We start from the raw sequence: 55064 nt of genomic DNA, 5'->3' as shown, positions 1-55064 counted from the left end.
CGGCGTCGGTGCGGGTGTCGACCGCGCGGTAGACGCCGCCGCCGTTGGAGAAGTGCAGGGCCTGGGTGATCTTGAAGGGGAACGCGCCGAGGCCGCCGCCCTGGTTGCGCTCGGCCAGCGCCTCCCGGACCACCGGCGGCAGCTCCACCCAGGCCGGCGGCTTGAAGGAGGGGCCGCGGACGTCGGGCACCAGGCGGCCCTCGGGGTCCTCGATGCAGTGCACGGTCTCGCCGTTCGGCTGCCGGGACAGGCGCGCGGCGAAGCCGCCGTAGCGGACGTACAGCGGGCCGGCCTTCCAGCGCAGGTCGCTGAGGATGTACGGGCCGTCGTTGCCCTCCAGCAGGGCGCCGAGCTCCCGCAGGACGGTCTCCAGGTGGGCGTCGTCGCGCGGGTACAGGGTGATGAACTTGCCGCTGCTGCCCCGGTCGCCGTACTTGCTGTTGCGCAGCATCAGCATGGTGGGGCTGGTCAGGAACTTGAACATCATCGGGTTCTCGAAGCAGTAGTCGCGGACGACGTCCAGGACCCCGTCGGCGGACTCCAGCGTGGCCGAGACGTGGACCTTCCAGCCCTGCAGGGGCAGGTCGGCCTCGGGCGGGGCGAGGCAGGTCCACTCGCCGAGCGCGGTACGGGTCCAGCCCGCCGGGAGCTCGGCGCCGGCGAGCGGGTACTCCTCGCCGCCGGCCGGCCCGGCGGTGGGCTTGTCGAAGTAGACGGTTCCGGGCGGGCAGTAGGCGATGTGACGCAGACTCATGGCGGTCTCCAGGCTCCGGTCGGATGGGACGGGTGGGGCGCGCCGCGGCGGCTGGGGAGCCGGCCGGATGACCGGCCGGCAGCCCGGCCGACGCGACGCCGAAGGCGCAGGCCCGGGGCGGACGCCCCTACGGGAGGACCGGCGTCAGGTAGGTGACGGCCAGCCACTTCCACAGCGGGTGGGACCCGGCGTCCACCTCCGCGACCCCCGACCTCTCGGCGGGCACGGCGGCCACGCTCAGCGGGTAGCCGCGCACCGGCAGCAGGTCGGATCCGCCGGACACCGGGACCAGCGCGGACAGCGGGGCCTTCTGCGGGGTGGAGGTCGAGGAGGTCAGGCGGCCGGTGGTCAGCGGCGGCCGGGACAGCAGGCCGTTGCGGCGCAGCTGGACGTGGGCGCCCTCCTTGAGGAGGCGGCCGCCGGCGCCCTCCGGTACGACCAGGCTGACCGAGCCGTCGGCGGCGACGGTGTAGCCGGCCGAGACCGTGGCGGGCACGGTGATGCCGGTGGCGGCGGCCCCCAGGAGGGCGGCGGTGGCCATGCAGACGCCGAGGATCCGGTACGGGTTCGCGCCCGAGAGCTTCGCGGTGACGGCGAGCTTGTACCAGCCCTTGCCGACCCGGAAGAGCAGGTAGCCCAGGCCGAGGGCGAAGCACACGGCACCCGTGACCCCGAGCCGCTGGAGCATGCCGGACCACAGGGTGAGCGCCGTACCGACGAGGTAGAGCGGGAAGAGCATGCAGGCGAAGCCGTAGGCGACCGCCCAGGGCTTGTCGGGCAGTTCGCGGCGGTAGCGGCCGCCGAAGGCGAACTTCGACAGGGCGCACAGCGCGTCGGTCATGGCCTTCTCGCGCAGGTGCGAGATGTCCAGGTGGCTCATCAGGGCGATGTAGCCGTCGAGCTTGACCAGCGGGAGCAGGTTCACCGCGCAGGTGATGTACGTGGTGAGCGCGAAGACCAGCAGGGGCTCGCGCAGTCCGCTCCCGGATCCGGTGAACAGGGCGGCGACGGCGGCGGCGCCGGCCGCGACGGCCTGGACGAACACGCCGGCCAGCGCGATCTGCACGCGGTGCTTGGCCTTGCCCAGCCGCCAGCCGTCCGAGACGTCGCAGAAGAACGCCGGGGACATGTAGAAGAGCATGAAGCCCATGCGGGTGGGGCGCCCGCCGTGGTGGGTGAGGACCGCGCCGTGCGCGAACTCGTGGACCGCGGTGGTGCCGATGACGCCGAACAGCACGGCGAGGTACGCGGACATCTCCATCGGCCGCGAGACCGCGTCGCCCAGCTGCGGGGCGCAGACCGCGAGGGCCAGCAGGCCGCCGAGTGCCACGGCCGTGGCGGCCGCGGAGACCGAGCGGTGGGCCAGCAGCCGGATCAGCGGGAGCATCCGCTGGAGCACCCGGTCGGGGCGCAGCACCGTGAACTGGATGGTGGCCGGCGGCACCAGCTTGATCCGGCGGACCTTGCGGGGCGGGGTGCCGTCGTCGAGCAGGCGGCTGTCGGCGAGCTGCCGGACGGCGGTGTCGATGTCGCCGGAGGTCCAGGGGTCGCCCAGGACGTGGGCGAGCTGCTCGTGGTCGCGGCTGCCGTCGAGGGCGCGGATCAGGCGGCCGAGGTCGGCTCCGACGCGGAAGTGCTGGGCCTCGCCGCGCTGGACGACCCAGGGGGCGTCCGGCTCGGTCGGCTCGTGGACCTCGACGGACCCGGAGGTGCGGGGGAACTCGAGGTCGGGCCCGGTGGCGGTCGGGGGCTTCTTGGGGAGGGTGAGTACGGGCATGGAGTCGGCACCTTCGGGCTTCAGATGATGTCGCGCGTCCGCACCAGGCGGTGCGCGGCGAACCAGGCGGCGGTGAGCCAGCCGGCGATGGCGGCGAAGGCCCAGGGCACGGGGAGCAGGTCGGGCTTGGCGTCGCGGTAGACGGCGCTCATCGCGATGGTGAGCAGGTACTTCGCCACATCGGGGGCGAGGGCCTGGACGCCCGGGTCGACGACGAGGGTGAGGGTGATCAGCAGGGCCACCGCGGCGACCTGGTTGCGCAGCATCCAGCCGACCAGGGCGCCCCAGGGGGCGGCCAGCAGGGAGCAGGCGAACACCCCGGCGAGGATCAGGCCGGTCTCGCCGGTGAAGGCGGGCGAGTCGCCGTACGGCAGTCCGGCGGTGGCGCACGCGAGGGCGCCGAGTCCGGCGGCCAGCAGGCCGAAGACCGCCCCGGCGGCGGTGGCGACCGCGACCTTGGCGGTCAGGAGCCGGGTGCGGGACCCGGCGAGGAGGACGGAGCGGCCGATCGTGCCGTGGCCGTACTCGCGGGAGACGAGGATCGCCCCGGAGAGGGAGGCGAAGAGGAACATCATCATCCAGGAGCGGGCGATGTCGTTCGTGACGTCCTGTGCGGACCCGCCGGCGAGGACGGCCTTGTGGCCCTCGGCCGCGAATCCGAACGTGGACAGCAGGCACAGGAAGGTCCCGGCGAGGGGGAGGATCCACCACTGGCGGCCGGTGACGGCCTTGCGGAGCTCCCCGCGGATGACGTTACGCACGGATCAGGTCCCTCTCGGGTGCGGCGGTCGCGGCCGGGGGGCGCGGGGCGCGGTCGGCGGCGTCGACCAGGTCGAAGAAGCGGTCCTCCAGGCGGTGCGCGCCGCCGTCGGTGAGCTCCGCGAGCGGGCCGGCGTACCGCAGGGAGCGCTGGATGACGACGATGTCGTCGACGGTCTGCTCGACCTCGGCCAGCTGGTGGCTGGAGACGAGCACCGTGCGGCCCTCGGCGGCCAGCGCGCGCAGCGTGTCGCGCAGCCAGCGGATGCCGTCCGGGTCGAGGCCGTTGGCCGGCTCGTCGAGGATCAGGACCTCGGGGTCGGCGAGCAGGGCGGTGGCCAGGGCCAGGCGCTGCTTCATGCCGGTGGAGCAGCCGGAGACCGGTCGGTCCTCCGCACCGGCCAGGCCGGTGAGGCCGATGACCTCGTCGGGGCGGTGCCGGGGCAGGCCCAGGTACGCGGCCCAGGTGAGGAGTTCGCCGCGGACGGTGGCACCGACGACGGGGCCGATGGCGTCCATGGCGACGCCGACGCGGTGGGCGGCCCGGGGCAGGGCGCCGTACGGGCTGCCGAGGACGGTGGCGCTGCCCGAGGTCGGGCGGGCCAGGCCCAGCAGCATGCGGATGGTGGTGGTCTTCCCGGCGCCGTTGCGGCCGAGGAGTCCGGTGACGCGGCCCGCCCGGATGTCGACGGTGACGTCGTCGACGGCGGTGACGTCCTTGAACTTCTTGGTGAGTCCGGTGAGGGAGATCGCCGGGGTGGTGCTCATCACGGCTCCTTGACGGGTGTGGGTGCCGAGGCCGGGCCCCGGCCGGGAGGTCCCGGCCGGGGGCCCCGGCTCACTCGACTGCGGTGGTCTGCACGGACGGGCCGGGCGGACCTGCCGCGGGTGCGGACGCGCCGATCAGGTGATGATCACCGCGGCGGAGACGGCGGCGGAGACGGCTCCGCCCGCGGAGATCCCGCCGATGGTGATCCAGCCCGGCGCCTCGAGGGCCTCGAGCTCCTGGAGGCCCAGCTCCAGGTCCTGCTCGGGGGCGGCGACGGCGGTCTCGGCCCGGTGGCCGACGTTCTTCTCGCTCATGTCGTCCGTCCTTTCTCGTGAGGTGGGTGTCCCGTGGTCGTGCTGCGGGAGGTGCCCCGCGGGTGGATCAGGTGACGATCGTGGCGGAGGCGATGCCGGCGGCGCTGATGGCCGTACCGGCGGAGAAGCCGGTCCAGAAACCGGGGGCCTCGAGGGCCTCCAGCTCCTGCAGACCCAGCTCCAAGCCCTCCTCCGGCTTGGAGGCGGCGGTCTCGGTCTTCTTGTCGAACTGCTCGCTCATGGCGTACTTCCTTCTGTGACGGGTCTTGGGTGAGTGGGGCGGCGCGTCGGGCCGGCCCGGCGGACGGGCGCGGGGCCCGTCGTCCGGACTCAGGTGATGACGGCCGTGGCCGAGACGACGGCCGAGACGCCGGCGGCGGCGGAGAAGCCGGTCCAGAAGCCCGGGGCCTCCATGGCCTCCAGCTCCTGCAGGCCCAGTTCGAGGCCGTCCGCGGGGTCCGAGGCCGTGACGGTCTCGAGCTCCTGCAGGCCCAGCTCCAGGTCCTGCTCGGGGGCGACCGAGGTCTCGGCCTGCTGCGCGACGTTCTGGGTCTCGAGCTCCTGCAGGCCCAGCTCCAGGTCCTGCTCGGGGGCGACCGAGGTCTCGGCCTGCTGCGCGACGTTCTGCTCGCTCATCACGAACTCCTTGGGTGCGGGATGTGGTACGGGATGTGGTGCAGGGGTGGTGCGCCGTGACGGCCCGGGGGCGGCTCAGGTGGCGATCGCGGCGGAGGCGATGGCCGCACCGCTGATGGCCGTGCCGGCGGAGAAGCCGGTCCAGAAACCCGGGGCCTCGAGGGCCTCCAGCTCCTGCAGACCCAGCTCCAGGCCCTCCTCCGGGGCGGATGCGGTGACGGGGGTGTTCTTCTCGAACTGCTCGCTCATCGCGAACTCCTTCTTCTCGGAGGTTGGGGTGGAACGGGGGCCGCGGCGGCTGCCGGAGGCTCCGATCCGCGCCGTCACGCGGCGCGGAAGTCTGTGAGGGGGCGGGCGGTGGCGTACTGCGCCGCCGGCCCGGTGCGCGGTGCGGCGGGGGCGTCGGAAGCCGGGGCCGCGGTGGTGCGGGTGGTGCGGGTGGTGGTGCAGGTCCGGACGAGCAGCGCCTCGACGTCGGCGGTCAGCAGCCCGCCGAGCATCGGCAGGCCGGCTCCCCAGGCCCGGGTGGTCTGCCGGGCGACGGCCGCCAGCCGTGCCGGGTCGGCGGAGACGTGGCGTCCGATCCGCCAGGCGTCGACCAGTGCGGCGATGCCGTCGGCCGGGTCGGCGGGCAGCCCGTACGGCAGGCCCTCGCGGATGCGCTGCCAGATGCGGTGCAGCCGCTCGGCCGAGCCGTAGCGCTCGTCCCCGTCGAGGACGGCCCGCCACAGGTGCGGCAGGAGGGCCGCGACGGCGGTCATCTTGCGGATGCCCAGGGCGGTGGAGAGCTCGTTGGCGATGATCCAGCCCTCGGTGGTGAAGGGGCTGCGGCCCAGGCGCATCCAGGGGGCGTGGGTCAGGCCGCTGAGCCGCGCGACGTCCAGCCGCAGCCCGGCGTCGAGGGGCCGCCCCGCGGCGCGGAGCTCCGCCACCCGGTGGCCGAGGCCGGCCAGTTGGGTCGCGGCCGCCTCGCAGAAGGCGTCCTCGACGGGCAGTTCCTTGTGGTCGCCCGCGTACGGGGTGACCGTCCGGAACAGGGCTTCCAGGACGCCCTCGGCCATCAGCTCCGCCGGCAGGGTCTCGGTCGCCGCCGGGTCCAGCAGGGCGGCGTCCGGGGTCAGCGCCTCGGCGGAGACCAGGCGCTTGCCCTGGCGGTGCGGCATGCAGGCCACCCGGCTGAGCTCGGACCCGGGGCCGACGGTGGTGGGCACGGCCAGCAGGGGCCGTACCCGCCGGACCGCCTGGTCCAGGGCGAGCAGTCCGCACCGGGTGCGGGTGGTCAGGGCCTGCGCGGCCGCCGGGCTGTCCCCGGCGAGCAGGGCCAGCTTGGCGCGGTCGACGCAGGTCCCGCCGCCGATCGCGACGATCAGCTCGGAGCGTGCGGTACGGGCGGCCAGGTCCAGGACCTCGGCGGCGTCGCCGGGGCCCTCGGGGACCAGGCGGCGCACCAGGTGTCCGGCGCGGGCGAGTCCGTCCTCGACGAGCCCGGTGATCCGCGCGCCGGTGAGGGCGGGGTCGACGAGCACCGAGGCCCGCCCCACGGGTGCGTACGAGAGCCAGTCGGCCAGCCCGTCGGGGCCGAGCAGCAGGCGGGTCCGACCGGACCAGGGCAGGTTCATCAGCGGGCTCCGGCCAGCGCGGGTGCGTCGTCCGGGTCCGGAGCGGGGCGGGGCGTGTCGTCCGCGGCCGGGGCCAGGTCGGCGGCGTGCGCCTCGATGCCGGCGACGACGCGCCGCAGCAGCTCGGCGAGGTCCTCGTCGCCGCAGGTCAGCGCGGGCAGCAGCTGGACGCCGTGGACCCCGGGGTGGACGATGGCGCCCGCCTCGCGGATCCGGCCCACCAGGCCCATGACCTCGGTCTGGGGCAGCGGCTCGCCGGTGGCGGTGACCACCCGGATGGAGCGGAACAGCCCGACGCCGGTGGTGGCGCCGATCAGGGCGTGCCCGGAGACCAGCTGGGTGAGCTCGTCCTCGAGGCGTTCGGCCAGCCGGCGGCCGCGGGCCACCGCGTCCAGGCGGCGCATCTCGTCGATGGTGGCGAGGATCGCGGCGCAGGTGGCGGGGGTGCCGGCCTGCGTCTCGCCGTGCGTGAGCATCGCGTCGGCCTCCTCGAAGGCGTCGGCGACCGAGCGGGCGACGATCACGGCGGAGGCCGCGCAGGTGCCGTTGGTCAGGCCCTTGGAGGTGACCAGGAGGTCGGGGCGGCCGCTCCAGCGCTGCGAGGCGAACATGTCGCCGGTGCGGCCGAAGCCGGTGGCGACCTCGTCGGCCACGAGGAGGAAGCCGTACTCGTCGCGCAGCGCCAGGAGCGTGTCGACGTAGGCGTCGTCGAGGGGGACCGCGCCGCTGCCCAGGACCGGCTCGACGACGACCGCGGCGACCAGTTCGCCGTGGCGCCCGAGCAGTGCGCGGAGCTCCGCGGGGTCGTTGGGGTGCACGTGGCGGACCAGGCGGCCGTCGACCCCGTACAGGGTCTGGCCGAGGTTCTCGCCGGTCAGGGAGAAGGAGCCGTACGTCAGGCCGTGGTAGCTGCCGCGCAGTCCGACGACCAGCTTGCGGGCGTGGTCCCCGCGCAGGGCGTGGAAGTGGCGGGCGGTCTTCATGACCAGGTCGTTGGCGGAGCCCCCGGAGGTGGAGAAGAGCACCCGGCCGTAGTGGTCGGCGCCGGCCAGGTCGACGAGGGCCTCGGCGGCCCGGCGGGCGTACGTGTGCTCGTACCGGAAGATGCTGAGGTAGGAGGCCTCGTGGAGGGCCTTGGAGACGGCCTCGGCGATGGCGGTGTTGCCGTGGCCGAGGTTGGCGTTCCACAACCCGCTGTCGCCGTCGAGGAGTTCGCGGCCGTCCTGGAAGCGGATGCGCATGCCGTCGGCGCTGACGGCGCACAGTTCGTCGCGGCCGTGCTGGGAGGGCGGGACCAGGCTGGTCCACAGGGCCTGGTAGCCCGCGTTCTCGGTGCGGTCCATCAGAGGGCCTCGGCTTCCAGCAGGACGTCGTGGTGGCGGCCGCCGCCGCTGTCGACGGGCGTGACGGAGCGGATGGCGAAGCCGGCCGCTTCGAGCTCGGCGGTGATCCGGTCGGCGGGCAGGACGCCGATGGTGGTGGTGCAGACGGTCAGGGGGCCCTCGCCGGAGGTGTCGGCGGGCAGCACGGTGACGGTGCGGGTCTCGGCTCCCGGGGACCACTGCTCGTACATGACGTAGCCGCGGCCGCTCAGCCCGGTCACGGGGATCTCCGACTCGCCGGTGCCGTCGGCGGCGGGGTCGACGTGGACGGTGGTGAGCAGGAACCGGCCGCCGGGCGCGAGGTGTTCGCGGACGCAGCGGTAGAGGCCGGGGCGGTCCTCGTCGCCGAGCAGGGAGATGGTGGTGGTGCCCAGGAGCACGACGGGGTAGCGGCGGCCGAGGTGGAAGTCGCTCATGTCGGCCTCGACGGTGTCGCAGCGCTCGCGCACCGCGGCGGGGGCGAGGGCGATCCGGTCGCGGAGCAGCCCCAGCATGTCGGCGGAGAGCTCGAGCGCGGTGACGGTGCGGCCGGCGGCGAGCAGCGGGAAGGTGAGCCGTCCGGAGCCGGCGGCGAGGTCGAGGACGGGGCCCTCGAAGGGGGCCGCGGCGTCGAGGATCTCGCGCACCTCGTGGCCGGTGGTGCCGCAGATGTCGTGGTAGACGGGGCTGCCGTCGGCGTCGTACAGGTCGCAGATCCGGGCGCGGTCGCCGAGGGCGGCGATGGCCTCGCCGGCCCGGCCGGTGACCGGGGTGCCCGCGCGGGCGGGGCTGAGCAGGGTACTCATCGGGCGGGCTCCTTCTCGGAGGTGGTGCGGTCGGTCGTGGGTTCGGGGTCGAGCGGCAGGCCGGCGGCGGCGAAGTAGTCGGCGACGGCGGCCACGGCTGCCGGGTCGGCGCAGCGGGCGGCGGCGGTCCGGTCGCCCGTGGCCAGCAGGGCCTCGGCCGCCCGGGCGGAACCGGGGGCGAGGGCGACGGCCCGGCCGGTGCGCGGGTCGTGGACCAGGCTCCGGGGGGCGTCGGCCGGGGCGGTCCCGGCGGTCAGCAGGAGGGGCAGGTGCGGGTCGTGGGCATCGGCGGCGGTGCGTACGCCGGGTACCTCGCGCACCTCGGGTACGCCGGGTACCTCGCGCACCTCGGATACGTCGGGCCCTTCGGCGACGCCGGCCGCGTCGCGTCCACCGGGGTCGGCGGCCGGGGCGGTCCCGGCGCCGTCGGTGCCGGCCGCGGGCAGCCGGCCGCCGAACCCGGAGACCCGGATCCCGCCGAAGCCGCGGGCACGGGCCGCCCGGACGGCTTCGAGCGCCGCCAGGTACCGCCCGAGCCAGGGGCGTTCGGTGATGCGGGGGTCGAGGGCGGCGGTCCGCCAGGCACGGTCCAGGTCGGCAGGGGGGGTGCCGAGTCCGCCGAGCGGAGCGCCGCCCGGGTTGAGGTGGACCGTGCCGTCGGAGCCGACGTACAGCCGCAGGGCCGGACCGTCGCCCTCGACGGGGGCGCCGAGCTCGCGGTGGTCCGCGAGTTGCACGGCGGGGTGGGTGATGTGGTCGGGGAAGACGCCCTCCGCGCGGGCCCGGTCGGCGTCGGCGAGGAACGCGTCCAGGTCGTCGGGACCGGTGACGCGGACCAGTACGGGTCCGAGGGGCGCGAGGGCCCGGGCCCGGGCGTAGGGCTGGGTCTGGAGGTAGAAGTCGGGGTGCAGGCCCGCCTCGGCATCGGCCTCGGCGGACAGTTCGCCCTCGTAGGTGACGACGGTGACGCCGCTGCGGTCGGTGGCGGTGCCCGCCTCGGGGCCGGGGACGAGCACGGTGCTGCCCGGTCCGGTCAGGGGCGAGTCGAGGAGTTCGGGCAGGTGGGCGGCGTCAGCGAGGACGACGGTGGCGGTCGCGGGGGTCTCGGGGGTGGTGGCGCGGTGAGGTCCGGGCAGGGGACGCCCGGTCCCCCACTCGATCGCGCGGAGCGCGATTGTTGGCATGGACATGACTACCTCAGGGGTGCGCGGAAGCGTGGGGAGGGAGGAGGACGGGGGAAGGGGGGACCGGGGAGGAGGACGGGGGAGGAGCGGGGCCTACGCGAGGTCGAGCGCGCCGAGCAGCGCCTTCAGCTCCTGGGAGGCGGCCTGCGGTCCGTACAGCGAGGCCACGCCGGTGACGTTGAGGACGATCTCGTCGACCCCGGCGGCGGCGTACCCGGCGAGCCTCTCCGTCAGCTCGTCGGCCGTCCCGTACAGGAACGCGTCGCCCTTCACCAGGGCCAGCGCCTGCGCGGTCTCGTCGCCGTCGGCGAACTCGCCGTCCGGCAGCGGCACTCCGCCCTTGCGCAGCATGTCGCGGTAGTGCGCCAGGCGCAGGTGCGCGCCGTTGGAGGCGAGCGCCAGCCGGGCCGGGTCCCGGTCGTCGGCGGCCAGGGCGAGCGGCACGATCGCGGCCACCCGCGGGGCGGTCCGGCCGGCCTTCTCGGCCCCCGCGGCGAGCGCGGGGACGATCAGCTCGCTCAGGTAGCGGGCCGGGGTCAGCCAGGTGATGGCCACGTCGGCCAGCTCGCCGGCCACCTTCGCCATGCCGGGGCGCAGCACGCCCAGGCCGATCTCGACACGGGGTCCGGGCAGCGGCGCCAGCCGGCCCGCGTGGTGCCAGTAGTCGCCCTCCATGACCTCGGGCGTCCCGGTCAGGGCCGCCCGCACCGCGGTCAGGTACTCGCGGGCGGCGGTCAGCGGGCTCTTGTACGGCTCGCCGCGCATCGCCCACTGCATCTCGCGGGACCCGGGGCCGAAGCCCGCGACCACCGACTCGCCGGTCACCAGCGACAGCGACTTGGCCTGCAGGGCCGCCTCGTACGGGTGGCGCATCGGCATCAGCGTCACGCCCAGTCCCGTCGGGATCCGGAAGCCGGCCCCCGCCGCGTGGGCGAAGCCCTGGTGGGGCTCGGTGAGCATGCCCTGGCCCTGCCAGAGGCGGTGGGCGCCCGTCCACTGCACGAGCCCGGCGTAGGGCAGCAGCTGTTCGGGCCGGCGGGGTACGAACGGGACGAGTACCGAGTAGCGGGTCATGGTGGCTGGTCTCCAGGTGGGCGGGGCGCGCCGTGGTCAGGGGCGCGGCCCGGGGCGGGCCTTGGTCAGGGGCCCGGCCCCTGGGGTGATCGGCGGGGACGGCTCAGCGGCGGACCCTCAGCCCCACTCGTGGGTCTCCTTGACGCGGCGCAGGACGTCGGCGGCGGCGTCCGCGGCGGACTCGATCGCGTGGGTGACGCCGTCCACGGCGCCGGTGCCCGTGGCCACGCTCTGCGTCACCGCGACCGGCTCTCCGGCCGGGCGCCCGTCCGCGGTGGCGGCCTGGGCGGTGCCCGTGCCGCCGATGGCGAGGACGGCGCCGGCGAGCAGGGCGGCGGCGGTCAGGCGCAGGGACGTGCGGTTCATTTCTGTTCTCCCCCGTGGACTCCGGTGGAGCGGTTCCGACCGCTCCTTGCGAGAACAACTCTGCCGTCCGGCAAGGGCCGGATCGAGGCCGATCGCGTGCAGCATGCTGCGTACCGCCGTGCCGGATGTTGCGCGGCTCCGGGTGAACCGCGAGCCGTTCCCGAGGGCCCCCGGCGGACGCCTGAAACAGCTCCCCACCTGGGGCGGAGTCACGGCCGAGAGCGGAACCGGGCGGTCCGGCCTTGTCGTCCCCGAGTGACAAGAGGTAGTTCTTGGGGTCAAGACCGAGTAAAGAAGAGTGGCCCGGCGGGGGAAGCAATGGCGCAACCGAACCTGGAGTTCCTCGGAGTCCCACGGGAGGACGAGGACCTCTACCGACTGCTGCTGCGTACGGGGGAGGCCGGACCGGCCCAACTGGCGCTCCACCAGGCGCGGATGGAGGAGGCGAAGGCACCCGCGGAGGCTGCCGGTACGGACCCGGACGCGTCCGGCCGGCCCGGCCGGCCGGAACCGCGGGCCGCCGAGACGGCCGCGGCCTGCCGCCGGATCGCCGAACTGGGCCTGGCCACCGAGGCGTCGGGCGGGGCACTGCGCCCCGTCCCGCCGGCCAAGGCGGTGGAACGGCTGGTCGAGCGCCGAGTGGTGCGGCTGCGCGACGAGTTGGAAGCGGCGGTGGCCGCGAGCGGCATCGTGGACTCGCTGCTCGCGGACCGGGACGCGGCCTCGGCGGCGGTCCTCGCGGACCGGGGCGGCTCCCCCATCCAGCACCTGGAGGGGATGGACGAGGTACGGGCGGCCATCGACGAGTTGACGTTCTTCACCCGCACCGAGTCGCTGACGACCAACCCGCCCGGGGTCCTGTCCGCCCAGGGCATCGCCAACTCCCGCGCCATGGACCTGCGCGTGCTGCGGCGCGGCATCCGGATGCGGACCCTCATGGGCGCGGGGGCCCTGGACGACCCGCCGACGCTGGCGTACCTGCGGGAACTGGTGGAGAAGGGGGCGGAGATACGCATCTCCCACCAGCCCCTGGAGCGCATGATCATCTGCGACCGGAGCGCGGCCCTCACCCCGATCGACCCGACGCACACCGCGCGCGGCGCGATCCTCACCCGCGAACCGGGCCTGGTGGCCGCACTGGTCTCGCTCTTCGAGCGCATGTGGGACACCGCGCAGGAACTGCCGGCGACCGGCGGCGGCGACAGCGCCTCGGAGGGCTGGCTCCCCAGCGGCATCGAGCGGAAGATCCTGGAGTCGCTGTACGTGGCCGACAAGGACGAGAGCGGCGCCCGCGACCTGGGGATCTCGGTCCGTACGTACCGCAAGCACGTGGCCACGCTCATGCAGCGGCTGGACGCCACGAACCGCTTCCAGGCGGCCCTGCTGGCACGCGAGCGCGGCTGGCTCTGAGCGGGGCCGCGAACGGCCGTGAGGGGGGCGCGGGCCGCTCGGCCCAGGCCGCTCGGCCCGCCCCCCCTCACGACATGCCGCGCGCTACTGGCCGCGGGAGCGGCGCACGGAGGCCCCGACCAGGCCGGCGCTGACGAGGACGGCGAGGCCCAGGCCGACGGCGAGCGCGGTGCGCGCGGCACCGTCGAAGACGGTCATGCCCACGCCGAGGCCGAGGGCCAGCAGGGCGGCGACCAGCGCGGGGCCGTAGCCCTGGGCGCGGTTCTGGGGCTCGGATGCGGACATGAGGATCTCCCGTGGATCGGTCGGTGGAGGTGTGGGGGGTGGCGATCGCCCCTGTTCACCGTCCCACCCCCGCAGGGGCGGGACCGCCCGTTCCACTTGCAGCTTCGTGCAGCCTGGCCTGCAGCATGCTGCAGCACAGGCGGTGCGCAACCGGTCGGAAACCGGCACGAGACCGGCCCGGAGGCCGGTCCGGAGGCCGGTCCGGAATCCGCTCGCACCTGCCTGGACCCGCCCGGATCAGCCCGAACCCGCCCGGACCTGCCCGGACCTGCCCGGATCGTCCCGGACCCGATCCGGTCAGAGCCTGCCGAGGAAGCCCGCGAGGTTGCCCCGGGTCCGCTCGATCTGCTGCTCGACGGTCAGCGACTCCTCGAACCGCCCGCCCGGCTCGGGCAGCTTCTCGCCCCGCACGTACAGCGAGCAGGCCAGGTCGGTGCAGATGTAGAGCCCGACGGAGTTGCCCTCGCGCCCCTCCTTGCCGGACTTGCGCGCGGTCATCAGCGAGACGCCCGAGCCCGGGTGGACCGTCAGGCACACCGAGCACATGCTGCGGTGCAGGAACCCGCGCTTGACGGCGGGGAAGCGCAGGGCGACGCCCACGACCCGGCCGTCGTCGAGCTCCGCGACGAGGTAGCTGCGGTCCGGGGCCGACAGGTCCCGCCAGCCGAGGAAGTCCAGGTGCTCCCAGGGGCGTTCGTCGAGGTCCCGGGGCATCGGAAGGCGCTGGGCCTCCCCCTTGGTGCAGTTGACGAAGGATCCGCGGATGTCGTTCTCGGTCAGGGTGCGCATGCCGACGACGGTACGTATTCCTAGAGATCCTAGGCAACGGATTAAATACCCAAGGCACCAACCGGCCGCACCAAGGAAGATCGACCCGACGGGACCGCCCGGGTCCCCCGACACCCCTCCAGGAGGCGCCGCATGACCAGCGGCACGACCCCACGCACCGCCCCCGGCACGACGGCACGCCCCGCCGCCACGGAAAGGAGCCGCCCATGGCCCGCGCGGGACTGACCGCCGACCGGGTGGTGGCCGCGGCAGCCGAGCTGGCCGACTCCGTGGGCCTCGACGCGGTCACCCTCTCCGCCCTCGCCCGCGGCTTCGGCGTCAAGGACGCCAGCCTCTACTCACACGTCAGCAGCCTCCGGGACCTGCGCAGCCGACTCGCGGTGCGCTCCGCAGCGGAGTTCAGCGACCGGCTCGGCACCGCCCTGGCCGGGCGCTCCGGCAAGGCGGCGCTGGCCGGCTTCGCCGAGGCCTACCGCGCGTACGCCGTCGGGCACCCGGGCCGCTACGCGGCCACCCAGCTCGAGCTGCCGCCGGAGACCCTCGCCGCCTCGCCCGGCCACCTGCGGCTGGTCGAGTACACGTACGCGCTGCTGCGCTCGTACGACCTCGACGAGCCCGACCGCACCGACGCCGTGCGCCTGCTGCGCAGCACCTTCCACGGCTTCGCGGCGCTGGAGGCGGCCGCCGCCTTCCGGGCCGAGCGGGACCTCGACACCTCCTGGAACCGGATGGTCGACGCGCTCGACGCGCTGCTCACCGGCTGGCCGGCGGCCTCCGCATCCCCCAGGGTGGCCCCATGAGCAGCACCGAGGGGATCCGGGTCGCCCGGATCTACGACCCGCCCGGCCCCGACGACGGCACCCGCGTCCTCGTCGACCGGCTCTGGCCGCGCGGCATCGCGAAGGCGGACGCGCAGGTGGACTCCTGGCCCAAGGCGCTCACGCCGTCGAACGAGCTGCGCCGCTGGTTCCACGCCGGCGGGGGCTCGTACGAGGAGTTCGCCGACCGGTACGCGTCCGAGCTGGCCGCCCCCGAGGCCGCCGAGGCCCTCGCGGAACTCCGCGGGCTCGTCGCGGGCGGCCCCGTCACCCTGGTGACCGCCGTCAAGGACCCGGCGCACAGCCACGTTTCGGTGCTGCTGGAGCACCTGTAGCCCGTTCGGCCCAACCGCCGGAAAAGCCGACGGCCCGACCGGAGTGATCCGGTCGGGCCGTCCGAGCACGCGGTTCGGGGCGCCGCCGAGGCGGGCCCGTCCGAGTAGGCCATGTCGGACTCGAACCGACAACCAATGGATTAAAAGTCCACTGCTCTGCCAATTGAGCTAATGGCCCACGGCGTGCTCCCCCCTGAGCATAGCCGGACACCGCCGGAGAGCCGATCGACTATCGACGGTGGCCGGCCGCGGCGTGTGGCCCAGGGCCCTCCGGAGGGCCGTCAGCCGATGCGGAGGTACTGCTTCCACTGGGTGGTGGCCCAGCGCTTCGGGGCGAAGTGGCCCTTCCCGTCGGAGTTGTAGACGTACGCCGCGCCGGCCGGCGTCCGGACGACGAGGTCCTGGCGGCCGTCCGCGTCCATGTCACCGCTGCCGACGATGCTGTTGTACGCGTTCCAGCCGGTGCCGACCTTCACCCGGGCGCGCAGGCCGCCGGCGCCGTTGCCGGCGTGCAGCCACAGCACCCCGTTCCGGTCCCGCGCCACCAGGTCCGAACGGCCGTCGCCGTCGTAGTCGCCCCGCCCGGCGAGGGCGCTGTACTGCTGGTAGCCGGAGCCGACCCGGGTCCGGACCGACAGCTTGCCGTCCGCCGTGCCGTGGTGGAGCCACAGCACGCCCGCGGAGTCGCGGCCGAGCAGGTCGCCGATGCCGTCGCCGGAGAGGTCGCGGACGGCCAGGAGCGTGTTGTAGATGCCGAAGTTCCGGCCCAGCAGGACCTTGGGGTCGGAGTCCAGGTCAGAGATCGTCGGACGGTCGAACCGGTACAGGTCGCCGTTGGTCCGCCGGGCGAGCAGGTCCCCGGTGCCGTCCCCGTCCGCGTCGCCCATGGCCGTGAGCAGCGGGTACGTGAGGCCGAAGTCGGCCGCGTCGGCCGTGTGGTCCCCCGCGGTGCAGCCCCGGGTCAGCTGCGGCGTGGCGGCACAGAAGTCGAGGTACGCCTGGGGTTCGCGCTCACGCGCCACCACGCTGCCGGTCCGGTCGAAGGACGCGTTCGGCTCCATGTCGCGCGACCACTCCACGAGCTGGGGGCGGTAGGCGCGTACGGACGTGTAGAGCCGGACGGTGGACGCGGCGCACCCGGTGGCGCGGGTGGCCGACAGGCCGATCACCTTGCCGGCCGCCACGAGGGCACCGCCCGCGTCACCGACGCAGCGCTCGGTCCCGGGCACCAGCGGCGCGCCGGGCGCGGGGGCGGTGCACAGCGAACCGGCGGGCAGCGGGCGGCCCAGCAGGACGGCGCAGTCGGCCGCCGAGCGCACCACGACCTGCTCGGAGTGCGGCGTGCGGATCTCCGTGGGCGTCGCCGCGGTCCAGGAGAGGAAGGTCGCCCTGGCGCCCGCCGTGTACAGGGCGTTGTCCGAGGCCGAGGCCAGGACGGGCCGTTGGACCTGCTCGCGGCCGGCGTGGGCCACGGCGAAGTCGGCCCGGCCGGTGGCGGCGTCGTACCGGACGGGGAGGCGGTAGCGGGGGCGGTTGGTGCCCCCGCCGCCGCCGTCCGGGTTGTACGTCGTGAGGAAGTCCTGCACGCCGCGGCCGGTGAAGCAGTCGGCGGCGGTGGCCGCCCGCAGCGGGCCCAGCAGGACCGCCGTGCAGCCCTTGACCAGGCCGGTGCCCTCCCTCTCGGCCCGGATCGGGACCAGCCAGGACGGGATCGCCGGGCCGGCGGCGGGCGCCGCGGCGCCCGCCGGGGCGGTGGCTCCCGACAGCAGGCCGGCGACCAGGGCCGCGGTGGCGGAGGTGGCGGCGACCAGGCGCCGCAGCCGCGCGCCGTGGGGTCTCGCGTCGGAGTGCGCGTCGGAATACGTGTGGGTCATCGGTCTGGATCCCCCCGGATCAGGAAAGTGCCTTGTACGCGCCGGACCGGTGGCGGTCCGGGTGGGCGCGGCGAGGTGGGCGGTGCTGGTGCCGGTGGTGGGCAGCAGGTCGCCGGCTGCGTTGCGGGACACCACGTCCGGGCGCCCGTCGCCGCTGATGTCCCCCACGCCGACGCGACCCCGCCCTTGGCGCGGCTCCGCTGGCCGGATCGTAACAGTGGCCCCACCAGCCACAACAACCGATTCCACCTGTGCACACGACCAGGGCCCGCACGCCACCGAAGTGTCGTACGGGCCCTGGCCCTTCAGGCTCTGGTGCGCGTCAGGCGCAGCAGGCGTCAGCCGTTCCGCTTCCAGCGGGGCTTGTCGTCACGGCGACGGTCGTCACGGCGCTCGAAACGGTCGTCACGGCGCTCGAACCCACCGCGCTCGCCACCGCGGTCGTCACGGCGGAAGCCACCGGACGGACGGTCACCCCGGTCGTCACGACGGAAGCCGCCCGACGGACGGTCACCGCGGTCGTCACGGCGGAAGCCGCCACGGTCACCGCGGTCGTCACGGCGCTCGAAGCCACCGCGGTCACCACGGTCGTCACGGCGGAAGCCGCCACGGTCGCCGCCGCGGTCGTCACGACGGTCGCGGCGCTCGAAGTTGCCCCGCTCGTCGCGCTGGGCGCGCTCCGCACGGGCCTCGGCGGCGGCGGCCTCGGCGACCGCCTCGGCCAGCTCGGCCTCGGCCGCCTCGGCGACCTCGGCCACCGCGGCCTCCGGGTCCTCGCCGCGCTCGCGGGCGGCGCGGGCGATCAGGCGCTCGGCCTCCTCGCGCAGCTCGCCGGCGCGCTTGGTGAGCCGCTCCAGCTTGCGGGTCAGCTCGGCGACCTCGCGCTCGGCCTGCTTCGCGGAGTTGTTCGCGGAGTCGGCCTGGACCTCGGTCAGGGAGCGGGCACCGGTGATCTCGGCGACCTCGGGGTCGAAGGCGCCGGCGCCGCCGACGATGTGGCGCGAGGCGTCCACGCCCGCGTCCTCCATCAGACGGAAGATCTGGCGGCGCTGGTGCGGCAGGGCCAGGGAGACCACGACGCCGGAGCGGCCGGCGCGCGCGGTGCGGCCGGAGCGGTGCAGGTAGTCCTTGTGGTCGCCGGCCGGGTCCACGTTCAGGACCAGGTCGATGCCGTCGACGTGGATGCCGCGGGCGGCGACGTCGGTGGCGACGAGGACGTTGACGTAACCGTCCTTGAAGTCGGCCAGGGTCCGGGTACGGGCGCCCTGGGTCATGCCGCCGTGCAGCGCGTCCGCCTTCACGCCGGACTCGCGCAGCTGCTCGGCCACGCGGTCGGCGCCCAGCTGGGTGCGGACGAAGATGATGGTGCGGCCCTTGCGGGCGGCGATGGCGGCGGTGACCGGGGCCTTGTCCTTCGGCTTCACGACGAGGACGTGGTGCGTCATGGTCGTGACGGCGCCGGCGGACGGGTCGACCTCGTGCGTGACCGGGTTCACCAGGTAGCGCTTGACCAGGCTGTCGATCTCGTTCTCCAGCGTGGCGGAGAACAGCAGGCGCTGGCCGCCGGCCGGGACCTGGTCGAGGAGCTCGGTGACCTCGGGCAGGAAGCCCAGGTCGGCCATCTGGTCCGCCTCGTCGAGGACGGCGATCTTCACCTGCTCCAGGGAGCAGGCACCGCGGTTGATGATGTCGCGCAGGCGGCCCGGGGTGGCGACGAGGATGTCGACACCGCGCTCGAGGGCGTAGATCTGGTTGCCCATGGAGGTACCGCCGCAGACGACCTTCATCTTGAGGCCGAGCACGTCGCCGTAGGGCTGGAGCGCGTCCGCGACCTGCATCGCGAGCTCACGCGTCGGGGTCAGGATGACGCCGCGGGGCTTCTTCTTGTCGGTGTGGCCGCCGGCCAGGGTGGCCAGCAGCGGCAGACCGAAGGAGAGGGTCTTGCCGGAGCCGGTGCGGCCGCGGCCGAGGATGTCCTTGCCCGCCAGCGCGTCCGGGATGGTCGCGGCCTGGATCGGGAACGGGGTGGTGACGCCGTTCTGGGCCAGCTTGCGCACGACGCCCTCGGGCAGACCGAGGTCCGCGAAGGTGATGCCGGGCTCGTCGTCCCGGCCGTCCTCGTCCGCGCCGTCGACGTCGGCGTCGTCCAGGGCGTCGGTGAACTCGTCGGCCTCGTAGTCACCGTCGGCCTCGACGTCCTCGATCGCCACATCGGCGACCTGGGCCTCGAGCGCCTCGATGGTCTCGTCGATCACGACGGTCTCGACAGCCTCGACGGTGTCGTTCTCGGGCATGACGGAGCGGTCGGAACTGGAAATGGACATGCGAATGCGAAAACCTTCCGGAGTCTCGGCACGCGCCCAAACTCCGTGAATCGCAAATTCGACCGCCTTCATGCGGTCAGCCACGGCAAGGGAGAGTACGCGCCACACGGCGCTCTTCGGGTTCGGCGCCGGGCAATGGGATCAAACGATCTATAACCATACGCACCTCACCCCTCCCCTGGCAACTCGATCGGCCGAAGAAAGCCCCCGAGAGACCACCGTCACACCGCTACACGGGCCCTGCCTGCGGCGATGCCGAGGGCTCGGCCAGCGGCACCGGGTGCTCCGCGGCCGCCTGCGGCTGCGCCTCGGACGAGGGCGGCGGCGAGCTGGGCTCCGTGGTGGGCGGGTCCACCGGGGTGGGGCTGGGGGGCGTGGTCTCCGCGGGCTGCGTGGGGCCGCCGTCACCGCCGCCCCCGGGATCGCCACCGCCCGGTTCCGGCTCCTGGGGGCCCGTGCCCGGACCGGGGGCGGCCGGGCCGGAAGGGGTGGCACCGGCGGTGGGGCGTGCGCCGGGGGCGCCCGGGGTGGGGGTGGCGCCCGCGCCGGGCTTGCCGGCCGCGCCCGGCCCGGCGTCCTTCGCGGGCTCGGCCGCGTCCGCGCCGCGGCCGCCGGCGTGCCCCCGGCCGGCGTGCCCGCGGCCCGTACCGCCGTCCGGCTCCGCCGCGGCCCCGCGCTGCCCGGCCGACGGCGACGGCGCGGGCCGGCCTGCGTCGTCGCTCACACTCATGCAACCCGCGGACGCGGCCACCGCGAGCGCGGCGACGGCCAGTCGGACGGGAGCGGGCATCTGGCGCACGGCGGCACCTCCGGCAGCGGGGTCAGACGGGTCAATGTGCCCAACTCCCTTCACCCCCCGAGGGACACGCGTCCGGTGACATGCGCTGGTCTCGCATACCCGCCCGAACGAACACGGCCACGGTGGCCGGACCCAGGAACCTAGAGCAGCTGCTGCCCCAGCTCCGACCCCAGGTGCACGGCGCCCAGCCCGACCAGCACCGACCCCGCCACGTTCGCCACCGCCAGGAAGCGCCAGCCCCGTTCGGCCAGGCGCAGGGTCTCGTACGAGAAGGTCGAGTACGTCGTGAGCGCCCCGCACAGCCCGGTCCCCACCAGCGCCTGCGAGGCGCTCCCGGAATCGCCGGCCAGCACGGCGCCGGTCAGCACCCCGAGCACCACGGAGCCCGCGGCGTTGACCGTGAACGTCCCCCACGGGAACACCGAGTCGTGCCGGGACTGCACCGAACGGTCCGTCAGGTACCGCAACGGGGCGCCGACCGCGGCCCCGAGGGCCACCAGCAGCCAGTTCACCGCCCGTCCTCGCCCCGCGGCGCCCCGGCCCGCCGGGCCACCAGCGCCCGCGCGGTCGAGGCGGCCAGCCACACCGCCCCCAGCGCCCCCGCGAGCGTCCCCGCGGCGTACGCCAGCGCCGTGCCGGCCGCACCGCGGTCCAGCAGCCGCGAGACGTCCACCGCGTACGTCGAGAACGTGGTGAACCCGCCCAGCACCCCGACCCCGAGGAACGGGCGCACCAGCGGGTGCGCACTGCGCCCGCCCTCGCTGATCAGCACCATCAGCACCCCGATCAGCCCGCACCCGGCGACATTGACCGCAAAGGTCGCCCACGGGAAGTCCCCGGGCCCCGCCGGGAACGCCAGCACGAGCCCGTACCGCGCCAGCGCCCCGAGCACCCCGCCCGCGGACACCGCCGCCAGCACCGGCCCCTGCCGCTCGACGCGCTGCGCCGGTACGTGCAGGTCGACGTCCGGGTCGATCGCCTCCGCACCCGGGACCGGCCGGGTCACCCGTACCCCAGGGCGTGCAGCCGCTCGTCGTCGATGCCGAAGTGGTGGGCGATCTCGTGCACCACCGTGACCTCGGTCTCCTCGACGACGTCCTCCCGCGTCTCGCAGATCCGCAGCGTCGGGTTGCGGTAGATCGTGATGCGGTCGGGCAGCACCCCCGCGTACCACTCGCCGCGGTCGGTCAGCGGTGTCCCCTCGTACAGCCCGAGCAGCTCCGGGTCCGCCGCCGGCGGCTCGTCCTCGACGAAGACCGCGACGTTGTCCATCAGCCGGGTCAGCTCCGGCGGGATCCGGTCCAGGGCCTCCGCCACGAGCTCCTCGAACTCCTCGCGCGTCATCTCCAGCACCCGGTCATTCTCCCCCGTGCGGGCGCCTCCGGAGTGGCGGGGAGCAAACCGTTTTGGCGATCCCTCCCCCCATCCCATATGCTTCTCACGTCCCCGACGCGCTGAGAAGCGCCCAGGTGGGCCCTTAGCCCTCATCGTCTAGTGGCCCAGGACGCCGCCCTTTCAAGGCGGTAGCACGGGTTCGAATCCCGTTGGGGGCACGCTTTACCCTGTGCGAGAGTAATCTCGTACAAGCATGGTCCTGTGGAGCAGTTGGTTAGCTCGCCACCCTGTCAAGGTGGAGGTCGCGGGTTCAAGTCCCGTCAGGATCGCTGGGACCGGAAACGGTCTCGTGGCTGGGTAGCTCAGTTGGTACGAGCGATCGCCTGAAAAGCGATAGGTCGCCGGTTCGACCCCGGCCCCAGCCACAACCGGAAGGCCCCGTCCATCGGACGGGGCCTTCCTCGTGTCTCACCCCTCCGGGCCGACGGCCGCACGGGTTTCCGAACGCGCCCGGCGCCGGCGGACGGCCCCGAGCGCGGGCGCGGCCACGGCCACCGCGCCCAGCAGCGCCCAGTCGGGCACCGCGTCGGCGATCGTGCGCACCCGCGCCTCCACCGCGTACGAGTCGTCCACGTCCAGCAGGCCCGGCAGGGCGCTCGCCCCGTCGTACGCCAGGAACAGCGTGCCCAGGACGACGAAGAACGCGCCTGACAGCAGCGACGTCGTGTGCAGCCGCACCCGCCCCACGCGCACCTCCCGCCCCCGCAGCCACCGGCGGCGCCCCAGCTCGAAGCGCTCCCACAGCGCCGCGAGCAGGAACAGCGGCACCGCCATCCCCAGCGCGTACACGGCGAGCAGCAGACCGCCGTAGACCGGGCTGCCGCCCACCGCCGCGACGGTCAGGACGCTGCCGAGGATCGGCCCGGCGCAGAAGCCGGCCAGGCCGTAGACCGCGCCGAGGGCGTACACGGACAGCGCGGTGGTCGGCCGGATCCGCCCGGACAGCTCCGCCATCCGCCGGGAGGCGAAGCCGAGCCCGAGGACCTGCGCCAGTCCGAGCGCGACGATCAGCCAGCCGCCGGCCAGCACGAGCTGGTCCCGGTGGCCGTGGAAGAACCGCCCGGCGAACGAGCCCGCCGCGCCGAGCGGCACGAGGGTGGTCGCCAGCCCGGCGTAGAAGATGCCGGTCCGGGCGAGCAGCCGGGAGGCCGAGTCGATCGAGTACGCGAAGAACGCGGGCAGCAGCAGGGCACTGCACGGGGAGAGCAGCGCCAGCAGCCCGCCGAGGAACGCGGCCAGGTAGCCGATGCCCATTACTGCGCCGCCCCGCGCGCGGTGCCGCCCGGCGTCGCTCCGGCCGCGGCCCGCGCCCGGTCCCGGGCGGCCTCGACGGCCCGCCGGAAGGTCTCGGCCGGCTGGGCGCCGGCGATGGGCGTGGCGCCGACGAGGAACGACGGGGTCGAGGACACGCCGATGCCGTAGGCCTCGTCCTGGTCCTTCTGCAGGGCCTCCTGGGCGGCCGGGCTCTTCATGTCGCGCTCGAACCGGGCCTCGTCGGGAACCCCCGCCTGCCGCGCGAGCTCGCGCAGCCGGGCGTCCCCGAAGCCCTTCTCCTTGCTGCCCTCGGCGTACGCGGCGGCGTGGAACTGCCAGAAGCGGCCCTGCCGGCCGGCCGCCCAGGCCGCCTTGGCGGCCGCCTCGGACTCGGCGCCGAAGATGGGGTAGTTGCGCCATTCGATGCGCAGGGTGCCGTCGTCGACGTACTTCTTGACGAGGGCCGGCTCGGTGTCGCGGGCGAACTTGCCGCAGTAGCCGCAGCGGAAGTCGGCGTACTCGACCAGCACGACCGGCGCGTCGGCGCGGCCCTGCGCGAACGGGTCCTGCGGATCGCGCCGGGCGAGCGCGAGCAGGTGGTCGGTACGGCCGTCGCCGCCGCCGCCGGGCGTGGCGGACGCGGAAGCGGCGCCCCGGTCGGGCGCGGCGGCGTCACCGCCGCCGGAGTCGGCCTGCCAGGACGCCACGCCGAGGGCGAGGGCGGCGGCCGCCACGCCGGCGGAGACGAGCAGGGGCTTGAGGGCGGAGTCGGACATGCGGTGCTCCCGGTGGTTCGGTACGGGTGTGGAGGTGCGCGTGCGCGCGGTGCGGCCCCTCCGCGGCGGAGGGGGCGCGGCTCCTACACCCGCAGCACGGAGAGCTCCACCGGGCCGGGTGCGGTGCGTTCCGCGGTCCGTACGGGTGCCACGGCGCGGCCGTCCCGGGCCGGCCACGGTTCCTGGCCGGCGGCCCGTCCGGGGCCGGCGAGCCCGCGCTCGCACGGGGCGGACCGGCCCACGGCCCCGTCGTCCTGCCCGGCCCCGCCCGGCGCGCACCGGCGCCCGCCGTCAGGGACGACGTCGCCCTTCGGGGCGATCCCCCACCCTGCAGGGCGCGACGCGGCTGCGGGCCCGCCCTGCGCGGCCGGAGCGCCGCCCGGCAGGGCGACCCGAAGACCCGCGATCGGGACCACGCCGGCGGCGACCGCCGCGGCGGCCCCCGCCGGGACACCGGCCCCGACCAGGAGGCCCAGGCACGCCAGGACGAGCCCGACCGACACCCCCAGGGGCCGGGGCAGGCGCCGCCCGCGGCACGGCGGTCGCGGCATGCGGGGCCCTTCCGGAAGATCCAATGGGGGAGTCGTCCCGAAATGGTACGTCCCGCCCCGCGAAATGGGTTCGCCACCCGCAGCCCATCGGTGAGATCCTCGAGCAGGTATGTCTACTTCCTTCGCCGCCCTGCAGACCCAGCTCGCAGAGCTCTCGCTCCGCGACGCGCACCGACTCGGCCGCCGCCTCGACGGAGCCCGCCGCATCCGGAAGCCGGAGGCCCGCCAGGCGGTGCTCGACGAGCTCGCCGCCGAGGCCGGGAAGGCCGCCGAGCGGGTGGCCGCCCGGGCCGCGCGCCGGCCGTCGGTGACGTACCCGGAGAACCTGCCGGTCAGCCAGAAGAAGGACGAGATCGCCGAGGCGATACGCGACCACCAGGTCGTGATCGTCGCCGGTGAGACCGGTTCCGGCAAGACCACCCAGATCCCCAAGATCTGCATGGAGCTGGGCCGCGGCGTCCGGGGCATGATCGGCCACACCCAGCCCCGCCGGATCGCCGCCCGCACCGTGGCGGAGCGGATCGCGGAGGAGCTGAAGACCGAGATCGGCGAGACGGTCGGCTGGAAGGTCCGGTTCACCGACCAGGTCGACCCCGAGGCCACCTTCGTCAAGCTGATGACGGACGGCATCCTGCTCGCCGAGATCCAGACGGACCGCGAGCTGCGCGCCTACGACACGATCATCATCGACGAGGCCCACGAGCGCAGCCTCAACATCGACTTCCTGCTCGGCTACCTGGCCCAGCTCCTCCCGAAGCGGCCGGACCTCAAGGTCGTGATCACCTCCGCGACCATCGACCCCGAGCGCTTCTCCCGCCACTTCGGCGACGCCCCGATCGTCGAGGTCAGCGGCCGTACGTACCCGGTCGAGGTGCGCTACCGCCCCCTCCTGGAGGAGGACTCCGAGGACGCCGACCGCGACCAGATCACCGCGATCTGCGACGCCGTCGACGAGCTCCAGAAGGAGGGCCCGGGCGACATCCTGGTCTTCCTCTCCGGCGAGCGGGAGATCCGCGACACCGCGGACGCGCTCAACAAGCTGAAGCTCCGCTTCACGGAGGTGCTCCCCCTCTACGCGCGCCTCTCGCACGCCGAGCAGCACCGGGTCTTCCAGCCGCACACCGGCCGCCGCGTCGTCCTCGCGACGAACGTCGCCGAGACCTCCCTGACGGTCCCGGGCATCAAGTACGTGATCGACCCGGGCACCGCCCGGATCTCCCGCTACAGCCACCGCACCAAGGTGCAGCGGCTGCCGATCGAGCCGGTCAGCCAGGCCAGCGCCAACCAGCGCAAGGGCCGCTGCGGCCGCACCAGCGACGGCATCTGCATCCGGCTGTACTCCGAGGACGACTTCAACGCCCGGCCGGAGTTCACCGACGCCGAGATCCTGCGCACCAACCTGGCCTCCGTCATCCTCCAGATGACCGCGGCCGGGCTCGGCGAGATCGAGAAGTTCCCCTTCATCGACCCGCCGGACCACCGCAACATCCGCGACGGCGTGCAGCTGCTGCAGGAGCTGGGCGCGCTCGACCCCGAGCAGAAGGACGCGAAGAAGCGGCTGACCCCGCTCGGCCGCAAGCTGTCCCAGCTGCCGGTCGACCCGCGGCTGGCCCGCATGGTCATCGAGGCCGACCGGAACGGCTGCGTGCGCGAGGTCATGGTCATCGCGGCCGCGCTGTCGATCCAGGACCCGCGCGAGCGGCCCTCGGACAAGCAGACCCAGGCCGACCAGCAGCACGCCCGCTTCAAGGACGAGACCTCCGACTTCCTGGCGTACCTGAACCTGTGGCGGTACGTGCGCGAGCAGCAGAAGGAGCGCGGCTCGTCCTCGTTCCGCCGCATGTGCAAGCAGGAGTACCTGAACTTCCTGCGGATCCGCGAGTGGCAGGACATCTACTCGCAGCTGCGTACGGTCGCCAGGTCCATGGGCATCCACCTCAACGAGGAGGACGCGCCCGAGCAGAGCGTGCACGTCTCGCTGCTGGCCGGCCTGCTCTCGCACATCGGCCTCAAGGACACGGACAAGAACGAGTACCTGGGCGCCCGCTCCGCCAAGTTCGCGGTGTTCCCGGGATCGGCGCTCTTCAAGAAGCAGCCGAAGCTCCTGATGTCCGCGGAGCTGGTGGAGACCTCCCGGCTGTGGGCCCGGGTCAACGCGCGGATCGAGCCCGAGTGGGTCGAGCCGCTCGCCCAGCACCTGGTCAAGCGCACGTACAGCGAGCCGCACTGGGAGAAGGACCAGGCGGCCGTCATGGCGTACGAGAGGGTCACGCTGTACGGCGTGCCCATCGTGGCGCAGCGCAAAATCAACTACGGACGGATCGACCCGGAGGCCTCGCGGGAGCTGTTCATCCGCAACGCACTGGTCGAGGGCGACTGGCGCACGCACCACAAATTCTTCGCCGACAACCGCAAACTCCTCACCGAGGTCGAGGAGTTGGAGCACCGGGCCCGGCGCCGCGACATTCTCGTGGACGACGAGACGCTCTTCGATTTCTACGACCGGCGCATCCCCGAACACGTCGTCTCCGGCGCCCATTTCGACTCGTGGTGGAAGCACAAGCGGCGCGAGCAGCCCGAACTGCTCGATTTCGAACGCGAGATGCTCATCACCGAGAAGGCCGCCGGGGTCACGAAGGACGACTACCCGGACTCGTGGCGGCAGGGCCGGCTGAAGTTCAAGGTGACCTACCAGTTCGAGCCGGGCGCGGACGCGGACGGCGTGACCGTCCACATCCCGCTCCAGGTGCTGAACCAGGTGACCGAGGAGGGTTTCGACTGGCAGATCCCCGGCCTGCGCGAGGAGGTCGTCACCGAGCTGATCCGGTCGCTGCCCAAGCCGATCCGCCGGCACTACGTCCCGGCGCCGAACTACGCGGCCCGCTTCCTCGACTCCGTCGTCCCGCTGCAGGAGCCGCTGCCGGCCACCCTGGCGCGGGAGCTCCAGCGGATGGTGGGCGTCCCGGTGACGGCCGAGGACTTCGACCTCTCCCGCGTCCCGGAACACCTGAAGATCACCTTCCGGATCATCGACGAGCGGCGCCGGAAGATCGCCGAGGACAAGGACCTGGAGGCGCTCCGGCTCCGGTTGAAGCCGAAGGCCCGGCAGGCCCTGTCCCAGGCCGCCGCGGCCACCGCGGAGCGGGCCGGCGGCCCCTCCGTGGAGCGCACGGGCCTGAAGGACTGGACGATCGGCCGGCTGGAGCGGGTCTTCGAGACCCGGCGGGCCGGCCAGCCGGTCAAGGCGTACCCGGCGCTGGTGGACGCCGGCGACAGCGTCTCCGTACGGCTCTTCGACACCGAGGCCGAGCAGTACGAGGCGATGTGGCGCGGCACGCGCAGGCTGATCCTGCTGAACATCCCCGTCAACCCGGCGAAGTTCGCCTCGGACAAGCTCACCAACCAGCAGAAGCTCGCCCTGTCGGCCAATCCGCACGGCTCGATCCAGGCCCTCTTCGACGACTGCGCGACCGCCGCGGCGGACAAGCTGATCGCCGACCACGGGGGGCCGGCCTGGGACGAGGAGTCGTTCCGGAAGCTCTACGACCGCGTGCGGGCGGACCTGGTGGACGCGACCGTACGCACGGTCGGCCAGGTGCAGCAGGTCCTGGCGGCCTGGCAGGCCTGTGAGCGCCGCCTGAAGACCGCCAGGAGTCCCGCCCTGCTCGCCAACGTCCAGGACGTCAGGACGCAGCTGGCGGCCCTCGTGCCGGCCGGCTTCGTGACCCTGACCGGGCTCAAGCGGCTGCCCGACCTGATGCGCTACCTGGTCGCGGTGGACCGGCGGCTGCAGCAGATGCCCACGGGCGTCCAGCGGGACACCACCCGCATGGAGAAGGTCCACGAGATGCAGGACGAGTACGCCTGGCTGCTGGAGCAGCTCCCCAAGGGCCGACCGGTGCCGCCGGAGGTGCGGGAGATCCGCTGGATGATCGAGGAACTGCGGGTCAGCTACTTCGCCCACGCCCTCGGAACGGCGTACCCGATCTCCGACAAACGCATCATCAAGGCCGTGGACGCGGCCGCTCCCTGATCCGGTTCGACCGCACCCCCTCACCTGCTGTACAGTCTGATTCGCAGCCGCGCCAGCGGCCGCAGAGCAAGGTCCTGTGGAGCAGTTGGTTAGCTCGCCACCCTGTCAAGGTGGAGGTCGCGGGTTCAAGTCCCGTCAGGATCGCAGCAGGTCGAAGCCCGCATCCCCCGGATGCGGGCTTCGGTGCTTCTCGGGGCCGGGCCCTCGGACCGGTGCCGGCCCCGTCCTCCGCCGGCCCCGCGACGGCCCCGTTCCGCGCCGGTCCACCCGGTGTCCCCGTCCCGCGCCGGCCACCCGCCACCCTCGCGGCCGTCCCCGCGCCACCTCCGCTCCATCCCCGTGCCGTCCCCCGCCGCCCCGCGCCGACCGGATCCGCCCGACGCCACCCCCGGGTCCCGCCGAGGCCGCTCGGGGCCGCTCCAGGGGTGCGCCCGCCCCGCCCGCCGCGTCGGGCGTGTCGGGCCCGTCGGGAGCGCCGGAGGCCGCGACGGCCGCATGGACCTCGGGGGGCGCGCGGAAAGATTTCGTGCGCCTCTCACGCCCCGCGTGTTTCGACGTCACCCGAAAGTGGAATGGACAATTCCGTAAGGTCGGCGCAAAAGTCCCCCGTCCGCATGACCGGTCTCGACCGAGGAGTCCCTTTACGGGGCCAATGCCGGAATGACAAGGGGCAACTGATGTGACAGGTGTCACCACATGAGTTTTTGGAACCAGGGCACTTATGGCGCCCCTACGTCGCGTCGATTTTGTATGTGCAATGGCACCTGGCCGCGGCCGCCGGCGCGGGGCACAAAAAAGATCGCGCTGGACCCGGCGGAGTCCAGCGCGATCGGACGACTTCACACCTGCCGAGCAGGGGCTGAGGACCTGTTGGGGCAGGTCCCGTCGTATGGAGCTGTGTGGGTCAATCGGGTTGGGGGACCCGATTAAGTCCCGGTAAAACGGGGTGCTGTGTTACTGGGGCGGTAACTCAGGCCTCGCTGCGCTGCTGCGGAATTCCCGCCAGCAGGGCGCGGACCTCAGCCTCGCGGTAGCGGCGGTGCCCACCCAGGGTGCGGATGGACGTGAGCTTGCCAGCCTTGGCCCAGCGGGTGACCGTCTTCGGGTCCACGCGGAACATGGTGGCGACCTCAGCCGGGGTCAGCAGCGGCTCGGCATCAGGGGTGCGAGCGGTCATGAGCGGCCTCCTCGGGAGAACCGAACCAATCTCGGTTCTTTCCTCTAAATTCTGCACCTTGGCCCGCGTTGCCCGAAATGGACATACGCGGGCCGAGTCGGTTATAGGACGAACGGCTTGTCCTCGGCACTACAACTACACCATCTGTCCAGCCACGTCGGCCAAACCGATGGAATTGCCCTCTGAGGTGTTCATCCGCGACGGAAGCCGATGGACCCACCCATAACGGACAGTCACCTGACAGTGACGATCAGTCACAGCGCAATCGGGGGCCATCTCACCCCCCATAGTGTGCAATACCAAGCATTCCGCCCATTCTTGGGCGGAAGGAACCCTCCCCGGACTCCTTGTCCTATTTTGGCACGAGGGTAGGGGAACGGCGCAAGGGTGTAGTTAGTGCGGTCCGTCACGCTTGGGCCAATGGCCCGGATCGGGACGTAGGTCCCGGACCGACCTCCCGAGTTCCGTAAGGACCCCTTTACGCACCCCGCCCGTCAGTTCGCGAACAGCCGCTCCCGGACCGCCCGCCAGCGCGTGGCCAGCAGCTCGTACGCCTCCTCGGCGGCCGCCGCGTCGCCCTCCCGCAGCGCCGCCAGCCCGCCGGCGAGGTCGGCGGCCGACCGGTCCCCGGCCAGCCGGTCCTCCGGCACCCCGTGCACGAGACCGCCGTAGTCGAGCTCGATCATCGAGCCCGGGTGGAACTCCTCGAGCCAGCGGCCCACGTCCACCAGCCCCTCGGCCAGCGCCGCGTAGCCCTCGGCCCCGCGCAGCGTCCGCAGTGCCCGGGCCAGCCGCCGCCGGCCCTGCACCATCGGCGCCCGGTACCGCAGCCGCTCCCCCGGAACGTACTCGCGCTCATCGTCCGTGAAAAGCACGAACCAGCGCAGTGGCACCTGCCACACCGCGGACCGGATCCACGGGCGGGCGTCCGGGTTCCGCTCCCGCCAGCGCTCGTAGTCCGCGGCCGCCTGCACCCGCACCACCGGCGGCAGCGCCCCGTCCAGCACCGGCGCCGGGAACTGCCCCCCGGAACCGCCCGGACCGGCCCCGGCCAGCTCCGCCAGCGCCAGCCAGGCCCGCAGCCGGGTCCGCCAGGGACACACCAGCAGCACCCCGTCCACCTCGGCCACGAACGCGTCCGCGCTCTCGTGCACCGGCACCCCCACCGGCGGCACCGGCACCAAGTCCGCCAGGGCGCGGCGCAGTTCGTCCTGGTACGACGGGATCTCCGGGCGCCGCGCGTACTGCGACCAGTGCGTGCGCTCGGGCTCCGGGAAGGCCCCCAGGGGCTCGTACACGCGCAGGTAGGAGGCGTACGGGACGGTCAGCGCCGACCGCGCGGAGGGCGCCCGGGACTCGGAGGATTCGGTCACGCCTTCGTACTCCCCGGCCGCGCGCCCGCGTACTCCGCGCGCGGCCGGGAACCGGCCCCGGTACTCCGCCGGAGGGTGATCTCGGGCACTGGGCCCTTCGGGTGGCCCCTTTGGTCTTACCCTGCTCCTACACGCCCTCCCCACCCATAGGAGGGCCCCCCGCCGCATCTCTATGGGAGTCACCACCGTGACCGAAATGACCGACGGCGTCCTGCACACCCTGTTCCGCACGGAGCAGGGCGGCCACGAGCAAGTCGTGCTGTGCCAGGACCGAGCCACGGGCCTCAAAGCCGTCATCGCCATCCACAACACCGCCCTGGGCCCGGCCCTCGGCGGCACGCGTTTCCACGCGTACGCCTCCGACGAGGAGGCGGTGCTCGACGCGCTGAACCTCTCGCGCGGCATGTCGTACAAGAACGCGCTCGCCGGTCTCGACCACGGTGGCGGCAAGGCCGTCATCATCGGTGACCCCGAGCTGATCAAGACCGAGGACCTGCTCCTCGCGTACGGCCGGTTCGTGGACTCCCTGGGCGGCCGCTACGTGACCGCCTGCGACGTCGGCACGTACGTCGCGGACATGGACGTCGTGTCCCGCACCACCCGCTGGGCCACCGGCCGCTCCCCCGAGAACGGCGGCGCCGGCGACTCCTCCGTGCTCACCGCCTACGGCGTCTTCCAGGGCATGCGGGCCAGCGCCCAGCACGTCTGGGGCGACCCGACCCTGCGCGGCCGCAAGGTCGGCATCGTGGGCGTCGGCAAGGTCGGCCACTACCTGGTCGAGCACCTGCTTTCGGACGGCGCCGAGGTCGTCATCACCGACGTCCGCCAGGAGTCGGTGCAGCGCATCCTCGACAAGCACCCGCAGGTCACGGCCGTGGCGGACACCGACGCGCTGATCCGCACCGAGGGCCTGGACATCTACGCCCCCTGCGCGCTCGGCGGCGCCCTGAACGACGACTCCGTCCCGGTGCTCACCGCGAAGATCGTCTGCGGTGCGGCGAACAACCAGCTGGCCCACCCGGGCATCGAGAAGGACCTCGCCGACCGCGGGATCCTCTACGCCCCGGACTACGTGGTCAACGCCGGCGGCGTGATCCAGGTGGCCGACGAGCTGCACGGCTTCGACTTCGACCGCTGCAAGGTCAAGGCCACGAAGATCTTCGACACCACTCTGGAGATCTTTGCTCGCGCGAAGGCGGACGGCATCCCGCCGGCCGCCGCGGCCGACCGGATCGCCGAGCAGCGGATGGCCGACGCCCGCGCCGCGCGCACCGCGTAGCGCCCCGGGTCCCGGACGCAAGTGCGGCCCGCCGGAGTGCAGCGAGACATGACTCACTGCACTTCGGCGGGTCGTGCCGCGATTAGGGGCTAAAATCGCAGCTGACCAGCGAGTACGGGGCGACTCGCCGGTACTGCTCCGGCGCGCGTCATGCGGGCGACGTACCGTATGGCCGCGGAAGCAGGTACCGTTGAAGCCCTACGGACCGGTCTCTCCACGGAGAGCCCGTTCCGAATCATGAACGCGTGTCAAGACTCTGGGGCCGTCGAGCCCCGTCACCGAGGGGGTCGAGCCATGGGGCGCGGCCGGGCAAAGGCCAAGCAGACGAAGGTCGCCCGCCAGCTGAAGTACAGCAGCGGCGGGACTGACCTGTCGCGTCTGGCCAACGAGCTGGGCGCATCGACTTCGCAACCGGTTTCGAACCAGCCGCCTAACGGCGAGCCGTTCGAAGACGAGGACGAGGACGACGACCCGTACGCCCGCTACGCGGAGCTGTACAACGACGACGAGGACGAGGACGAAGAGTCCGGTCCGTCGTCGCAGCGTCGCGGTGCTTGACGGCTGATCTCCCAGCTCACCGCACCCGCACGACACAACGTCACAAACACAGAACCCGGTCCAGGGCAGCGCCCCGGACCGGGTTCTGTGCTGCCCGGGGGCAGCACAGCCGATGTGTCTCAGCCCGCGTAGGACCCGGTCAGGGTGGCACCCTCGGTGTGCTCGCCCCGCTCGGTGATCTCGCCGGCCACCCAGGCGTCGACGCCGCGGTCGGCCAGCGTGGTCAGGGCGACCTCGACCGACTCCTGCGGGACCACGGCCATCATGCCGACGCCCATGTTCAGGGTCCGCTCCAGCTCCAGCTGCTCCACCCGGCCGGCCTTGCCGACCAGGTCGAACACGGCACCCGGGGTCCAGGTGGTGCGGTCGACCGTGGCGTGCAGGTGGTCCGGGATGACCCGGGCGAGGTTCGCCGCGAGGCCGCCGCCGGTGATGTGCGAGAACGCGTGCACCTCGGTGGTCCGGGTGAGCGCCAGGCAGTCCAGCGAGTAGATCTTGGTGGGCTCGAGCAGCTCCTCGCCGAGGGTGCGGCCGAACTCCGGGACCTGCTGGTCGAGGGCCAGCCCGGCGCGGTCGAAGAGCACGTGCCGGACCAGCGAGTACCCGTTCGAGTGAAGACCGGACGACGCCATGGCGATGACGGCGTCCCCCGTACGGATGCGATCCGCACCGAGCAGGCGGTCGTACTCGACCACGCCGGTGCCGGCACCGGCGACGTCGAAGTCGTCCGGTCCGAGCAGGCCCGGGTGCTCGGCGGTCTCGCCGCCGACCAGGGCGCAGCCGGCCAGGACGCAGCCCTCGGCGATGCCCTTGACGATGGCGGCGACCCGCTCCGGGTGGACCTTGCCCACGCAGATGTAGTCGGTCATGAAGAGCGGCTCGGCGCCGCAGACGACGATGTCGTCCATGACCATCGCGACCAGGTCGTGGCCGATGGTGTCGTACACGCCCATCTGCCGGGCGATGTCGACCTTGGTGCCGACGCCGTCGGTGGCGGAGGCGAGCAGCGGCCGCTCGTAGCGCTTGAGGGCGGAGGCGTCGAAGAGGCCGGCGAAGCCGCCGAGGCCGCCGAGGACCTCGGGGCGCTGGGTCTTCTTCACCCACTCCTTCATCAGCTCGACGGCACGGTCACCCGCCTCGATGTCGACGCCCGCGGACGCGTAGCTGGCACCGGTGCCCGCCTGCGCAGCAGGCTCGAAGGACTCAGCAGACATGGGGTTGAGAACTTTCGTGTCGTACTGCGTGGGGGGGTTACGGGCGACGGAGCGCGTCGGCGGCGTCGGTGCCGCCCGCCAGCTCGGTCTCCAGCAGCTGCTTGCCCAGGAGCTCCGGGTCGGGCAGCTCCATGGGGTACTCGCCGTCGAAGCAGGCACGGCAGAGGTTCGGCTTCTGGATCGTGGTCGCCTCGACCATCGCGTCGAGCGAGATGTAGGCGAGGGAGTCCGCGCCGAGGGACTTGCCGATCTCGTCGACCGACATGCCGTTGGCGATCAGCTCCGCGCGGGTGGCGAAGTCGATGCCGAAGAAGCACGGCCACTTCACCGGCGGGGAGGAGATCCGGATGTGGACCTCGGCGGCGCCGGCCTCGCGGAGCATCTTGACCAGGGCGCGCTGGGTGTTGCCGCGGACGATCGAGTCGTCGACGACCACCAGGCGCTTGCCCTTGATGACTTCCTTGAGGGGGTTCAGCTTCAGACGGATGCCGAGCTGGCGGATCGTCTGGGACGGCTGGATGAAGGTCCGGCCGACGTAGGCGTTCTTCACCAGGCCGGAGCCGTACGGGATGCCGCTGGCCTCGGCGTAGCCGACGGCGGCGGGGGTACCCGATTCCGGCGTCGCTATCACGAGGTCGGCGTCGACCGGCGCTTCCTTGGCCAGGCGGCGGCCCATCTCGACGCGCGAGAGGTACACGTTCCGACCGGCGATGTCCGTGTCCGGGCGGGCCAGGTACACGTACTCGAAAACGCAGCCCTTGGGCTTCGCTTCCGCGAATCGCGAGGTGCGCAGACCGTTCTCGTCGATGGCGACGATCTCACCCGGCTCGACCTCGCGGACGAAGCTGGCGCCGCAGATGTCGAGCGCGGCGGTCTCGGAGGCGACGACCCAGCCGCGCTCCAGGCGGCCCAGCACCAGCGGGCGGATGCCCTGCGGGTCGCGGGCGCAGTACAGGGTGCCCTCGTCCATGAAGACGAGGGAGAAGGCTCCGCGGACCTTGGGCAGGACCGCGGCCGCGGCTTCCTCGATGGTCAGCGGCTTGCCGTCGGCATCGACCTGGCCGGCCAGGAGGGCCGTCACGAGGTCGGTGTCGTTGGTGGCCGCCACCTGGGTGGCGCGGCCGTCCTGCTTGGGCAGGTCCGCGACCATCTCGGCGAGTTCGGCGGTGTTCACCAGGTTGCCGTTGTGACCCAGGGCGATAGAGCCGTGGGCGGTCGCACGGAAGGTCGGCTGCGCGTTCTCCCACACCGAGGCTCCGGTGGTGGAGTAGCGGGCGTGACCGACCGCGATGTGGCCCTGGAGGGAGCCGAGGGAGGTTTCGTCGAAGACCTGGGACACGAGGCCCATGTCCTTGAAGACGAGGATCTGGGAACCGTTGCTCACAGCGATGCCCGCGGATTCTTGTCCGCGGTGCTGCAGTGCATACAGTCCGAAGTAGGTGAGCTTGGCGACCTCTTCACCCGGAGCCCAGACACCGAAGACGCCGCAAGCGTCCTGGGGGCCCTTCTCGCCGGGGAGCAGGTCGTGGTTGAGTCGTCCATCACCACGAGGCACACCTCGAGTCTAGGCGACGTCGACCACTGGTCCGAATTCGGGAGGGCCGGGAAATCTCACAGCACAGAGGGTGACGGAGTGCCTCCGTCTCGCTATTCGGATCACTTGTTGACTTATCCAAGTGATCCACCGGAGGCTCTGCTCCATGCAGCCTCTCGGTGACGTGATCGTCACCCTCGTCGAGCGCCGGCACGTCGACCTGGTCCGTGTCGCGAGCGCCATCTGTCGCTGCTCCGCGTAGTCACAACTCTTTATCCCTTTCCCGGGTTTCCCTGCTTTCCCTCCGTCCGCCCCGCTCCGCCGTGCCGCGCGCCGTCCCGCGCCCCGCCGCGCGCGGGATACGACGGCTACGCCTTGGAGCTTTCGTGTCTTCCTCTGACTCGCCCCTGTCCCGCCGTGCCTTCGGCGGCGCCGTCGGGGCCACCGCCGCGACCGCCGCCGTCCTCGGGACCACCACCCCGGCGACGGCCGCCGGGGGCCCCGCGGCCCCCGGTTCCACCGCCGCTCCCGGCCCCTCGGACGGCCCGTACGAGCGGTCCGGCGAGCGCCCCTTCCGGGCCGCCCGCCACCGCCGCTCCGGCCGCCCGAACGTCCTGGTGATCCTCGGCGACGACCTCGGCTGGGCGGACCTGTCCGCGTACGGCTCCCCGCACATCGCGACCCCGAACCTCGACCGCCTCGCCCGCCAGGGCGTGCGCTTCACCGACGCCTACGCCGGCTCCGCGACCTGCTCCCCGACCCGCTTCAGCCTCTACACCGGCCGGTACCCGGGCCGGACGAAGGGCGGCCTGGCCGAGCCCATCGCCGACCGCTCGGTCGGCCTGGAGCCCACCCACCCCACGCTCGCCTCGCTGCTGCGCGGGGCCGGCTACGCCACCGCGCTGATCGGCAAGTGGCACTGCGGCTACCTGCCCGACTACAGCCCCACCAAGTCGGGCTGGGACGAGTTCTTCGGCAACTTCGGCGGCGCGCTGGAGTACTACTCCAAGCTCGGGCTCGGCGGCGAGTACGACCTGTACGAGGGCGACGCGGCGTACAAGGACCTGCGCTACTACACCCGGATCCTCACGGAGCGGGCCAGCGAGTACGTCGCCCGCGACCACGACCGGCCCTGGCTGCTGAACCTGAACTTCACGACCCCGCACTGGCCCTGGATCGCCGACGGCGACGAGGCGGAGAGCGCCGAGATCGTCCGCCGCATCCGGGCCGGCGACGCCCGGGCGCTGTGGCACCAGGACGGCGGCTCGATCGGGAAGTACAAGGAGATGGTCGAGGACCTCGACCGGTCCGTCGGCGAGGTGCTGGACGCGCTGCGGCGCTCGGGCCGGGAGCGGGACACCCTGGTCCTCTTCGCCAGCGACAACGGCGGCGAGCGCTTCTCCCACAACTGGCCGCTGTCCGGCAACAAGGCCTCCCTCCAGGAGGGCGGCATCCGGGTGCCCACGATCCTGCGCTGGCCCGCGCGGATCGAGGGCGGCCAGGTCAGCCACGAGCCGGTGTTCAGCCCGGACTGGACCGCCACCCTGCTGGAACTGGCCGGGGCCCGCCCGCACCCGGCGTACCCTCTGGACGGCACGAGCCTGGCCGGCTACCTGCTGCGGGGCCAGGAGCTCGCGGAGCGGGACCTGTTCTGGCGCGTCCGCGGCGAACGGGCGCTGCGCCGCGGCGACTGGAAGTACTACCGCGGCAAGGGCGGCCGGGACCAGCTGTTCGACCTGGCCGGGGACGTCCGCGAGCAGGCCGACAAGGCGGCCCTGGAGCCGGCCCGGCTGGCCGCGCTCCGGGCGGCCTGGGAGGAGACCGACGCCGGGCTCCTCCCCTACTAGCCGGTCCGCGGCTACTGGCCGGGCCCGCGGCTGCTGGCCGGTCCGCGGCGGGGCCTGCGCGCGGAACCGGTCCGCCGCCGGCGGGGCCTGCGCACGGATGCGGGCCCCGCCCGGGATCACTCCGCGGTGGCGCGCAGGCCCTTGCCCTCGGCGCCGGTCAGGGTCAGCGTGCCGGCCTGGACGCCGTAGGTGACGGGACCGCTCAGCACGCCCGTCACCGCCGCGTCCAGGTCGGCGTACGGGCCGGTGCAGGAGGCGCCGGTGGCGGCGATCGGGCCGAACTGGATGGTCGAGCCGGTGGTCTTGGCCGTGGTGTGGAAGTCGTTGCATCCGGTGCTGCCGTGGGCCGTGCCGTCCTGGCCGATCACGAGGTACGCCTTGCCGCCGCTGCCGGCCGGCAGCGAGGCGGCGGCCTTGCCCGTGAGCAGGCCGGTGACGTTCCAGCGGGTGCCCGTCAGCGGCGCGGACTTGGGCCGGGCGGCGGTGTCGACCACCGTCTTGCCCTTGGCGTCCGCCTCCGTCGTGGACGTGGCGGTCCCGCAGCCGGACAGCAGGAGGGTGGCGGCAGCGGCCGCGGTCGCGAGGATCACGTGGTGGGTACGCATGCCCCTCTGACGGGACTCGCCCCGAACCGGTTCCCCCGCTTGTCGGATCAGCTCATCACCGGCAGGAACGCCTCCAGATCGGCCCTCTCGCCGCTGGCGCCGACCCGGGCTCCGGCCACCGCCTCGGCCCAGCCGAGCCGCCCGGTGGCCAGCCGGATCCACGTGAGCGGATCGGTCTCGACGACGTTGGGCGGGGTGCCGCGGGTGTGCCGGGGCCCCTCGACGCACTGCACCACGGCGAAGGGCGGGACGCGGACCTCGACGGAGCCGCCCGGGGCCTTCACGGCCAGGGCGTCGGCGAGCACCCGTACGCAGGTGGCCAGGGCCTGCCGGTCCAGCGGGACCGCGCCGCCCAGGGCGCGGTTGAGGTCGTCGGTGTGGACGACGAGCTCGACGGCCCGCGTCACGACGAAGTCGGCGACCGTCATGCCGCCGATCCACAGCCCGAGCAGCCGGTCGCCGGGCAGCACGTCGAGCAGCTCGGAGAACCGCTCGCCGGTGCGCGCGTACAGCGCGGCCAGCGGTTCGGCCTCCTTGTTGCGGTGCGCGTCCTCGATCCGGTCGCGGATCGGCTCGGTGGCGAACGGCCAGCTCTGCACGGTGACTTCCGCCGTCGCCGCCGGCGGCCGGGCGGCCGCCGCCGACAGCGAGCCCACCGCCCAGGCGATGTGCGCGGCCAGGTCGCGCACGGTCCAGCCGCCCAGCCCGGCGGGCAGGGCGAGCTGGTCCTCGGTCAACTCCCCGACGGCCGCGGCCACGTGCGCGAACTGGGCGCGCACCGCCGCCCTGGTCTTCGCGGGGTCGTAGCTGCGGGCCCGGGGCTTGCGAGGAGTCGGCATACGGCCGAGCGTACTGGCCGGGCCGGACACCGTACGGGAGTACGGGATCCGGCCCGGCCGGGGGCGTCCGGTGCCTGCCGGTCAGGCCAGGAGGGCCGGGATGGTCGCCTCGTGGGCCTCGCGGAGCTCGGCCAGCGGGATGCTGAACTCGCCCTGGACCTCGATCTCCTCGCCGTCCACGACGCCGATGCGGGTGGCCGGGAGGCCCCGGGCGCCGCACATGTCGGTGAAGCGGAGCTCCTCGCTGCGCGGGACGGCCACGATCGCGCGGCCCGCGGACTCGGAGAAGAGGAAGGTGAAGGCGTCCAGACCCTCCGGGACCACCACGCGCGCGCCGTTGCCGCCGCGCAGGCAGGACTCGGTCAGCGCCTGGACGACACCGCCGTCGGAGAGGTCGTGGGCGGCGTCGACCATGCCGTCGCGCGAGGCCGAGATCAGGATCTCGGCGAGCAGCTTCTCGCGGCCCAGGTCCACCTGGGGCGGCAGGCCGCCGAGGTGGTCGTGGACGACCTGGGACCAGGCCGAGCCGCCGAACTCCTCGCGGGTGTCACCGAGGAGGTACAGCAGCTGGCCCTCCTCCTTGAACGCCATCGGCGTGCGCCGGGTGACGTCGTCGATGACACCGAGGACCGCCACCACGGGGGTGGGGTGGATCGCCGTCTCGCCGGTCTGGTTGTACAGGGACACGTTGCCGCCGGTGACGGGCGTGCCCAGCTCCAGGCAGCCGTCCGCGAGACCGCGGGTGGCCTCGGCGAACTGCCACATGACACCCGGGTCCTCGGGGGAACCGAAGTTCAGGCAGTCCGACACGGCCAGCGGCTTGGCACCCGTGGCGGCGACGTTGCGGTACGCCTCCGCGAGGGCCAGCTGCGCGCCGGTGTACGGGTCGAGCTTGGCGTAGCGGCCGTTGCCGTCGGTCGCCATGGCCACGCCGAGGTTGGTCTCCTCGTCGATGCGGACCATGCCGGCGTCCTCGGGCTGCGCCAGGACGGTGTTGCCCTGCACGAAGCGGTCGTACTGGTCGGTGACCCAGGACTTCGAGGCCTGGTTCGGCGACGAGACCAGGGCGAGGACCTGCTCGCGGAGCTCGGCGGAGGTCTGCGGGCGGGGCAGCTTGTTCGCGTCGTCGGCCTGGAGGGCGTCCTGCCAGTCCGGACGGGCGTACGGGCGGTGGTAGACCGGGCCCTCGTGGGCGACGGTGCCCGGGGGCACGTCCACGATCTGCTCGCCGTGCCAGAAGATCTCCAGGCGCTCGCCGTCGGTCACCTCACCGATGACGGTGGCGATGACGTCCCACTTCTCGCAGATCTCCATGAAGCGGTCGACGTGCTGCGGCTCGACGATCGCGCACATGCGTTCCTGCGACTCGCTCATGAGGATCTCCTCGGGCGAGAGCGTCGCGTCACGCAGCGGGACCGTGTCGAGCTCGACGCGCATGCCGCCGGAACCGGCCGAGGCCAGCTCGGAGGTGGCGCAGGACAGCCCGGCGCCGCCGAGGTCCTGGATGCCCGCGACCAGCTTCTCCTTGAAGATCTCCAGGGTGCACTCGATGAGGAGCTTCTCCTGGAAGGGGTCGCCGACCTGGACGGCGGGGCGCTTGGTGGGCTTGGTGTCGTCGAAGGTCTCGGACGCGAGGACCGAGACGCCGCCGATGCCGTCGCCGCCGGTGCGGGCGCCGTAGAGGATGACCTTGTTGCCGGGGCCGGAGGCCTTGGCGAGGTGGATGTCCTCGTGCTTCATGACGCCGATGCAGCCGGCGTTGACCAGCGGGTTGCCCTGGTAGCAGGCGTCGAAGACGACCTCGCCGCCGATGTTGGGCAGGCCCAGGCAGTTGCCGTAGCCGCCGATGCCCGCGACGACGCCCGGCAGGACGCGCTTGGTGTCGGGGTGGTCGGCCGCGCCGAAGCGCAGCGGGTCGACGACGGCGACCGGGCGGGCGCCCATCGCGAGGATGTCGCGGACGATGCCGCCGACGCCGGTGGCCGCGCCCTGGTACGGCTCGATGTACGAGGGGTGGTTGTGCGACTCGACCTTGAAGGTGACCGCGTAGCCCTGGCCGACGTCGACGACGCCGGCGTTCTCGCCGATGCCGACGAGCATGGCGTCGTTCTCCGGGGCCTTCTCGCCGAACTGCTTCAGGTGGACCTTGCTGCTCTTGTACGAGCAGTGCTCCGACCACATGACCGAGTACATGGCGAGCTCGGCACCGGTGGGGCGACGGCCCAGGATCTCGCGGATCCGGGCGTACTCGTCCTCCTTGAGGCCGAGCTCCTGCCACGGCTGGGAGGCGTCGGGGGTCTCGGTCGCGTTCTTGACGGTGTCGAGGCTCATGCGCTTACCAGCTTCTTCAGGACCGAGGTGAAGAACGGCAGGCCGTCGGTGCGGCCCGTCCCGACCAGCGGCTCGACCGCGTGCTCGGGGTGCGGCATCAGGCCGACGACGTTGCCCGCCGCGTTGGTGATGCCGGCGATGTCGTTCAGCGACCCGTTGGGGTTGAAGTCGAGGTAGCGGAAGGCCACGCGGCCCTCGCCCTCCAGTTCGTCCAGGGTGCGCCGGTCGGCGACGTAGCGGCCGTCCATGTTCTTGAGCGGGATCGAGATCTCCTCGCCCTGCTCGTAGTCGCCGGTCCAGGCGGTCCCGGCGTTCTCGACGCGGAGCTTCTGGTCGCGGCAGATGAAGTGCAGGTGGTTGTTGCGCAGCATCGCGCCCGGCAGCAGGTGGGCCTCGGTGAGGACCTGGAAGCCGTTGCAGATGCCGAGGACGGGCATGCCCGCCTTCGCCTGCTCGATGATCGTCTCCATGACCGGCGAGAAGCGGGAGATGGCTCCCGCGCGCAGGTAGTCGCCGTAGGAGAAGCCGCCCGCGAGGACGACCGCGTCGACCTGGTGCAGGTCCTTGTCGCGGTGCCAGAGCGAGACCGGCTCGGCGCCCGCGAGGCGGACGGCACGGAGCGAGTCACGGTCGTCGAGCGTTCCGGGGAACGTGACGACTCCGATGCGAGTGGTCACCGTCAGTCCTCGACCTTCACGGTGAAGTCTTCGATGACGGTGTTGGCGAGGAACGTTTCGGCCATCTCGTGGATGCGGTCGAGGGCGGCCTGGTCGACAGGTCCCTCCACCTCGAGCTCGAAGCGCTTCCCCTGGCGGACGTCGGCGATCCCCTTGAAGCCCAGGCGCGGCAGTGCACGCTGCACCGCCTGGCCCTGGGGGTCGAGGATCTCCGGCTTGAGCATGACGTCGACTACGACGCGTGCCACGGGCACTCCCGATGGATGGTTGGTGCGGCGGTTCCTTCAGCGTACCCGCCCGAAATTTCTACGCGGGTAGATATCCGCGGGGCCGTCCGGGTGGCACGTTTCGCCCGCACCAACACTTCACAAAATCGCCCGGAAAACCTCCCGTACAGGATTGCGGTGGGACACGCCAGCACAATTAACTGGGCTTCACAATGCATTGGGAATCGCGGTACAAAGGAATCCTCAGGGATTCAGCGACAAACCGGCATTGTTCCGAAACATCCATACAGTCGGCATCACCGCACGTCACAGCGGCGTGAGTACGGCGGGTGCCGCGCGAAGGGACCGATATCCGTGGCGCAGCGCGTAGTAGTCACGATCTCCGACGACCTCGATGGCGGAGAAGCGGCGGAAACGGTTGTCTTCGGCCTTGACGGTAAGTCGTACGAGATCGACCTCAATCTTGCCAACGCAAAGGAACTGCGCGAGAGCCTCGCCCCGTACGTGGCGGCCGGCCGCCGCCAGGCGCGCTCCGGCAAGACCTTCAAGCACACCGCCCTGGCACCCGACCCGGCCGTGGTCCGCGCCTGGGCCCGGTCCAACCAGCTCGACGTACCGCCGCGGGGCCGGATCCCCAAGAAGGTGTACGAGGCCTACACCGAGGCCCACTGAGGACCGCCGGCGACCGCCGGCGGTCGCCGGGCCACCGCCCCGACCCCCGCGATTTGCCAAACCCCCCTCGCGATCGGCTAGTGTGTGGATCACGCCGAAGGGGCCGAGACCGCAGGTCAGAAGCCCACGAGGTCGTGCGGGTGTAGTTCAGTAGCAGAACATCCCCCTTCCAGGGGGAAGGCGCAGTGTGCGATTCCTGTCACCCGCTCTGCATCTCTTTACCAACCACTTCGGTGGATCGGGTAGAGTGGTGCTCGCACCGCCCGGTGAAAGCCGGTCGGAGGCATGCGGACGTGGCTCAGTTGGTAGAGCATCACCTTGCCAAGGTGAGGGTCGCGAGTTCGAATCTCGTCGTCCGCTCAGGAAGAAGGCCCGGTCATCGACCGGGCCTTCTGCGTTTCCCCGTACGGGATTCCCCGACCCGCGGCCCGCGTTCCCACCGACCCTGACAAATGTCAGGAGGGCCGGTGACATCACGCACTGCCCGCCGCACCGGGGCGCCGGAAACCTGGAGGCATGACCTCCACCGCACCCGAACGCCCCGGCACCGACCACGTCGTCACCGCCGACGCCCTGCGCCGCACCTACGCGGGCGGCTTCGACGCCGTCCGCGGCGTCTCCTTCTCCGTCGCCCGCGGCGAGGTCTTCGCCCTGCTCGGCACGAACGGCGCCGGCAAGACCTCCACCGTCGAACTCCTCGAAGGCCTGGCCCGGCCCAGCGCCGGCACCGTCCGCGTCCTCGGCCTCGACCCGTACGCCCGCCGCGCGGAGGTCCGCCCGCGCACCGGCGTCATGCTCCAGGAGGGCGGCTTCCCCGCCGACCTCACCGTCGCCGAGACCGTCCGCATGTGGGCCGGCTGCACCACCGGCGCCCGCGGGCCGACCGGCGCCGGGCGGCGCACGGAGGTCGTCGAGCGGGTCGGACTCGGCCGCCGGGCCGCCGTCCGCGTGAAGCAGCTTTCCGGAGGCGAACGGCGAAGGCTCGACCTCGCGCTCGCCCTGCTGGGCCGCCCCGAGGTGCTCTTCCTCGACGAACCGACGTCCGGCATGGACCCCGAGGGCCGCCGCGACACGTGGGACCTCGTCCGGGAGCTGCGCGACGAGGGCACCACCGTGCTGCTCACCACCCACTACCTCGAAGAGGCCGAACAGCTCGCGGACCGGCTCGCCATCCTGCACGCCGGCGAGCTCGTCCTCGCCGGCACCCCGGGCGAGGTGACCGCCTCCCGGCCGGCCCGGATCCGGTTCCGGCTGCCCCCGGACGTGCCCGCGGCGCGGCTGCCGCTCGCGCTGCGGGCGGCGGCCGACGGCCCGCGGGTGGAGATCCGTACCACCACCCTGCAGGAGACCCTCGGCGAACTCCTGCGCTGGGCGGCCGACTCCGGCACGGTGCTGGACCGGCTCGACGCCCGCTCCCCGTCCCTGGAAGAGGCGTTCCTGGAGATCGCCGACCACACCCCGGAAGGTGTCCGATGAGCCGCCCCGCCACCGCCGAAAGCCGCCGGCCCCGAGGGACGGCACCCAGCGGGGCGCGCCTGGCCGCGCTCGGCCGGGCCGAGCTCACCCTGCTCGGCCGCAACCGCAACAGCCTCGCCCTCGCCCTGCTCATGCCCGCCGCGATGCTGTTCCTGCTGCGCTCGGCCGTCACCGGCATGGACGCCGCGGACCTGCCGATGGGCGCCGGGGCGGCCACCCTCGTCGGCGGCACCGGCCTGATCCTGGTGCTGGTCCTCTACACGGGCCTGACCGCCACCTACACCGCGCGCCGCGAGGAGCTGGTCCTCAAGAGGCTGCGCACCGGCGAGCCCACGGACACCGAGGTCCTCGTCGGGGCGGCCCTGCCCGCCGCCGTCATCGCCCTCGCCCAGTGCGCGGTCCTCACGGTCGGCGGCCCGGCCCTGCTCGACGTACCGGCGCCCCGGCGGCCGGACCTGCTGCTCCTCGGGATCCTGGCCGTCGCCGCGCTGTCGGCCGGGCTGGCGGCACTGACCTCGGCCGTCACGCGGACCGTGGAGACCGCGGGCCTCAGCACCCTGCCGCTGTTCCTGGCGGCCGTGACGGGCTCCGGGATGCTGGTGCCGCGCGAGGCGCTGCCGGACGCGGTCGGCGACGTCTGCGACCTGCTGCCGTTCAGCGGGGCCATGGAGTTCGTCCGCGCGGGCTGGCTCGGCACGGCCGGGGCCGGGAACCTGGTGCAGGCGGCGGTCCTCACGCTCGTCTGGGCGATCATCACGGGGGACGCGGTGCGGCGCTGGTTCCGCTGGGAGCCGCGGCGCTGAGGGGATCGGGGGAAGGGGCCGGCATGTCCAGGCTGACGGGGTGGTGGCAGGGGCGCGGCAGCGCGTCGAAGGTGGAGCTCTACACACGGGGTTCGTACGTGTTCTTCGCCGTGACGGAGGTGCTGACGGTCGCGGGCGCGGCGGTCGGCGTCCGCTCCGGCTTCGGCCCGGCCGAGCTCCTGCTGGACGTACTGATCTGCTGCCACGCGGCCCTGGTGGGTGTGGTGTCGAGCCGCGGCCTGGCATGGGTCGCCGGGCGGGGCGGGCTGCCGGTGCGCGCCGTGGCGGCGCTCGTCGCCCTGACCGCCGCCGTCCCGGCCGCCGCCCTCGGGCTGGCGGCCGGCGACCTGGTCGAGGACGAGCGGATCCTGCCCACACTGGTGATCGGTCCGGTGGGCTTCGGAGTCCTCGCGCTGGTGGTGTGCCTGCGCCGGGTGCGCGAGACGGTGTACGCGGTGCTCGGGGCCGCGGCCGGGACGGCGGTCGCGGTGCTGTCCGCCGGCCGGTCCTGGGAGGCCGTCGGGTACGGCGTCGCGGCGCTGCTCGTCGCCGCGTTCTTCGCCGTCACCTCCGGGTTCTCCGCCTGGCTGATCCGGGTCGTGTGGGAGCTGGACCACTCGCGGGAGCTGCGCGCCCGGCTGGCGGTCGCCGAGGAGCGGCTGCGCTTCGGGCGCGACCTGCACGACGTGCTGGGCCGCAACCTCGCGGTGATCGCGCTCAAGAGCGAGCTCGCCGTCCAGCTGGCCCGGCGCGAACGCCCGGAGGCCGTGGACCAGATGGTGGAGGTGCAGCGGATCGCGCGCGAGTCGCAGCGGGAGGTGCGGGAAGTGGTGCGCGGCTACCGGGGCGTCGACCTGGCCGTGGAACTGGAGGGCGCCCGCGGGGTGCTCGCGGCCGCCGGGATCGACTGCCGGGTGGACGGCTCGGCGGGCGGCGGGCTGCCGGCCGCGGTGCAGTCCGCGCTCGGCTGGGTGGTGCGGGAGGCGACGACGAACGTGCTGCGGCACGGGGACGCGCGCGACTGCCTGATCCGCCTCACGGGCGGGGCCGGGGCGGCCCCCGCGGTGCTGGAGATCGAGAACGACGGGGCGCCGCAGACGCCTTCGGGCACACCCGGGTCGGGGCTCGCGGGGCTGCGGGAGCGGCTGGCGGTGCTGGGCGGCACCCTGGAGGCCGGGCCGGTGGCGGGCGGCCGGTTCCGGCTGACGGCGACGGTGCCGGCGACGGCGGGGACCGGGGCGGGGGCGGTGGCGGTGGCGGTGGCCGGAGAAGGGGCCGGGGCATGAGGCGCGGTACGGGTACGGATTCGGGGCGCGGTGCGGGCGTGAACGGGGGCGGGGCATGAGCGGGGGCGCGGGCGGGGGCGCGAGCGGGGCGGTCGTACGGATCCTGCTGGCCGACGACGAGCACCTGATCCGGGGCGCGCTGGCGGCCCTGCTGGGCCTCGAGGACGACCTGCTGGTGGTCGCCGAGGCCGCCTCGGGGCCGGAGGCGCTGGCGATGGCGCGGGCCCACGAGCCGGACGTGGCCGTGCTCGACCTCCAGATGCCGGGGGCGGACGGTGTGAGCGTCGCCACATCCCTGCGGGCCGAACTCCCGGACTGCCGGACCATGATCGTGACCAGTCACGGGCGGCCCGGCTACCTGAAGCGGGCCCTGGCGGCCGGAGTGCGGGGCTTCGTCCCGAAGACCGTCTCGGCGCAGCGACTGGCCGAGATCATCAGGACCGTGCACGCCGGAGGGCGGTACGTGGACCCGGAGTTGGCGGCCGACGCGATCAGCACGGGCGACTCGCCGCTGACCGCCCGCGAGGCCGAGCTCCTCGAACTCGCGGCGGACGGTGCGCCGGTCACGGAGATCGCCGAGCGCGCCGCCCTCTCGCCGGGGACCGTGCGCAACTACCTCTCGTCGGCGGCCGCGAAGCTGGGTGCGGAGAACCGGCACGCGGCAGTGCGTCTCGCCCGCCTCAAAGGTTGGGTATAGTAGGTCTCGCGCTACGGCGCATGCGGACGTGGCTCAGTTGGTAGAGCATCACCTTGCCAAGGTGAGGGTCGCGAGTTCGAATCTCGTCGTCCGCTCAGAGGGAAGGCCCCGGTCATCACGACCGGGGCCTTCTTCGTGTTCGAGGGCCCCGTCGTGTTCGAGGGCCCCGTCGTGTTCGAGGGCCCCGTCCGATGTGCGCCGCCCCCCCTCCCCCCGCGGGGGTGCGGGGGGCGGGGCCGGGCGGGTCGTCCGGGCTCAGAAGTTCCAGGGGGCGCCGGTGAGCAGCTCGTACGCCTCGACGTACTTGGCGCGGGTGGCGTCGACGACGTGCTGCGGCAGGGCCGGCGGCGGCTCCTCGCCCGTGCGGTCCCAGCCGGACTCGCCGGTCAGCCAGTCACGGACGAACTGCTTGTCGTACGAGGGCTGCGCGCGGCCCGGCTGCCACTGGTCGGCCGGCCAGAAGCGGGAGGAGTCCGGGGTGAGGACCTCGTCGGCGGCGACCAGGGTCCCGCCGTCGGCGGCGAAGCCGAACTCGAACTTGGTGTCCGCCAGGATGATCCCGCGCTCGCGCGCGATGTCCCGGGCCCGGCCGTAGACGGCGAGCGTGGTCTGGCGCAGCAGGGCGGCGGTCTCGGCGCCGACCTGGCGGGCCACCTCCTCGTACGAGACGTTCTCGTCGTGCTCGCCGACCGCGGCCTTGGTGGCCGGGGTGAAGATCGGCGCGGGCAGCTCGGAGCCGTCCACGAGGCCCTCGGGCAGGGCGAGTCCGCAGACCGTGCGGGTCTGCCGGTACTCGGCCAGGCCCGAGCCGGTGAGGTAGCCGCGGGCCACGCACTCGACCGGGACCATGTTCAGCGACTGGCAGACCAGGGTGCGGCCGGCCCAGTCGGCGGGGGCGCCCTCGGGCAGCTCGGTGGAGATGACGTGGTTCGGGACGATGTCCGCGAGCTGGTCGAACCACCACAGGGAGAGCTGGGTGAGGACCCGGCCCTTGTCCGGGATCTCGGTCGGGAGCACCCAGTCGTACGCGGACATGCGGTCGCTGGCCACCATCACCAGGTCGCCCGCCTCGTTGCGGTAGAGCTCGCGGACCTTGCCGGTGTGGAGGTGGACCAGGCCCGGGACCTGAACCGGCTCGGGCTTTTCGACGAATCCGGACACGGTGTCTCCCTGTGGTTCTGTATGAGGGCACACCGATTCTCGCGTACGGAGGGGCGTGCTCCGTTCCCGGGGTCGGCCCGCGTCCCGCGTCGCGCGCCTCAGTCGCGCTTGCAGATCCGGTCGAGGAGGTTGGCCGTGGCCCGCTGGATCCGCTCGTCGACGTGGCCGGGCCGGTCGAGGGCGGGCGACCACGCGAAGGTGCCGGAGGCGAAGACCAGCGCGCCGCTCGGAGCCCGGTACAGGGAGGTCTCCTGGTGCCGCAGCGCCCCGTCCCCGTCCGGGTAGGGGGAGTGGGCGAGGAGGATGCGGCCCTCGTGCTCGGGGAGTTGGGTGCGCGGGAAGTACCGGTCGGCCTCGCCCGCGACCAGGCCGGCGATTTCGTCGCCCTCGTCGGCGCCGGTGGCGTCCCACAGCCAGTGCGAGGCGTTGCGGACCACCAGCGGGGCCGGCTCCGGGACCCGGCCGGCGTACTGGATGCCCAGCAGCTGCTGTTCGGGCCGGTCCACCTCGCGCCAGAGCGCGGGTCTGCCCGGGCCCCGGCGTTTTCGGCACGTCAGCAGCCGGTCCGGGACGCCGGAGGGGGACGGGGAGAGCTCCACCTGCCAGTACATGGTGTTCGCCGAGAGGAAGACCAGGGACGTGCCGTGCGCGCGGGCCGCCTCGACGGTGCGCCGCATCGGGACGGACCAGTACTCGTCGTGGCCGGGGAAGACCAGGCCCCGGTAGCGGGTGGGGTCCACGCGGCCGGCGTGCAGGTCGCGCGTGTCGGCGTAGGCGAGGTCGTAGCCGTACCGCTCGGCCCAGCGGATGAAGTCGTAGGCGTGGCCGACGTGCAGGGGCAGGCCGGCGCCCGCGTACGGGCGGTCGAAGGAGACGGTGATGGCCGCGTCCTGCTCGCCGAGGAGCCGGCCCTGCTCGTCCCAGGCGTGGTAGAGGCTGGCGCCGGTGCGGCCGTCCTCGGGGTACAGGTTGTAGGCCTGCCACGTGATGTCGGGGAGCAGCAGGAGCAGGTCGGCGGGGTGGTCGTCGCGGACCGTGAAGGGGATGTGGGAGCGGTAGCCGTCGGCGGTGGTCAGCACGGCGACGTACGCGCCGAGGTTCCAGTACGAGGGGACCTGGAGGCGCCACGAGAGCCACCAGTGGTGGCAGGAGACGGTGCGGTCGGCGGTGAGCGGGGCGGGCTGGACGATGCCGGACAGCCGCGGGCTGGTGGTGATCTTCGCGGCGCCGTCCCCGCCGTAGTGGCCGATCCGGTAGACGTCCACGGAGAACTGCTGGGGCGGGTCGACGGTGATGTGGAAGTCGATGGCCTCGCCCGGGGCGACCGCTCCGGTGGAGGCGAAGCCCTTGATCTGGCGGTGCACGTCGTCGGCGCTGCGGGGGCCGCCGGCGCCCGCGCGGGGGGCCGGGACCTGGCCGGGGGCCGCCGCGGGGTCGACGTACCAGGGGACGACCTGGCCGGTGTCGTCGAAGTAGACCTCGCTGCCGCGGAACCAGGGGAGCGGGCCCTGCCCGAAGGGGTCCGTGACCGCGTGCGCGAGGGCGCCCGACTCCCACCGCCGGATCGGGGGCGGCGTCCCGGGGCCCGCCGGGCCGTCGGCCCGCGCGGACCCGCCGCCGTCGCGGAGCCGGCCCTCGGTCTGGTCCGCCTCGCCCATGCGCTGCTCCCCTCCCTCGCCCCCCGGACGCGCGCGGGGTCGGTCCCGCCCGCCGTGTGCGTGTGTGTGCCGTCCGCCGGTCTGCCGCGGGTGGTCCGCGACTGGTCCCAGCACATCACATTACGCACGCACTCCGTCACCGTTTGTCGCGGATTGACGTGAGCGGAACATACCGGTCCGGTCGGACCGGGGGAAAGGGGGCGTTTTCAGACCAGGCGCACGGGCTTCTCGGGGCGCACCCCGAGCTCGGCGAGCCAGGAACGCAGCGGGTCCGGATCGCCGTCCTCGACGAGGGACAGCACCCGCGGGGTGAGGTCGGTGCGGCGGGCGCCCCCGACGAGGAGGGCGGGTCCGTCGAGCCAGTCGAGGCCGGGGGCGGCCCCGGCGGTGTCGACGGCCGCGCAGCACACCATGGCCGTGACGTGGTCGGCCAGCAGGTCCCGGCCGGAGCGGGGCGGCTGGAGCGGGAAGAGGGGCAGCTCGTCGGAGCCGCCGCGGCGGCCGGGGGTGGCGGCCGGCCGCTCGTCGCGGGCGGCGTCGGCGCTGAGCCGGGCGGCCAGGTCCTCGGCCTGGCCGACGGCGAGGGAGAGGAACACCCGCTCCAGGGTGGGGCCGTGCAGGGCGTCGGGCGCCGGTGCGGGGGGCGCGGCGGCGGTCGGGTCCGCAGCCGCGGGGGCCGGGGCCGGGGCGTCCTGGGCGTCCGGCCCGTTCGGACCCTGCGGGGCGGCCGACGCGCCCGGGGCGGGGGCGGGCGGTGCGAGGGTGGTCGGAGCGGGCCCGTACCCGGCCGGCAGGGCGAGGGCGTCCAGGGCGCGGTGCAGGCGGGCGGCCTCGGTGCGCCACTTGCGGTCGACGACCTCCTCCGGGTACGCCGCCCAGTCCACCGGCGACCAGTCGGGGCCGGGCTCGGCCGGGCCGCCGTGGAAGAGCCGCGCGGCCAGCAGCGAGGCGGCCTCGTCCACGAGGCCGGGCTCCTCCAGCAGGTCGCAGGCCGGCCGCTCGCCCAGCCGGGAGGCGAAGCCCTCGGCCAGTCGGTCGCGCCGGGACAGTTCGGTGAGGGCGGAGACCACGCCCGCGTCCAACCGGGAGGGCCAGCGGCCCATCCGCCAGGCGGGCAGTGCCACCCGCGTCAGCAGCCGGTCCCAGCCCGCGTAGGCGAGGCCAACCTGCTCCTGGGCGACGATGCGCAGCCCGTAGTCCACGGTCTGCGCGCGCTCGGAGGCGGCCGCGGCCACCCCGCGCTCCATCTCGGTGGCGTCCGCGCGGCACAGCCCGAGCAGCAGCCGGCCGAGCCGGGCCACCCACCCGAGGCCGGGCCGCCGGCCCACGTCCACGGCCGCGTCGAGCCCGCGGACGAACCGCCGGGCCCCGGCTATGTCCGGGTCGGCCGAGGGGCCGGTGCCCGCCACCACGGGCGCGAGGACGGCACGCAGCTCCGCCACCCGCATCCACCACAGGAAGGGCGAGCCGATCACCAGGACCGGCGCGGCGGCGAAGCCCGCCTCCTGCGTGCGCGGGGCGGGGTCGCCGGCCGCGCCGCGCCGCTGCGTGGCGTGCGTACGGTCCTCCAGCCAGCTGTCGCAGTCGGGGGTCAGCGCTATCGCCGAAGGGGGCGGGACCTCCAGCCGCTCGGCCAGGTCGCGCACGAGGCGGTAGAGGTCGGGCGCGGCCGCCTCGGAGACCGGGACGGTCGGCGTCGTCGCGGGGCCGGCGCGCAGCACCACGGCCCCGAACGCTCCGGCGAGCAGCAGCACCAGCCCCGCCACGGCGCCCACGACGAGGGTCACGGCGGACCAGGTGTCCCCGGCCAGTCTGCCGGTCTGGCGGGCGGCCACCAGCACCACCGCGACGGCGGCGGGCAGCAGCGCGACGGCCAGCGCCCGGCTGCGCAGGCGCAGCACGGCGGCGGCGCGGGACCGCGCGGTCAGCGCGCCCACCTCGATACCCATTGCGGTTCCGGACACGACCGGACGTCACCCCCTCTGCCCTGCGGCTTCTGCCCTGCGGCGGCTTTGCTCACTCCCCCAGCGTGGCACCCGCCACCGACATCGCAATGCCGGTGGGCCAAGTGCCGGAATCCTTGCGCGGCACCCTAGTTGGGGCTCGGGTGTCCGTCAGCCGGATAGGCGATTGCTCACCCGATGGAATGGCTTTGGGTAAAGCTGGATGCGTTCGAAGGCGGCCGGATGCAGTCGAACCGGCGGTCGAACACCGAGGGCCCGGGCGCGCCGTGCACGCTCCGGGCCCCGGGTGTCCCCGCGGCGGGGTCAGCGGCCTTCGGCCGCCTTCAGCGCGATGTCCGTGCGGTGCTGGGAGCCGTCGAGGCGGATCCGGCCGACGGCCTTATACGCCCGGTCCCGGGCCTGCGCCAGGTCGGAACCGGTCGCGGTCACGGACAGCACGCGGCCGCCCGCGCTGAGGACCTGGCCGCCCTCGGAGCGGGTGCCGGCGTGCAGGACGTACGCGTGCGGGGCGTCCTCGGCGGCGACCTCCGCCAGGCCTTCGATCGGGTCGCCCGTGCGGGGCGTGCCCGGGTAGTTGTGGGAGGCGATGACGACCGTGACGGCCGCGTCGGAGCGCCAGTTGAGGGGCGCCTGCGCGTCGAGGGTGCCCCGGGCCGCGTTCATCAGGACGCCCGCCAGCGGCGTCTTCAGCCGGGCCAGCACGACCTGGGTCTCGGGGTCGCCGAAGCGGGCGTTGAACTCGATCACCCGCACGCCGCGGCTGGTGATCGCCAGACCGGCGTAGAGCAGGCCGGAGAACGGCGTGCCGCGGCGCCGCAGCTCGTCGACGGTCGGCTGGAGGACGGTCTCCATGACCTCGTCGACCAGCTTCGGGTCGGCCCAGGGCAGCGGCGAGTACGCGCCCATGCCGCCGGTGTTCGGGCCCTCGTCGCCGTCGAGGGCGCGCTTGAAGTCCTGGGCGGGCTGGAGCGGCAGGACGGTGGTGCCGTCGGTGATCGCGAACAGCGAGACCTCGGGGCCGTCGAGGTACTCCTCGATGACGACCCGCTCGCAGGCCAGCGCGTGCTCGCGGGCTGCGGCCAGGTCGGAGGTGACGACCACGCCCTTGCCGGCGGCCAGGCCGTCGTCCTTGACGACGTAGGGGGCACCGAAGGCGTCGAGGGCCTCGTCGACCTCCTCCGGGGTGGTGCAGACGTAACTGCGGGCCGTCGGCACGCCGGCGCCGGCCATGACGTCCTTGGCGAAGGCCTTCGAGCCCTCCAGCCGGGCCGCCTCGGCGGACGGGCCGAAGACCGCGATGCCGGCCGCGCGCACGGCGTCGGCCACCCCGGCGACCAGCGGCGCCTCGGGGCCGACCACGACCAGGTCGACGCCGAGCTCCGCCGCGAGGCGGGCCACGTCGGCGCCGTCGAGCGCGTCGACGGGGTGCAGCTCCGCCACTTCCGCGATTCCGGCGTTGCCGGGGGCGCAGTGCAGCGCGGTGACGTCGGGATCGAGGGACAGAGAGCGGCACAGGGCATGTTCGCGGGCGCCGCCGCCGATGACGAGGACCTTCACGGGAGGCAGCCTAGCCCGCCCGGCCCCGCGATCTTTGTGCGGGCACCCAAGGCCGGGCCGCTACTCGTTCGTGTATTCCTCCACCACCGTGGCGCCGAGCTCCCGCACGATCAGCTCGTGGCCCGTGAGCGCGCTCTCCACCAGGTCGGGGTCGTCCTCCTCCGGCACGTCGTCCTCGGGGGCGACCGGGACCGGGGCGGCCGGCTGCGGGGGTGCGGCGCCCTGCGGGCCGGGCGGGGCCTGCGGGACCTGGGGCGCGGCCGGGGCGGCAGGCTGCTGGACGGGGGTGGGGGCCGCCGGCGGCGCGTACGCCCGCTGCGGGGCCGGGGCGCCGTACGACGGTCCGGCGGGGGCGGCCGGGGCGCCGCCGACCACGGCGTCGATCTTCCAGTTGACCTGGAACTGCTCGGCCAGGACCGCCTTGAGGACGTCCTCGCTGCCGCTGCTGGAGAAGTTGTCCCGGGCTCCGGGGTTGGGGAAGCCGAGCTGGAGGGTGCTGCCGTCGAAGCCGACGACCTGCGCGTTCTGGCTCAGCAGGATCCACGTGAAGCGGCGGCGGTTCTTGACGGCCTCCAGGACGCCCGGCCACATCGCCTGCACCTGGCCGGCGCCCTGGACCATGGCGGCGGACGGCGCGGCGGCCGCGGGCTGCGCGGCGGCGGCCGGGGCGGCGGCCTGCGCGGGCGGGGCGGGCTGCGCGGGGGCGCCCGTACCGGGCTGGGCGGCACTGGGCCAGGCCCCGCGCGCCGGGCCGCCGGAGCCCGGCTGGGCCGCGCCGGGCCAGGCGCCGGGAGCGGGCTGGGCCGGGGCGGCGGGCTGGGCGGGGGCGCTCTGCGCGGTCGGCCAGGCGCCGGCGGGGGCCTGGGCCGCGGTCGGCTCCGGGGCCGGGGGCTGCGCCTGCGGGAGCGGGGCGGACCCGGGCTGGGCGGCACCGGGCCAGGCGCCCGGCGCGGCCTGGGCCGCGGCGGGCTCCGGCGCCGGGGCGGCGGCTACGGGCTCGGGGACCGGGGTCGGGGGGGCGGGCGTCGCGGGGGTCGCGGGGGCGCCGCGCACCGCCGCACGGGCCGCGGCCGCCCCGCCGCCGGGCGGGAGCGGGGCCATGCCGTGGGCCTCGGGCCCGGGGACGTACGCCATCGCGGGCGCGCCACCGGGTGCCGCGAAGGCCGCGGCGGCGGCGCCGCCGCGCTCGAGGCGGTCGAGGCGGGCCTGCACGGAGCGCTCGTCGTCGTAGGTGGCGGGCAGCAGCACGCGCGCGCAGATCAGCTCCAGCTGCAGGCGGGGCGAGGTGGCGCCGCGCATCTCGGTCAGCCCGGCGTTGACGAGGTCCGCCGCCCGGCTGAGCTCGGCGGCGCCGAACACCGACGCCTGGGCCTGCATGCGCTCCACGACGTCGGCGGGGGCGTCGATGAGCCCCTTCTCGCCCGCGTCCGGCACGGCGGCGAGGATCACCAGGTCGCGCAGCCGCTCCAGCAGGTCGGCGACGAAGCGGCGGGGGTCGTTCCCGCCCTCGATCACCCGGTCGACCACCTCGAAGGCGGCCGCGCCGTCGCCGGCGGCGAACGCGTCCACCACGGCGTCCAGCAGGGAGCCGTCCGTGTAGCCGAGGAGGGAGGTGGCCATGGCGTACGTCACACCGTCCTCGGCCGCGCCCGCGAGGAGCTGGTCCATGACGGACATGGAGTCGCGCACGGATCCGGCACCGGCGCGCACCACGAGCGGCAGCACGCCGTCCTCGACGGGGATGCCCTCGCGACCGCAGACCTCGCCCAGGTACTCGCGCAGGGTGCCGGGCGGCACGAGCCGGAACGGGTAGTGGTGGGTGCGGGACCGGATGGTCCCGATGACCTTCTCCGGCTCCGTCGTGGCGAAGATGAACTTGAGGTGCTCCGGCGGCTCCTCGACGACCTTCAGCAGCGCGTTGAAGCCGGCCGACGTGACCATGTGGGCCTCGTCGATGATGTAGATCTTGTAGCGGCTGGCGGCGGGGCCGAAGAAGGCCTTCTCGCGCAGGTCGCGGGCGTCGTCCACACCGCCGTGTGAGGCCGCGTCGATCTCGATCACGTCGAT

At 73.7% G+C, this 55064-nt stretch carries 52 protein-coding genes and 8 tRNA genes (2 of these 60 running past the window's edge); 20 read left to right on the top strand and 40 right to left on the bottom strand.

Annotation, left to right across the window (positions count from 1 at the left end; all coding sequences use genetic code 11):
* The 14 genes from lanKC to IF43_RS0103750 form a co-directional block, all read right to left on the bottom strand.
* Positions 1 to 754: the 5' portion of a class III lanthionine synthetase LanKC gene (lanKC, locus tag IF43_RS0103815; protein ID WP_037887254.1), read on the bottom strand. It extends 1904 nt beyond the left edge of the window; only the first 754 of its 2658 coding nucleotides appear in the window; its start codon is at positions 752 to 754; its stop codon lies beyond the left edge, outside the window.
* A gap of 127 nt (positions 755 to 881) precedes the next feature.
* On the bottom strand, positions 882 to 2531 hold the full coding sequence (gene mpaP / locus IF43_RS0103810) for a daptide biosynthesis intramembrane metalloprotease (protein ID WP_051794623.1): 1650 nt from the start codon (positions 2529 to 2531) through the stop codon (positions 882 to 884).
* Positions 2532 to 2551: 20 nt separating this feature from the next.
* The gene (locus IF43_RS0103805) at positions 2552 to 3292 is read right to left on the bottom strand and encodes an ABC transporter permease (protein WP_030193722.1); all 741 of its coding nucleotides are present in this window, start codon (positions 3290 to 3292) and stop codon (positions 2552 to 2554) included.
* Positions 3285 to 4058 (bottom strand): ABC transporter ATP-binding protein, encoded by a 774-nt coding sequence (locus tag IF43_RS0103800; RefSeq protein ID WP_030193719.1) that lies wholly within the window; start codon positions 4056 to 4058, stop codon positions 3285 to 3287. Before IF43_RS0103800 ends, IF43_RS0103805 begins: the two co-directional genes overlap by 8 nt.
* 135 nt (positions 4059 to 4193) lie before the next feature.
* On the bottom strand, positions 4194 to 4373 hold the full coding sequence (locus tag IF43_RS0103795; protein ID WP_030193711.1) for a daptide-type RiPP: 180 nt from the start codon (positions 4371 to 4373) through the stop codon (positions 4194 to 4196).
* Between the two features lie 67 nt (positions 4374 to 4440).
* Positions 4441 to 4614 carry a daptide-type RiPP gene (locus tag IF43_RS41400; protein ID WP_158939145.1) on the bottom strand — a complete coding sequence of 58 codons (174 nt, stop codon included), beginning with the start codon at positions 4612 to 4614 and terminating at the stop codon, positions 4441 to 4443.
* Between the two features lie 89 nt (positions 4615 to 4703).
* Positions 4704 to 5009, bottom strand: coding sequence for a daptide-type RiPP (locus IF43_RS36015; RefSeq protein ID WP_037887253.1), 306 nt, complete (start codon positions 5007 to 5009; stop codon positions 4704 to 4706).
* A gap of 75 nt (positions 5010 to 5084) precedes the next feature.
* Positions 5085 to 5258, bottom strand: coding sequence for a daptide-type RiPP (locus tag IF43_RS41395; protein WP_158939143.1), 174 nt, complete (start codon positions 5256 to 5258; stop codon positions 5085 to 5087).
* Between the two features lie 74 nt (positions 5259 to 5332).
* Positions 5333 to 6628 carry a daptide-type RiPP biosynthesis dehydogenase gene (mpaC, locus tag IF43_RS0103775; protein WP_051794621.1) on the bottom strand — a complete coding sequence of 432 codons (1296 nt, stop codon included), beginning with the start codon at positions 6626 to 6628 and terminating at the stop codon, positions 5333 to 5335.
* Positions 6628 to 7971 carry a daptide-type RiPP biosynthesis aminotransferase gene (gene mpaD, locus IF43_RS0103770; protein WP_051794620.1) on the bottom strand — a complete coding sequence of 448 codons (1344 nt, stop codon included), beginning with the start codon at positions 7969 to 7971 and terminating at the stop codon, positions 6628 to 6630. Before mpaD ends, mpaC begins: the two co-directional genes overlap by 1 nt.
* The gene (gene mpaM / locus IF43_RS0103765; protein WP_030193700.1) at positions 7971 to 8795 is read right to left on the bottom strand and encodes a daptide-type RiPP biosynthesis methyltransferase; all 825 of its coding nucleotides are present in this window, start codon (positions 8793 to 8795) and stop codon (positions 7971 to 7973) included. The genes mpaD and mpaM overlap by 1 nt, the downstream gene beginning before the upstream one ends.
* Entirely contained in the window at positions 8792 to 9985 is a 1194-nt protein-coding gene (gene mpaB, locus IF43_RS0103760; protein ID WP_051794618.1) for a daptide biosynthesis RiPP recognition protein, read from the bottom strand. Before mpaB ends, mpaM begins: the two co-directional genes overlap by 4 nt.
* Before the next feature lie 87 nt (positions 9986 to 10072).
* A complete protein-coding gene (locus tag IF43_RS0103755) occupies positions 10073 to 11053 on the bottom strand; it encodes an LLM class flavin-dependent oxidoreductase (protein ID WP_030193693.1) in 981 nt (326 codons plus the stop codon).
* 117 nt (positions 11054 to 11170) lie between these two features.
* Positions 11171 to 11419, bottom strand: coding sequence for a hypothetical protein (locus IF43_RS0103750; protein ID WP_030193690.1), 249 nt, complete (start codon positions 11417 to 11419; stop codon positions 11171 to 11173).
* Between the two features lie 318 nt (positions 11420 to 11737).
* Between IF43_RS0103750 and IF43_RS0103745 the strand changes: the two genes are divergently transcribed.
* Positions 11738 to 12829, top strand: a complete 1092-nt coding sequence (locus tag IF43_RS0103745; protein WP_030193687.1) for a hypothetical protein — start codon at positions 11738 to 11740, stop codon at positions 12827 to 12829.
* 84 nt (positions 12830 to 12913) lie between these two features.
* Here IF43_RS0103745 and IF43_RS0103740 read toward each other — a convergent pair whose 3' ends face one another.
* Together IF43_RS0103740 and IF43_RS0103735 are read right to left on the bottom strand one after the other, a co-directional pair.
* Positions 12914 to 13114 (bottom strand): hypothetical protein, encoded by a 201-nt coding sequence (locus tag IF43_RS0103740; RefSeq protein WP_030193683.1) that lies wholly within the window; start codon positions 13112 to 13114, stop codon positions 12914 to 12916.
* A 297-nt stretch (positions 13115 to 13411) separates the two neighbouring features.
* A complete protein-coding gene (locus IF43_RS0103735) occupies positions 13412 to 13903 on the bottom strand; it encodes an FBP domain-containing protein (protein ID WP_030193680.1) in 492 nt (163 codons plus the stop codon).
* Positions 13904 to 14109: 206 nt separating this feature from the next.
* Here IF43_RS0103735 and IF43_RS0103730 point away from each other — a divergent pair, with 206 nt between their 5' ends.
* Positions 14110 to 14703, top strand: a complete 594-nt coding sequence (locus IF43_RS0103730) for a TetR/AcrR family transcriptional regulator (RefSeq protein WP_030193677.1) — start codon at positions 14110 to 14112, stop codon at positions 14701 to 14703.
* A complete protein-coding gene (locus IF43_RS0103725) occupies positions 14700 to 15056 on the top strand; it encodes a DUF488 domain-containing protein (protein WP_030193674.1) in 357 nt (118 codons plus the stop codon). Before IF43_RS0103730 ends, IF43_RS0103725 begins: the two co-directional genes overlap by 4 nt.
* Before the next feature lie 105 nt (positions 15057 to 15161).
* On the opposite strand, the gene IF43_RS0103720 is transcribed toward IF43_RS0103725, so the two are convergent.
* From IF43_RS0103720 to IF43_RS0103690, 7 genes are all read right to left on the bottom strand, one after another.
* Positions 15162 to 15234: transfer RNA gene (locus IF43_RS0103720), tRNA-Lys, on the bottom strand.
* Positions 15235 to 15337: 103 nt separating this feature from the next.
* Positions 15338 to 16930, bottom strand: coding sequence for an FG-GAP-like repeat-containing protein (locus tag IF43_RS0103715; protein ID WP_158939141.1), 1593 nt, complete (start codon positions 16928 to 16930; stop codon positions 15338 to 15340).
* Positions 16931 to 17268: 338 nt separating this feature from the next.
* Positions 17269 to 19254, bottom strand: a complete 1986-nt coding sequence (locus IF43_RS0103710; RefSeq protein ID WP_234331925.1) for a DEAD/DEAH box helicase — start codon at positions 19252 to 19254, stop codon at positions 17269 to 17271.
* A gap of 229 nt (positions 19255 to 19483) precedes the next feature.
* Entirely contained in the window at positions 19484 to 20044 is a 561-nt protein-coding gene (locus IF43_RS36010) for a hypothetical protein (protein ID WP_030193665.1), read from the bottom strand.
* 149 nt (positions 20045 to 20193) lie between these two features.
* Positions 20194 to 20565 carry a fluoride efflux transporter CrcB gene (gene crcB, locus IF43_RS0103700; protein WP_030193657.1) on the bottom strand — a complete coding sequence of 124 codons (372 nt, stop codon included), beginning with the start codon at positions 20563 to 20565 and terminating at the stop codon, positions 20194 to 20196.
* Positions 20562 to 21059 (bottom strand): CrcB family protein, encoded by a 498-nt coding sequence (locus IF43_RS0103695; protein WP_030193650.1) that lies wholly within the window; start codon positions 21057 to 21059, stop codon positions 20562 to 20564. Before IF43_RS0103695 ends, crcB begins: the two co-directional genes overlap by 4 nt.
* Entirely contained in the window at positions 21056 to 21406 is a 351-nt protein-coding gene (locus IF43_RS0103690; protein WP_030193649.1) for a metallopeptidase family protein, read from the bottom strand. Before IF43_RS0103690 ends, IF43_RS0103695 begins: the two co-directional genes overlap by 4 nt.
* Positions 21407 to 21533: 127 nt before the next feature.
* Between IF43_RS0103690 and IF43_RS0103685 the strand changes: the two genes are divergently transcribed.
* From IF43_RS0103685 to IF43_RS0103675, 3 genes are all read left to right on the top strand, one after another.
* Positions 21534 to 21606 (top strand) — tRNA-Glu (locus IF43_RS0103685).
* A 37-nt stretch (positions 21607 to 21643) separates the two neighbouring features.
* Positions 21644 to 21717, top strand: a tRNA-Asp gene (locus IF43_RS0103680).
* 22 nt (positions 21718 to 21739) lie between these two features.
* Positions 21740 to 21813: transfer RNA gene (locus IF43_RS0103675), tRNA-Phe, on the top strand.
* A gap of 43 nt (positions 21814 to 21856) precedes the next feature.
* On the opposite strand, the gene IF43_RS0103670 is transcribed toward IF43_RS0103675, so the two are convergent.
* The 3 genes from IF43_RS0103670 to IF43_RS0103660 all read right to left on the bottom strand — a co-directional run bounded on the left by IF43_RS0103670 (position 21857) and on the right by IF43_RS0103660 (position 24029).
* On the bottom strand, positions 21857 to 22702 hold the full coding sequence (locus IF43_RS0103670) for a cytochrome c biogenesis CcdA family protein (RefSeq protein ID WP_030193648.1): 846 nt from the start codon (positions 22700 to 22702) through the stop codon (positions 21857 to 21859).
* Positions 22702 to 23478: a thioredoxin domain-containing protein gene (locus tag IF43_RS0103665; RefSeq protein ID WP_051794614.1), complete on the bottom strand. Its 777-nt coding sequence runs from the start codon at positions 23476 to 23478 to the stop codon at positions 22702 to 22704. The genes IF43_RS0103670 and IF43_RS0103665 overlap by 1 nt, the downstream gene beginning before the upstream one ends.
* A gap of 83 nt (positions 23479 to 23561) precedes the next feature.
* Positions 23562 to 24029: a hypothetical protein gene (locus tag IF43_RS0103660; RefSeq protein WP_030193644.1), complete on the bottom strand. Its 468-nt coding sequence runs from the start codon at positions 24027 to 24029 to the stop codon at positions 23562 to 23564.
* Positions 24030 to 24138: 109 nt separating this feature from the next.
* Here IF43_RS0103660 and hrpA point away from each other — a divergent pair, with 109 nt between their 5' ends.
* Entirely contained in the window at positions 24139 to 28062 is a 3924-nt protein-coding gene (gene hrpA / locus IF43_RS0103655; protein ID WP_030193642.1) for an ATP-dependent RNA helicase HrpA, read from the top strand.
* Positions 28063 to 28132: 70 nt separating this feature from the next.
* Positions 28133 to 28206, top strand: a tRNA-Asp gene (locus IF43_RS0103650).
* Between the two features lie 826 nt (positions 28207 to 29032).
* Here IF43_RS0103650 and bldC read toward each other — a convergent pair.
* Both bldC and IF43_RS0103640 read right to left on the bottom strand, forming a co-directional pair.
* On the bottom strand, positions 29033 to 29239 hold the full coding sequence (gene bldC, locus IF43_RS0103645) for a developmental transcriptional regulator BldC (protein WP_003949541.1): 207 nt from the start codon (positions 29237 to 29239) through the stop codon (positions 29033 to 29035).
* Between the two features lie 494 nt (positions 29240 to 29733).
* Positions 29734 to 30612: a hypothetical protein gene (locus IF43_RS0103640; RefSeq protein ID WP_234331924.1), complete on the bottom strand. Its 879-nt coding sequence runs from the start codon at positions 30610 to 30612 to the stop codon at positions 29734 to 29736.
* A gap of 172 nt (positions 30613 to 30784) precedes the next feature.
* Between IF43_RS0103640 and IF43_RS0103635 the strand changes: the two genes are divergently transcribed.
* Positions 30785 to 31891: a Glu/Leu/Phe/Val dehydrogenase dimerization domain-containing protein gene (locus tag IF43_RS0103635; protein WP_324605082.1), complete on the top strand. Its 1107-nt coding sequence runs from the start codon at positions 30785 to 30787 to the stop codon at positions 31889 to 31891.
* 294 nt (positions 31892 to 32185) lie between these two features.
* The gene (locus tag IF43_RS0103630) at positions 32186 to 32449 is read left to right on the top strand and encodes a DUF3073 domain-containing protein (RefSeq protein ID WP_030193633.1); all 264 of its coding nucleotides are present in this window, start codon (positions 32186 to 32188) and stop codon (positions 32447 to 32449) included.
* 119 nt (positions 32450 to 32568) lie between these two features.
* Here IF43_RS0103630 and purM read toward each other — a convergent pair whose 3' ends face one another.
* Together purM and purF are read right to left on the bottom strand one after the other, a co-directional pair.
* A complete protein-coding gene (gene purM / locus IF43_RS0103625; protein ID WP_030193630.1) occupies positions 32569 to 33663 on the bottom strand; it encodes a phosphoribosylformylglycinamidine cyclo-ligase in 1095 nt (364 codons plus the stop codon).
* A 37-nt stretch (positions 33664 to 33700) separates the two neighbouring features.
* A complete protein-coding gene (gene purF, locus IF43_RS0103620) occupies positions 33701 to 35218 on the bottom strand; it encodes an amidophosphoribosyltransferase (protein ID WP_030193627.1) in 1518 nt (505 codons plus the stop codon).
* Positions 35219 to 35363: 145 nt separating this feature from the next.
* Between purF and IF43_RS43660 the strand changes: the two genes are divergently transcribed.
* Together IF43_RS43660 and IF43_RS0103610 are read left to right on the top strand one after the other, a co-directional pair.
* Complete coding sequence (locus tag IF43_RS43660; RefSeq protein ID WP_324605081.1) at positions 35364 to 35459, top strand: putative leader peptide; 96 nt, start codon at positions 35364 to 35366, stop codon at positions 35457 to 35459.
* A gap of 124 nt (positions 35460 to 35583) precedes the next feature.
* A complete protein-coding gene (locus IF43_RS0103610; RefSeq protein WP_030193624.1) occupies positions 35584 to 37044 on the top strand; it encodes a sulfatase-like hydrolase/transferase in 1461 nt (486 codons plus the stop codon).
* Positions 37045 to 37160: 116 nt separating this feature from the next.
* Here the strand turns inward: IF43_RS0103610 and IF43_RS0103605 are convergent, their stop codons facing one another.
* The 5 genes from IF43_RS0103605 to purS form a co-directional block, all read right to left on the bottom strand.
* Positions 37161 to 37649 (bottom strand): META domain-containing protein, encoded by a 489-nt coding sequence (locus IF43_RS0103605; RefSeq protein ID WP_051794613.1) that lies wholly within the window; start codon positions 37647 to 37649, stop codon positions 37161 to 37163.
* A gap of 47 nt (positions 37650 to 37696) precedes the next feature.
* Positions 37697 to 38488, bottom strand: a complete 792-nt coding sequence (locus IF43_RS0103600; protein ID WP_030193616.1) for a maleylpyruvate isomerase family mycothiol-dependent enzyme — start codon at positions 38486 to 38488, stop codon at positions 37697 to 37699.
* An 81-nt stretch (positions 38489 to 38569) separates the two neighbouring features.
* Positions 38570 to 40819: a phosphoribosylformylglycinamidine synthase subunit PurL gene (gene purL, locus IF43_RS0103595; RefSeq protein ID WP_030193614.1), complete on the bottom strand. Its 2250-nt coding sequence runs from the start codon at positions 40817 to 40819 to the stop codon at positions 38570 to 38572.
* Positions 40816 to 41496, bottom strand: a complete 681-nt coding sequence (gene purQ, locus IF43_RS0103590) for a phosphoribosylformylglycinamidine synthase subunit PurQ (protein WP_030193612.1) — start codon at positions 41494 to 41496, stop codon at positions 40816 to 40818. Before purQ ends, purL begins: the two co-directional genes overlap by 4 nt.
* A gap of 2 nt (positions 41497 to 41498) precedes the next feature.
* The gene (purS, locus tag IF43_RS0103585) at positions 41499 to 41750 is read right to left on the bottom strand and encodes a phosphoribosylformylglycinamidine synthase subunit PurS (RefSeq protein ID WP_037887251.1); all 252 of its coding nucleotides are present in this window, start codon (positions 41748 to 41750) and stop codon (positions 41499 to 41501) included.
* A gap of 327 nt (positions 41751 to 42077) precedes the next feature.
* On the opposite strand from purS, the gene IF43_RS0103580 reads away from it, so the two are divergent.
* The 8 genes from IF43_RS0103580 to IF43_RS0103545 all read left to right on the top strand — a co-directional run bounded on the left by IF43_RS0103580 (position 42078) and on the right by IF43_RS0103545 (position 46752).
* Positions 42078 to 42395, top strand: coding sequence for an Lsr2 family protein (locus IF43_RS0103580; protein ID WP_030193607.1), 318 nt, complete (start codon positions 42078 to 42080; stop codon positions 42393 to 42395).
* Between the two features lie 136 nt (positions 42396 to 42531).
* A tRNA-Gly gene (locus IF43_RS0103575) sits at positions 42532 to 42603 on the top strand.
* Between the two features lie 79 nt (positions 42604 to 42682).
* Positions 42683 to 42755, top strand: a tRNA-Gly gene (locus tag IF43_RS0103570).
* Between the two features lie 156 nt (positions 42756 to 42911).
* Complete coding sequence (locus tag IF43_RS0103565; protein WP_030193605.1) at positions 42912 to 43871, top strand: ABC transporter ATP-binding protein; 960 nt, start codon at positions 42912 to 42914, stop codon at positions 43869 to 43871.
* Entirely contained in the window at positions 43868 to 44674 is an 807-nt protein-coding gene (locus IF43_RS0103560) for an ABC transporter permease (protein WP_030193602.1), read from the top strand. The genes IF43_RS0103565 and IF43_RS0103560 overlap by 4 nt, the downstream gene beginning before the upstream one ends.
* Before the next feature lie 23 nt (positions 44675 to 44697).
* On the top strand, positions 44698 to 45960 hold the full coding sequence (locus IF43_RS0103555; protein WP_030193600.1) for a sensor histidine kinase: 1263 nt from the start codon (positions 44698 to 44700) through the stop codon (positions 45958 to 45960).
* A 55-nt stretch (positions 45961 to 46015) separates the two neighbouring features.
* Positions 46016 to 46657 carry a response regulator transcription factor gene (locus tag IF43_RS0103550; protein WP_030193597.1) on the top strand — a complete coding sequence of 214 codons (642 nt, stop codon included), beginning with the start codon at positions 46016 to 46018 and terminating at the stop codon, positions 46655 to 46657.
* A gap of 22 nt (positions 46658 to 46679) precedes the next feature.
* A tRNA-Gly gene (locus IF43_RS0103545) sits at positions 46680 to 46752 on the top strand.
* Positions 46753 to 46912: 160 nt separating this feature from the next.
* Here IF43_RS0103545 and IF43_RS0103540 read toward each other — a convergent pair.
* The 5 genes from IF43_RS0103540 to IF43_RS0103520 all read right to left on the bottom strand — a co-directional run.
* Positions 46913 to 47818 carry a phosphoribosylaminoimidazolesuccinocarboxamide synthase gene (locus tag IF43_RS0103540; RefSeq protein ID WP_030193595.1) on the bottom strand — a complete coding sequence of 302 codons (906 nt, stop codon included), beginning with the start codon at positions 47816 to 47818 and terminating at the stop codon, positions 46913 to 46915.
* Between the two features lie 98 nt (positions 47819 to 47916).
* Complete coding sequence (locus IF43_RS0103535; protein WP_234331923.1) at positions 47917 to 49476, bottom strand: N,N-dimethylformamidase beta subunit family domain-containing protein; 1560 nt, start codon at positions 49474 to 49476, stop codon at positions 47917 to 47919.
* Between the two features lie 206 nt (positions 49477 to 49682).
* Complete coding sequence (locus IF43_RS0103530) at positions 49683 to 51425, bottom strand: membrane protein (protein WP_030193589.1); 1743 nt, start codon at positions 51423 to 51425, stop codon at positions 49683 to 49685.
* 318 nt (positions 51426 to 51743) lie between these two features.
* Positions 51744 to 52997, bottom strand: coding sequence for a phosphoribosylamine--glycine ligase (gene purD, locus IF43_RS0103525; protein ID WP_030193586.1), 1254 nt, complete (start codon positions 52995 to 52997; stop codon positions 51744 to 51746).
* A gap of 60 nt (positions 52998 to 53057) precedes the next feature.
* Positions 53058 to 55064 carry the 3' portion of a DNA polymerase III subunit gamma and tau gene (locus tag IF43_RS0103520; protein ID WP_030193583.1) on the bottom strand. The gene runs 267 nt beyond the window's last position, so the window shows 2007 of its 2274 coding nt (coding positions 268-2274); its start codon lies off the right edge, out of view; it ends in the stop codon at positions 53058 to 53060.

Source organism: Streptomyces sp. NRRL S-87, assembly GCF_000719335.1.
Taxonomy (GTDB): domain Bacteria; phylum Actinomycetota; class Actinomycetes; order Streptomycetales; family Streptomycetaceae; genus Streptomyces.
This window is presented reverse-complemented; position numbering and strand designations above follow the sequence as displayed.

Coding starts and splice junctions, on each gene's coding strand:
- mpaD (WP_051794620.1), bottom strand. CDS start 7,971: ATGGACCGCACCGAGAACGCGGGCTACCAGGCCCTGTGGACCAGCCTG.
- IF43_RS41395 (WP_158939143.1), bottom strand. CDS start 5,258: ATGAGCGAGCAGTTCGAGAAGAACACCCCCGTCACCGCATCCGCCCCG.
- IF43_RS0103800 (WP_030193719.1), bottom strand. CDS start 4,058: ATGAGCACCACCCCGGCGATCTCCCTCACCGGACTCACCAAGAAGTTC.
- purM (WP_030193630.1), bottom strand. CDS start 33,663: ATGTCTGCTGAGTCCTTCGAGCCTGCTGCGCAGGCGGGCACCGGTGCC.
- IF43_RS0103795 (WP_030193711.1), bottom strand. CDS start 4,373: ATGAGCGAGAAGAACGTCGGCCACCGGGCCGAGACCGCCGTCGCCGCC.
- IF43_RS0103665 (WP_051794614.1), bottom strand. CDS start 23,478: ATGTCCGACTCCGCCCTCAAGCCCCTGCTCGTCTCCGCCGGCGTGGCG.
- IF43_RS0103600 (WP_030193616.1), bottom strand. CDS start 38,488: ATGCCGACTCCTCGCAAGCCCCGGGCCCGCAGCTACGACCCCGCGAAG.
- IF43_RS0103550 (WP_030193597.1), top strand. CDS start 46,016: ATGAGCGGGGGCGCGGGCGGGGGCGCGAGCGGGGCGGTCGTACGGATC.
- IF43_RS36010 (WP_030193665.1), bottom strand. CDS start 20,044: ATGCCCGCTCCCGTCCGACTGGCCGTCGCCGCGCTCGCGGTGGCCGCG.
- IF43_RS0103605 (WP_051794613.1), bottom strand. CDS start 37,649: ATGCGTACCCACCACGTGATCCTCGCGACCGCGGCCGCTGCCGCCACC.
- IF43_RS0103560 (WP_030193602.1), top strand. CDS start 43,868: ATGAGCCGCCCCGCCACCGCCGAAAGCCGCCGGCCCCGAGGGACGGCA.
- IF43_RS0103715 (WP_158939141.1), bottom strand. CDS start 16,930: ATGACCCACACGTATTCCGACGCGCACTCCGACGCGAGACCCCACGGC.
- mpaC (WP_051794621.1), bottom strand. CDS start 6,628: ATGAACCTGCCCTGGTCCGGTCGGACCCGCCTGCTGCTCGGCCCCGAC.
- bldC (WP_003949541.1), bottom strand. CDS start 29,239: ATGACCGCTCGCACCCCTGATGCCGAGCCGCTGCTGACCCCGGCTGAG.
- IF43_RS0103660 (WP_030193644.1), bottom strand. CDS start 24,029: ATGCCGCGACCGCCGTGCCGCGGGCGGCGCCTGCCCCGGCCCCTGGGG.
- IF43_RS0103530 (WP_030193589.1), bottom strand. CDS start 51,425: ATGGGTATCGAGGTGGGCGCGCTGACCGCGCGGTCCCGCGCCGCCGCC.
- IF43_RS0103745 (WP_030193687.1), top strand. CDS start 11,738: ATGGCGCAACCGAACCTGGAGTTCCTCGGAGTCCCACGGGAGGACGAG.
- IF43_RS0103755 (WP_030193693.1), bottom strand. CDS start 11,053: ATGACCCGCTACTCGGTACTCGTCCCGTTCGTACCCCGCCGGCCCGAA.
- hrpA (WP_030193642.1), top strand. CDS start 24,139: ATGTCTACTTCCTTCGCCGCCCTGCAGACCCAGCTCGCAGAGCTCTCG.
- mpaP (WP_051794623.1), bottom strand. CDS start 2,531: ATGCCCGTACTCACCCTCCCCAAGAAGCCCCCGACCGCCACCGGGCCC.
- IF43_RS36015 (WP_037887253.1), bottom strand. CDS start 5,009: ATGAGCGAGCAGAACGTCGCGCAGCAGGCCGAGACCTCGGTCGCCCCC.
- IF43_RS0103725 (WP_030193674.1), top strand. CDS start 14,700: ATGAGCAGCACCGAGGGGATCCGGGTCGCCCGGATCTACGACCCGCCC.
- IF43_RS41400 (WP_158939145.1), bottom strand. CDS start 4,614: ATGAGCGAGCAGTTCGACAAGAAGACCGAGACCGCCGCCTCCAAGCCG.
- mpaB (WP_051794618.1), bottom strand. CDS start 9,985: ATGTCCATGCCAACAATCGCGCTCCGCGCGATCGAGTGGGGGACCGGG.
- IF43_RS0103730 (WP_030193677.1), top strand. CDS start 14,110: ATGGCCCGCGCGGGACTGACCGCCGACCGGGTGGTGGCCGCGGCAGCC.
- IF43_RS0103740 (WP_030193683.1), bottom strand. CDS start 13,114: ATGTCCGCATCCGAGCCCCAGAACCGCGCCCAGGGCTACGGCCCCGCG.
- IF43_RS0103630 (WP_030193633.1), top strand. CDS start 32,186: ATGGGGCGCGGCCGGGCAAAGGCCAAGCAGACGAAGGTCGCCCGCCAG.
- IF43_RS0103670 (WP_030193648.1), bottom strand. CDS start 22,702: ATGGGCATCGGCTACCTGGCCGCGTTCCTCGGCGGGCTGCTGGCGCTG.
- IF43_RS0103735 (WP_030193680.1), bottom strand. CDS start 13,903: ATGCGCACCCTGACCGAGAACGACATCCGCGGATCCTTCGTCAACTGC.
- IF43_RS0103750 (WP_030193690.1), bottom strand. CDS start 11,419: ATGAACCGCACGTCCCTGCGCCTGACCGCCGCCGCCCTGCTCGCCGGC.
- IF43_RS0103710 (WP_234331925.1), bottom strand. CDS start 19,254: ATGTCCATTTCCAGTTCCGACCGCTCCGTCATGCCCGAGAACGACACC.
- purL (WP_030193614.1), bottom strand. CDS start 40,819: ATGAGCCTCGACACCGTCAAGAACGCGACCGAGACCCCCGACGCCTCC.
- IF43_RS0103535 (WP_234331923.1), bottom strand. CDS start 49,476: ATGGGCGAGGCGGACCAGACCGAGGGCCGGCTCCGCGACGGCGGCGGG.
- IF43_RS0103555 (WP_030193600.1), top strand. CDS start 44,698: ATGTCCAGGCTGACGGGGTGGTGGCAGGGGCGCGGCAGCGCGTCGAAG.
- IF43_RS0103635 (WP_324605082.1), top strand. CDS start 30,785: ATGGGAGTCACCACCGTGACCGAAATGACCGACGGCGTCCTGCACACC.
- IF43_RS43660 (WP_324605081.1), top strand. CDS start 35,364: ATGCAGCCTCTCGGTGACGTGATCGTCACCCTCGTCGAGCGCCGGCAC.
- mpaM (WP_030193700.1), bottom strand. CDS start 8,795: ATGAGTACCCTGCTCAGCCCCGCCCGCGCGGGCACCCCGGTCACCGGC.
- IF43_RS0103565 (WP_030193605.1), top strand. CDS start 42,912: ATGACCTCCACCGCACCCGAACGCCCCGGCACCGACCACGTCGTCACC.